52 protein-coding genes and 1 pseudogene (1 of these 53 running past the window's edge) are annotated in these 57,671 nt (G+C 51.9%); 11 read left to right on the top strand and 42 right to left on the bottom strand.

Annotation, left to right across the window (positions count from 1 at the left end; translation table 11 throughout):
• The 7 genes from AC0LWM_RS28540 to AC0LWM_RS28510 all read right to left on the bottom strand — a co-directional run.
• Positions 1-2,641, bottom strand: the beginning of a protein-coding gene (locus AC0LWM_RS28540; RefSeq protein ID WP_474678432.1) for a sugar-binding protein. Its footprint begins 3,566 nt before the window's first position; the window shows 2,641 of its 6,207 coding nt (coding positions 1-2,641); its start codon is at positions 2,639-2,641; the stop codon falls past the left edge of the window.
• Positions 2,642-2,739: 98 nt separating this feature from the next.
• The gene (locus tag AC0LWM_RS28535; RefSeq protein WP_474678431.1) at positions 2,740-3,627 is read right to left on the bottom strand and encodes a carbohydrate ABC transporter permease; all 888 of its coding nucleotides are present in this window, start codon (positions 3,625-3,627) and stop codon (positions 2,740-2,742) included.
• Positions 3,628-3,641: 14 nt separating this feature from the next.
• Positions 3,642-4,499 (bottom strand): ABC transporter permease, encoded by an 858-nt coding sequence (locus AC0LWM_RS28530; RefSeq protein ID WP_474678430.1) that lies wholly within the window; start codon positions 4,497-4,499, stop codon positions 3,642-3,644.
• Positions 4,500-4,607: 108 nt separating this feature from the next.
• Positions 4,608-6,299 carry a type 2 periplasmic-binding domain-containing protein gene (locus tag AC0LWM_RS28525; protein WP_474678429.1) on the bottom strand — a complete coding sequence of 564 codons (1,692 nt, stop codon included), beginning with the start codon at positions 6,297-6,299 and terminating at the stop codon, positions 4,608-4,610.
• Positions 6,300-6,466: 167 nt separating this feature from the next.
• Positions 6,467-8,128: a response regulator gene (locus AC0LWM_RS28520; protein WP_474678428.1), complete on the bottom strand. Its 1,662-nt coding sequence runs from the start codon at positions 8,126-8,128 to the stop codon at positions 6,467-6,469.
• On the bottom strand, positions 8,103-9,887 hold the full coding sequence (locus AC0LWM_RS28515) for a sensor histidine kinase (protein WP_474678427.1): 1,785 nt from the start codon (positions 9,885-9,887) through the stop codon (positions 8,103-8,105). Before AC0LWM_RS28515 ends, AC0LWM_RS28520 begins: the two co-directional genes overlap by 26 nt.
• 83 nt (positions 9,888-9,970) lie before the next feature.
• The gene (locus AC0LWM_RS28510) at positions 9,971-10,594 is read right to left on the bottom strand and encodes a transposase (RefSeq protein WP_474678451.1); all 624 of its coding nucleotides are present in this window, start codon (positions 10,592-10,594) and stop codon (positions 9,971-9,973) included.
• Between the two features lie 61 nt (positions 10,595-10,655).
• On the opposite strand from AC0LWM_RS28510, the gene AC0LWM_RS28505 reads away from it, so the two are divergent.
• From AC0LWM_RS28505 to AC0LWM_RS28495, 3 genes are read left to right on the top strand one after another with little or no spacing between them, the layout of a single operon-like run.
• Positions 10,656-11,000 carry a GNAT family N-acetyltransferase gene (locus AC0LWM_RS28505; RefSeq protein WP_474678426.1) on the top strand — a complete coding sequence of 115 codons (345 nt, stop codon included), beginning with the start codon at positions 10,656-10,658 and terminating at the stop codon, positions 10,998-11,000.
• A gap of 26 nt (positions 11,001-11,026) precedes the next feature.
• Positions 11,027-11,473, top strand: a complete 447-nt coding sequence (locus tag AC0LWM_RS28500) for a GNAT family N-acetyltransferase (RefSeq protein WP_474678450.1) — start codon at positions 11,027-11,029, stop codon at positions 11,471-11,473.
• Between the two features lie 35 nt (positions 11,474-11,508).
• Complete coding sequence (locus AC0LWM_RS28495) at positions 11,509-12,267, top strand: Nif3-like dinuclear metal center hexameric protein (protein ID WP_474678425.1); 759 nt, start codon at positions 11,509-11,511, stop codon at positions 12,265-12,267.
• On the opposite strand, the gene AC0LWM_RS28490 is transcribed toward AC0LWM_RS28495, so the two are convergent.
• The gene (locus AC0LWM_RS28490; RefSeq protein ID WP_474678424.1) at positions 12,262-13,011 is read right to left on the bottom strand and encodes an AraC family transcriptional regulator; all 750 of its coding nucleotides are present in this window, start codon (positions 13,009-13,011) and stop codon (positions 12,262-12,264) included. The genes AC0LWM_RS28495 and AC0LWM_RS28490 overlap by 6 nt on opposite strands.
• Before the next feature lie 228 nt (positions 13,012-13,239).
• On the opposite strand from AC0LWM_RS28490, the gene AC0LWM_RS28485 reads away from it, so the two are divergent.
• Positions 13,240-15,861, top strand: a complete 2,622-nt coding sequence (locus AC0LWM_RS28485; protein ID WP_474678423.1) for a right-handed parallel beta-helix repeat-containing protein — start codon at positions 13,240-13,242, stop codon at positions 15,859-15,861.
• Between the two features lie 416 nt (positions 15,862-16,277).
• Here AC0LWM_RS28485 and AC0LWM_RS28480 read toward each other — a convergent pair whose 3' ends face one another.
• The gene (locus tag AC0LWM_RS28480; RefSeq protein WP_474678422.1) at positions 16,278-17,006 is read right to left on the bottom strand and encodes an NAD-dependent protein deacylase; all 729 of its coding nucleotides are present in this window, start codon (positions 17,004-17,006) and stop codon (positions 16,278-16,280) included.
• A 30-nt stretch (positions 17,007-17,036) separates the two neighbouring features.
• Between AC0LWM_RS28480 and AC0LWM_RS28475 the strand changes: the two genes are divergently transcribed.
• Complete coding sequence (locus AC0LWM_RS28475) at positions 17,037-17,165, top strand: hypothetical protein (protein WP_474678421.1); 129 nt, start codon at positions 17,037-17,039, stop codon at positions 17,163-17,165.
• 516 nt (positions 17,166-17,681) lie between these two features.
• Here the strand turns inward: AC0LWM_RS28475 and AC0LWM_RS28470 are convergent.
• The 5 genes from AC0LWM_RS28470 to AC0LWM_RS28450 all read right to left on the bottom strand — a co-directional run bounded on the left by AC0LWM_RS28470 (position 17,682) and on the right by AC0LWM_RS28450 (position 21,789).
• Entirely contained in the window at positions 17,682-18,146 is a 465-nt protein-coding gene (locus AC0LWM_RS28470) for a 2-thiouracil desulfurase family protein (protein WP_474678420.1), read from the bottom strand.
• 23 nt (positions 18,147-18,169) lie between these two features.
• Positions 18,170-19,246 carry an ABC transporter substrate-binding protein gene (locus AC0LWM_RS28465; protein ID WP_474678419.1) on the bottom strand — a complete coding sequence of 359 codons (1,077 nt, stop codon included), beginning with the start codon at positions 19,244-19,246 and terminating at the stop codon, positions 18,170-18,172.
• 126 nt (positions 19,247-19,372) lie between these two features.
• Complete coding sequence (locus tag AC0LWM_RS28460; protein WP_474678418.1) at positions 19,373-20,221, bottom strand: ABC transporter permease; 849 nt, start codon at positions 20,219-20,221, stop codon at positions 19,373-19,375.
• Positions 20,221-21,018, bottom strand: coding sequence for an ABC transporter permease (locus AC0LWM_RS28455; RefSeq protein ID WP_474678417.1), 798 nt, complete (start codon positions 21,016-21,018; stop codon positions 20,221-20,223). The genes AC0LWM_RS28460 and AC0LWM_RS28455 overlap by 1 nt, the downstream gene beginning before the upstream one ends.
• A 3-nt stretch (positions 21,019-21,021) precedes the next feature.
• Positions 21,022-21,789, bottom strand: a complete 768-nt coding sequence (locus AC0LWM_RS28450; protein WP_474678416.1) for an ABC transporter ATP-binding protein — start codon at positions 21,787-21,789, stop codon at positions 21,022-21,024.
• Between the two features lie 169 nt (positions 21,790-21,958).
• Here AC0LWM_RS28450 and AC0LWM_RS28445 point away from each other — a divergent pair, with 169 nt between their 5' ends.
• Positions 21,959-22,897 (top strand): LysR family transcriptional regulator, encoded by a 939-nt coding sequence (locus tag AC0LWM_RS28445; RefSeq protein WP_474678415.1) that lies wholly within the window; start codon positions 21,959-21,961, stop codon positions 22,895-22,897.
• Between the two features lie 129 nt (positions 22,898-23,026).
• On the opposite strand, the gene AC0LWM_RS28440 is transcribed toward AC0LWM_RS28445, so the two are convergent.
• The 15 genes from AC0LWM_RS28440 to AC0LWM_RS28370 all read right to left on the bottom strand — a co-directional run bounded on the left by AC0LWM_RS28440 (position 23,027) and on the right by AC0LWM_RS28370 (position 42,281).
• On the bottom strand, positions 23,027-23,836 hold the full coding sequence (locus AC0LWM_RS28440; protein WP_474678414.1) for a DUF6597 domain-containing transcriptional factor: 810 nt from the start codon (positions 23,834-23,836) through the stop codon (positions 23,027-23,029).
• 114 nt (positions 23,837-23,950) lie between these two features.
• Complete coding sequence (locus tag AC0LWM_RS28435; RefSeq protein ID WP_474678413.1) at positions 23,951-25,078, bottom strand: winged helix DNA-binding domain-containing protein; 1,128 nt, start codon at positions 25,076-25,078, stop codon at positions 23,951-23,953.
• 152 nt (positions 25,079-25,230) lie between these two features.
• Positions 25,231-26,547: a DUF5050 domain-containing protein gene (locus AC0LWM_RS28430; protein ID WP_474678412.1), complete on the bottom strand. Its 1,317-nt coding sequence runs from the start codon at positions 26,545-26,547 to the stop codon at positions 25,231-25,233.
• A gap of 286 nt (positions 26,548-26,833) precedes the next feature.
• A complete protein-coding gene (locus AC0LWM_RS28425) occupies positions 26,834-27,766 on the bottom strand; it encodes an SPFH domain-containing protein (RefSeq protein WP_474678411.1) in 933 nt (310 codons plus the stop codon).
• A gap of 5 nt (positions 27,767-27,771) precedes the next feature.
• Positions 27,772-28,200, bottom strand: a complete 429-nt coding sequence (locus AC0LWM_RS28420; protein WP_474678410.1) for an NfeD family protein — start codon at positions 28,198-28,200, stop codon at positions 27,772-27,774.
• A gap of 131 nt (positions 28,201-28,331) precedes the next feature.
• Entirely contained in the window at positions 28,332-32,150 is a 3,819-nt protein-coding gene (locus AC0LWM_RS28415) for a copper amine oxidase N-terminal domain-containing protein (RefSeq protein WP_474678409.1), read from the bottom strand.
• Positions 32,151-32,412: 262 nt separating this feature from the next.
• Positions 32,413-33,453: an FUSC family protein gene (locus AC0LWM_RS28410; RefSeq protein WP_474678408.1), complete on the bottom strand. Its 1,041-nt coding sequence runs from the start codon at positions 33,451-33,453 to the stop codon at positions 32,413-32,415.
• Between the two features lie 136 nt (positions 33,454-33,589).
• Positions 33,590-34,336, bottom strand: a complete 747-nt coding sequence (locus AC0LWM_RS28405) for an MBL fold metallo-hydrolase (protein WP_474678407.1) — start codon at positions 34,334-34,336, stop codon at positions 33,590-33,592.
• Between the two features lie 162 nt (positions 34,337-34,498).
• On the bottom strand, positions 34,499-35,623 hold the full coding sequence (locus AC0LWM_RS28400; RefSeq protein ID WP_474678406.1) for a GNAT family N-acetyltransferase: 1,125 nt from the start codon (positions 35,621-35,623) through the stop codon (positions 34,499-34,501).
• 30 nt (positions 35,624-35,653) lie between these two features.
• Positions 35,654-36,733: a ribosome small subunit-dependent GTPase A gene (gene rsgA / locus AC0LWM_RS28395; RefSeq protein ID WP_474678405.1), complete on the bottom strand. Its 1,080-nt coding sequence runs from the start codon at positions 36,731-36,733 to the stop codon at positions 35,654-35,656.
• A 561-nt stretch (positions 36,734-37,294) separates the two neighbouring features.
• The gene (locus tag AC0LWM_RS28390) at positions 37,295-38,905 is read right to left on the bottom strand and encodes a sensor histidine kinase (protein WP_474678404.1); all 1,611 of its coding nucleotides are present in this window, start codon (positions 38,903-38,905) and stop codon (positions 37,295-37,297) included.
• Complete coding sequence (locus AC0LWM_RS28385; RefSeq protein WP_474678403.1) at positions 38,902-39,588, bottom strand: response regulator transcription factor; 687 nt, start codon at positions 39,586-39,588, stop codon at positions 38,902-38,904. The genes AC0LWM_RS28390 and AC0LWM_RS28385 overlap by 4 nt, the downstream gene beginning before the upstream one ends.
• 607 nt (positions 39,589-40,195) lie before the next feature.
• Positions 40,196-40,543, bottom strand: coding sequence for an MmcQ/YjbR family DNA-binding protein (locus tag AC0LWM_RS28380; protein ID WP_474678402.1), 348 nt, complete (start codon positions 40,541-40,543; stop codon positions 40,196-40,198).
• A 43-nt stretch (positions 40,544-40,586) separates the two neighbouring features.
• A complete protein-coding gene (locus AC0LWM_RS28375; protein WP_474678401.1) occupies positions 40,587-41,411 on the bottom strand; it encodes a class I SAM-dependent methyltransferase in 825 nt (274 codons plus the stop codon).
• Between the two features lie 60 nt (positions 41,412-41,471).
• Positions 41,472-42,281: a phospholipase D family nuclease gene (locus AC0LWM_RS28370; RefSeq protein ID WP_474678400.1), complete on the bottom strand. Its 810-nt coding sequence runs from the start codon at positions 42,279-42,281 to the stop codon at positions 41,472-41,474.
• 129 nt (positions 42,282-42,410) lie between these two features.
• Between AC0LWM_RS28370 and AC0LWM_RS28365 the strand changes: the two are divergent.
• Together AC0LWM_RS28365 and AC0LWM_RS28360 are read left to right on the top strand one after the other, a co-directional pair.
• Positions 42,411-42,617, top strand: a pseudogene (locus AC0LWM_RS28365) (DUF898 family protein); the annotation flags it as partial.
• Between the two features lie 105 nt (positions 42,618-42,722).
• A complete protein-coding gene (locus AC0LWM_RS28360; RefSeq protein WP_474678399.1) occupies positions 42,723-43,223 on the top strand; it encodes a stalk domain-containing protein in 501 nt (166 codons plus the stop codon).
• A 314-nt stretch (positions 43,224-43,537) separates the two neighbouring features.
• On the opposite strand, the gene AC0LWM_RS28355 is transcribed toward AC0LWM_RS28360, so the two are convergent.
• Positions 43,538-43,810: a hypothetical protein gene (locus tag AC0LWM_RS28355; RefSeq protein WP_474678398.1), complete on the bottom strand. Its 273-nt coding sequence runs from the start codon at positions 43,808-43,810 to the stop codon at positions 43,538-43,540.
• An 83-nt stretch (positions 43,811-43,893) separates the two neighbouring features.
• Entirely contained in the window at positions 43,894-44,310 is a 417-nt protein-coding gene (locus AC0LWM_RS28350) for a YhjD family protein (RefSeq protein WP_474678397.1), read from the bottom strand.
• A 206-nt stretch (positions 44,311-44,516) separates the two neighbouring features.
• Here AC0LWM_RS28350 and AC0LWM_RS28345 point away from each other — a divergent pair, with 206 nt between their 5' ends.
• A complete protein-coding gene (locus tag AC0LWM_RS28345; RefSeq protein WP_474678396.1) occupies positions 44,517-45,251 on the top strand; it encodes a stalk domain-containing protein in 735 nt (244 codons plus the stop codon).
• Positions 45,214-45,654 (top strand): Arm DNA-binding domain-containing protein, encoded by a 441-nt coding sequence (locus tag AC0LWM_RS28340; protein WP_474678395.1) that lies wholly within the window; start codon positions 45,214-45,216, stop codon positions 45,652-45,654. The genes AC0LWM_RS28345 and AC0LWM_RS28340 overlap by 38 nt, the downstream gene beginning before the upstream one ends.
• 292 nt (positions 45,655-45,946) lie before the next feature.
• Here the strand turns inward: AC0LWM_RS28340 and groL are convergent, their stop codons facing one another.
• The 10 genes from groL to AC0LWM_RS28290 all read right to left on the bottom strand — a co-directional run bounded on the left by groL (position 45,947) and on the right by AC0LWM_RS28290 (position 54,581).
• Entirely contained in the window at positions 45,947-47,581 is a 1,635-nt protein-coding gene (groL, locus tag AC0LWM_RS28335; protein WP_474678394.1) for a chaperonin GroEL, read from the bottom strand.
• Between the two features lie 64 nt (positions 47,582-47,645).
• On the bottom strand, positions 47,646-47,927 hold the full coding sequence (gene groES / locus AC0LWM_RS28330) for a co-chaperone GroES (RefSeq protein WP_474678393.1): 282 nt from the start codon (positions 47,925-47,927) through the stop codon (positions 47,646-47,648).
• A gap of 327 nt (positions 47,928-48,254) precedes the next feature.
• Positions 48,255-48,923, bottom strand: a complete 669-nt coding sequence (locus AC0LWM_RS28325) for a DUF559 domain-containing protein (protein WP_474678392.1) — start codon at positions 48,921-48,923, stop codon at positions 48,255-48,257.
• Positions 48,924-49,489: 566 nt separating this feature from the next.
• A complete protein-coding gene (tatC, locus tag AC0LWM_RS28320; protein WP_474678391.1) occupies positions 49,490-50,254 on the bottom strand; it encodes a twin-arginine translocase subunit TatC in 765 nt (254 codons plus the stop codon).
• A gap of 17 nt (positions 50,255-50,271) precedes the next feature.
• Positions 50,272-50,550: a twin-arginine translocase TatA/TatE family subunit gene (locus tag AC0LWM_RS28315; RefSeq protein WP_474678390.1), complete on the bottom strand. Its 279-nt coding sequence runs from the start codon at positions 50,548-50,550 to the stop codon at positions 50,272-50,274.
• Positions 50,551-50,594: 44 nt separating this feature from the next.
• Complete coding sequence (locus AC0LWM_RS28310) at positions 50,595-51,605, bottom strand: molybdopterin-binding protein (RefSeq protein WP_474678449.1); 1,011 nt, start codon at positions 51,603-51,605, stop codon at positions 50,595-50,597.
• Positions 51,605-52,096: a MogA/MoaB family molybdenum cofactor biosynthesis protein gene (locus AC0LWM_RS28305; protein ID WP_474678389.1), complete on the bottom strand. Its 492-nt coding sequence runs from the start codon at positions 52,094-52,096 to the stop codon at positions 51,605-51,607. Before AC0LWM_RS28305 ends, AC0LWM_RS28310 begins: the two co-directional genes overlap by 1 nt.
• Before the next feature lie 152 nt (positions 52,097-52,248).
• Positions 52,249-52,731 carry a cyclic pyranopterin monophosphate synthase MoaC gene (moaC, locus tag AC0LWM_RS28300; protein WP_474678388.1) on the bottom strand — a complete coding sequence of 161 codons (483 nt, stop codon included), beginning with the start codon at positions 52,729-52,731 and terminating at the stop codon, positions 52,249-52,251.
• A 108-nt stretch (positions 52,732-52,839) separates the two neighbouring features.
• The gene (locus AC0LWM_RS28295; protein ID WP_474678387.1) at positions 52,840-53,469 is read right to left on the bottom strand and encodes a 5-formyltetrahydrofolate cyclo-ligase; all 630 of its coding nucleotides are present in this window, start codon (positions 53,467-53,469) and stop codon (positions 52,840-52,842) included.
• 296 nt (positions 53,470-53,765) lie between these two features.
• Complete coding sequence (locus AC0LWM_RS28290) at positions 53,766-54,581, bottom strand: AAC(3) family N-acetyltransferase (RefSeq protein ID WP_474678386.1); 816 nt, start codon at positions 54,579-54,581, stop codon at positions 53,766-53,768.
• Positions 54,582-54,787: 206 nt separating this feature from the next.
• On the opposite strand from AC0LWM_RS28290, the gene AC0LWM_RS28285 reads away from it, so the two are divergent.
• A complete protein-coding gene (locus tag AC0LWM_RS28285) occupies positions 54,788-56,722 on the top strand; it encodes an ABC transporter ATP-binding protein (protein ID WP_474678385.1) in 1,935 nt (644 codons plus the stop codon).
• Between the two features lie 545 nt (positions 56,723-57,267).
• Here AC0LWM_RS28285 and AC0LWM_RS28280 read toward each other — a convergent pair.
• Positions 57,268-57,579, bottom strand: coding sequence for a hypothetical protein (locus AC0LWM_RS28280; RefSeq protein WP_474678384.1), 312 nt, complete (start codon positions 57,577-57,579; stop codon positions 57,268-57,270).
• Positions 57,580-57,671 lie beyond the last annotated feature (92 nt).

The following is a 57,671-nucleotide window of genomic DNA, read 5'->3' as shown; positions in this document are numbered from 1 at the left end:
AATCGGCGATTTCACTTCTTACCTGCTGCAAGTCTTGCGGACTCTTCGTAAATGCTTTCACATTCGTAAACAAGCGGTCATAATATGGCTGGATTAGTTCCTTGGCGGATACGACTACCCCAAGCTGCTGCGCCGCTTGCTTAATCCGCTCTTCCAATAGCCACAAATATTCATAGTCTTGGTTGCCGTCGCGAATCGCTTGCAGTCTCAATGTCGCAATCGGACTGTTCAAGCCATATTTATAACCAGGGTATAACAGGAACCCGTCTCCATTGGCTCCCGGGAATGCCATCGGATCGTTCCAAATATCGCGTGCAATATATTGAAAGCCGGTCCATTTAGCATACACGTTAACCGACCAATACAGATTCCCCTCAATACCGTATGAACGCTGCATCCAAGGGATGAGCCGCGCACTGATCAAGTCGTCGTCAATATGGTATGTCGGGTATGGATTCGTAGGCGTAACACAGCCGTACCACCACATATTGCCGCCATTCGCTTGAAAATCCTTGACCTGTTGCAAATACTCTTCGCTGTCAAACTCGCGGAACAATGGTGTGAACGTATTCACATCATTTTTTAGATCCGGATGAAGACCAACGGTTACAACATGTCTTAAATTGGGATCAATCGCCTTGATCTGCTGGCTCCGCAGATTTACCAAAGGGTATTTATCTGGCGTCGGTTCATCAATTTCTCCGCCCAGATAGTAATAGGCTTTACCTATCAGACCTTTGTTCTTTAAGCTTTGGACAAGCTTCTCCGCTCTGCTGTCCTCGTTATTTGGTCCTTTATCAAAATCGCCTATCGTGTAAGGAATATTGTATGCCGATACGCGCGGATCATTGACATAAGGCGCCGCCAAATCTGCATAATGCTCATAATCCCACGGGATAGGCAAGTAGGTTGGCGTCACATGATAATTTAATAGAAACTCATAGTAGTTCCGCATGATTTGCCAATATTCCGGAGAGTTCTCCACCAGTCCAGGATAGCCATAACTAAGGTTCCAGTCACCCCATACCGCAAAGGCGGTTTGTGCATGATTTTCCGCCGGAAGCGCAAAATCCCTGACTCTTACCGTAATCGGCACCTGTTCCGTCGTACCGTTAGCCGTGATCGATATCGTTCCCGTATACAGCCCGGCTGGCGTGTTCTCATCTGTTTTGACGGTAAACCAAATCGCCTGATTATTTCCACTTTGCACTTGAATGGATTCATTCAAGGTCATATACGGCGCGTACGGAATTAAGGCATCCGGATACCAGCCCGGCTCATAGGCGCTATTAGACCTGTTGGTGGTTTTGACATAATGCTGCACAAACTTCTCGATCTCGCTTGCCGGAATGGTCGCGCTGCCTGAGGTTAAATCCGAGATTTCGACATTCGTGATGTTTACATATCCGCCCTGAGCTGTGAGCAGCACTTGCCCGCTCTGATATTCGCGCTTTGCCATCTCCAGGTTAACGGCAGTTGAAGCAAGCGGGGCGGCATCCCGTTTCACATTCGAGATGCTCGGAGCCGTCCAGACGCTGTACGTGCCTTCTACTGATTCAGGGGCGCTGCCTACGTTTAATTGCACAAGCGATACATCGTCGAAGTAGATCTTGCCTGTGCCGCCTGTGATGAAAAGGTATGGCATCACCTGTCTTACGCCCGGAACGATTTCGAAGCGGAAAACAAGCTTCTGCCAATCGCCCGTAACGTTATCCAGAGCCATCATTCGTGATGTCATCCAACCATTGTCGCCAATGTAATCCAAATTCACCGAAGGCCGTCCGGGGTTTGTCGGATCATCCGCCTTGACCCAAACGGACAACTCGTACTCTTCCTTGTCGTCAATAGGAATACTTGACCCATAACGCCAATTATAGTTCCAGGTTGCCGTGTCCCCGTTGTTCGGATATTCGAAGAAAATACTGGAACTGCCAGAATGTTTGACGTCACTGCTGACACCAAAATTTGCATTCCCCGTATTCACCCAACCGGTCGGCTTTCCCCCCGCCTGCAGCTCGAATCCCCCGTTATCAAACTTGTTTGCAGATGAAGCTGACAATCGAACAATCGATACATCGTCGAAGTAGATCTTGCCTGTGCCGCCTGTAATGAAAAGGTATGGCACCACTTGTCTTACGCCCGGAACGATTTCGAAGCGAAATATAAGACGCTGCCAATCGCCCGTAACGTTATCCAGAGCCATCATTCGCGATGTCATCCAACCATTGTCGCCAATGTAATCCAAATTCACGGAAGGACGTCCGGGCTTTGTCGGATCATCCGCCTTGACCCAAACGGACAACTCGTACTCTTCCTTGTCATCAATAGGAATATTTGACCCGTAACGCCAATTATAGTTCCAGGTTGCCGTGTCTCCGTTGTTCGGATATTCGAAGAAGATACTGGAACTGCCCGAGTGCTTGACGTCCGTGCTGACGCCGAAATTTGCATTCCCCGTATTCACCCAGCCAACCGGATTGCCTCCCGATAGCAGCTCGAAGCTCCCGTTTTCAAACAAATTTACGGCTGCGGCCTCTGCTTTCTTCGGCGCAACCCCCGCTCCGGCAAATACCGGGACGATCAAGCATAAGATTAGCCACTGGATCGCCCATATTTTGCTCCTGCTTTTCCATGTTGTCATCCTAATTCACGCTCCTCTAATTTTAATTAATTTGAAGGCGCTTTCTTTGGTGCGGATGAAATTCCTCTTTTCTTTCCCCTTGCAGGGAGAGGGATCGGTCATTCCTTTACACTCCCCATTATGATGCCCTTCATGAAGAAACGCTGCAAAAACGGATAAGCAAGCAATATCGGCAGCGCCGCAATAAAGATTTGCGCAGCTCTACCCGTCCGGCTGTTCACGCGGAGAAATTTCTCCGCTTCTTGCGCACTCATTTCTGTCAAATCCTTCGACACGATCGTCGTCTGCAAGTAAGTCTGGAGCGGATAATGCTTCGGCTGATTCATATAGATGAGTCCATCGAACCAGCTATTCCAATGCCAGATTACTGTGAACAGTAGCACTGTCGCCAGTGCAGGCATCGATACCGGCACATAGATGCGCCACAGAATCGTCCAATGATTCGCACCGTCCAGCTTGGCCGACTCCTCCAACTCCTTCGGAAGGTTGCGAAAGAAATTGAGTAGCAGCACCACATTAAACACAATAATCGCCGACGGGATGACAAGCGCCCAGATGGAATCGATCAATCCCGTTGACTTGACGACTACGTATGAAGGAATAAGCCCTCCGCTGAAAATAATCGTAAAGACGAAATACCAGGCATACGCGGTACGGAACCGAAACTGTCTGCTGTCCTTGGACAACGGGTATGCGAGCAACGTCATAAGAATCATGCTGGCTGAAGTGCCGATTGCGGTACGCTGAAGCGTTACCCAGAATGCTTGCAGGAACTCCTTTTTCGCTAGCGCAGCTTCATAGGAAGCCAAGCTGAACTCGACCGGCCACAGCTTGACTGCCCCTGCCGACACTGCCTGGGCCGAGCTTAGCGAAACTGCGAACACATGAATGAGCGGAAACAAACAAGTGAAAGCCAACAACGTCAAGAAGACCATGTTGCCTATCGTAAACAGCCGGTAGCCGATACTTAGTCGATACGACGGCATAACGATCACCTTCTTTAAAAGATTCTGTAATTGGCCAACCGATAAGCCAGATAATACGATATCGAGATCAGTGTGAACGAAATGACGGACTTGAACAAACCAACGGCGGTCGCAACGCCATACTGAAACTGCTGTAGACCGAGACGATACACAAATGTGTCGATAATATCGCCCGATTCATACACTTGCGGGCTATATAGGTTAAAAATTTGTTCAAAGCCGGCATTGAGAATGTTTCCGAGACTTAACACGGCCATCAGTACGATAATTGGCGTCATGCCCGGCAGCGATACATGCCAAATTTGCCGCCAACGTCCTGCGCCGTCTGCTTCTGCCGCTTCATACAAGGTTGGATTGATCCCTGTCAAAGCCGCCAAATATACAATCGTTCCGAACCCAAATTCTTTCCAGATGTCGGACATCACAACCGTAAACTGAAACCAATGATTATCGCCGAGAAAATAAATAGGCTTAAGTCCAAACCAGCCAAGCACCTGATTGAGGATTCCAGATGTCGGGGATAAAATATCGATCAAGATGCCGCTCAAGATGACCCATGATAAAAAATGCGGCAAATAAACAAGCGTCTGGAACGTTCTACGAAAGAAAGCCTGCCGGACTTCATTCAGCAAAATCGCCGCAGTAACAGGCACAATGAGACCTAGCGACATTTTCATCACTGCGATGATTATCGTATTCGCAATGATCCTCGGCGTATCCGGCATCAGCATCACATAGCGGAAATTATCCCACCCCACCCACGGCGAATTAAATATGCCTTTTGCAGGCAAAAACTTCTTGAATGCAATGACGGCACCAGCCATCGGTCCATAGCTGTAGATGAGAACGATGATCAAACTTGGGAGGATCATCAAATGCAGCAGCCGGTTTTGTCTCCACTCTTTGCGTAACAGTCTGCTCCCCTCCTTAAGGAAGGGAAAAGGTTATGAAACATCCCCCTTCTCCCCCCGAATCCATTTTTATTGTTGCGACTTGTACCACTCGTTTACTTCTGCTGTAATTTGATCGCCGCCAAGTTTTTTCCATTCGGCGATGAAATTGTCATATTCGTCCACGGAAGCGCCCATAATAATTTTGGTCATCACTTCATCTTCTTTCGCTTTCAGTACGCTCATTTTATCGCCCATCGTAGCCGTAGGCGCACCATAGAATTCGTTAAAGTGGTACTCGTTTTTCTTGTAGCCGTCGTACATCATCGCAAAGGTGCCGCCTTCTTTTACGATCATATACTGAAGCCAGTTCGGGAAGGTAACCTCGCCTTCCATATACTTCTTGGCTGCTTCGTATCTGGCGATCCGGTCTACATCAACGCCGAGAATCGATGCATCACCAGTTTTAAGCGCTTGCGGGATCAACTCTCCTCCCTTGACAAATGCATCCATCGAATTGACAACAATCGGGTTGATGTCCCAGAAAAACTTTCCGGTATCCTTATGCGCTTTGCTGAATACGAGCACGTTGTTCTCATCGTTCGGATGCAGCGAGTAATCGATCCATTCGTTCAGAAGCTTGACGACGGCTTGCGGATTTTTCGCTTTTTTGTTAATGACATAAAATCTGTCGACCGACGCGCTGGCCGGATTAAGCGCCGGTTGCTCGTCAACGGATGGGATCGGGTATACTTCCCAATCCTGCACCAGCTTGCCGTCTTTCACCGCGCTATCGAAAGCGGCGCTGTACCAGAATGCGCCGTATGTCAATCCGACGCGATTGTTTGCAATCAATTCGAGCTCTTTACTCGTATCTTTAACGCCGAATTCAGGGTCGATCTGCCCCGCCTTGAACATATCCTGCAATTGCTTCAGCGCCGGCTTCATGTTCGGATCAAGACTGCCGTATTGCAAATTGCCGGAGGCGTCTTTCACCCATTGCTGCGGGTACAGGTGATAACCAGCGAAATATCCAGACAGCGACAGCGACTTGGACAAGCTCAAGCCGTACGCCTTACCTTTGCCACCCGTGTCCCGTTTCGCGAACGCTTCCGATATTTTGACCAAATCCGCCATCGTCTTTGGTTCCGGCAAATTCATTTCCTTCAGCCAATCTTTGCGAACCCATACGTAATTCATAGAGTTATACGGGCTATTCGTCACAGGAATCGCCATCAGCTTGCCGTCAAAGGTTGCGGCTTTTAACTGGCGTCCGCCGTCTTTCGTAAACTCGCTTTTCGTGTCCGCCGACGCGTATTTATCCCATAGTTCCGTCAAATCCATAATCATGTCATTGTCGACCAACTGCTTAATATCGTTGATGCCGACTTTGTAGAAATCCGGCAGGTCATCCGAAGCAATCGCGATTTTCAGCTTCGAGTCGTAGTCACTCATCGTATTGACGACCCAATTGTTTTTCAGTTTGATGCCAAGCTTCTGCTCATAATAATCGTAAATCGTATTTTTGTTGATGTCCTCTCCCGGTTCAAAAGCTTGCTGCGCGTCGATGCTGCGGATCGTCGTCAATTCGATCGGCGGGTCGAACTTGCCGAGCGGGTCGATTGCTTCCTGGCTCTGGGATGCGCTTGAAGTTGCGCTGGCGGAAGGCGCAGAAGCTTTCGGAGAATTGGTAGCCTCATTGTTATTGCTGCTACAAGCGGTCACGGTAAGCAGCAATGCGAATAATAGAGCGGCTAGTCCAACTTTAGCATTACGTTTCATAGATACTCCCCCTGGTTGCGTAGTGATTTCCTTGATCGGTTGGAATGGCTGTCGAAGCGCTTTCCCCCTCTGCAACAAGTATATAAACCCGCGCATATCCGCAACTAGATTCACCTGTTGACATCCCGTTACATTCCTTGACTACTTCTTGGCACACGGCAGAGCGGCTACGAATCCCGATATTCCTGCGGAGTCATGCCCATGTTCGCCTTAAAGAAGCGAATAAACGACAAACGCGAGTCATAACCGACCATCGCTGAAATTTCGTAAATTTTATAAGCGGAATGCTTCAGCAGTTCCTTCGCCTTTTCCGTCCGAGCCATATTGATATACTCGGACAAGCCAATCCCTGCCGTTCTTTTGTACAATCTCGACAAGTAGGAGGGATTAAGGTGAACGATGCCTGCAAGTTTGGCCAGCGAAACATCCTCCGCCAAATGACTGTTGATGTACTCGTTAACGCGGTGCACCATGATATGTTCGTCCTCCACAACCGGCTGATCGCGGTTATCGAACAACAGTTCTGCGAGTTTCCGGAAATAGGCGCGAAGCTCCTCCCACGACAGATTCACGTCGACATGCGACAGGCGATCTAGGCCGATCTGCGCGGCCAGTTTTCCGTCGAGCGGATATTGATTGAGATAAGAAAGGAACACGGAAGCAAGCCCGTGGTACACCTCCAGCTTGACGAAGCCGGAACGGTTTTCCTTCGCCGCATGGTCGATAATCTCGTCTAGCAGGCTGTCGAAATCCGCTTTTCCGCCGTTTTCCAGGTAGTGACCGAGCAGACTGATCTTTTTCGTTTTGCGGTTGGCCAGCTTCATCTTGGCGGCTTCAAACGACGAGCGCGGGGCACTGTGCCCACTCTGGCCTTTCAGCCTCACTTCGCTTCCCGTCCCCTGATCTCCCCACATGAGAGACAGCAATGCGTCATAGGCTTCCGGCAGCGATTCCCACCGCACGGCGGCTGGGCTGATCGCGAAAGATACCTCAAGGTCGATCGCCTCTCGACAGTTCGCCTGAATCGAATCCAATTCGCCGTATACCCACTCGAACCAATTTTTCTCGGCTTCGCTTTGCAATACTTCCCCCGTCTTCACGTGAAGATCGGTCGGCTGGAGCAGCCAAGCCACATTCGAGCCATCCACCTCCGCCGCTGCCAGCCTGACCGTCGAGATCAGCTTTTCTGCCGCGATGTTCTGTACCGCATAAAGCATCAGCTTGCGGCCTTCGACCGTTCCTTTGCCTCCCCAGGAATCGATGCGTCCAAGAAGCACATATACCGGCAGCTCCGCCGACAGGCTCATCTCCAATTCGTGAAGCCTGGCTCTAACGGAGGATTCCGACGACGGCGCCCTTCCCTTGAGCAGCTCGTTAACGTACTGCTGCTGCAAGAGCAAGATCGCCTTCCTGCTCTGAAAATTCGCTTCCAGCAGCTTCCGGTCCGTTGCAGCCTGCGCGTCCAGCTCCGCAATCGCTTTATCGATCGATCGCACGATGCCCTCGTCGCTCTCCGTCTTCAGCAAATAATCGAAGCCACCGCCGGAAATCGCATTTTTGACATAATGAAAATCATCGAAGCTGGTCAGGAAAATCACTTTGCATAGCGGCCAGCGGCGCTTGATTTCATGCAACAGTTCCGTCCCTTCCATTCCCGGCATTCGGATGTCGGACAATACGATGTCGATCCTCGTTCGGCTTAGCACTTCAAGCGCCTGATAAGCCGAGAACGCCTGAAACAGTTCTAGCTCGGGCTTCTTCTTGCCGAACATCTTCACAAGCCCTTCCACGATAATGGGCAGATCATCCACGATCAGCATTCGATACATCTGTCTCCGCCTTTCCGCTGCTATCCAATTTCAGCCGAATTTCTACGCATAATCCGCCAAGCTGCGACCTCGTCAGCGATAAGCCGCTGCCGCTGCCGAACATCAGCTCGATTCGTCGATGGACGTTAATGACGCCGGTCGTTTCCTCCATAAAATTACCGCTCTTCGATAGTGCCGCCGCCAGTTCCGCTAATCGGGCATCCGATAACGTTTCACCGTTATCCTCGATCCAGATTGACAAATATTCGTCGGACTCGGAGGTGTGCACCCACAGCTCCCCTTTCAGATCAGGTGACCCAAGAGCATATTTGTAGGCGTTCTCCAATATAGGCTGCACGATCAGGCGGGGCACAAGCAGCTCTCCGTACGTGTCGGCAAGCGGTTCGAACTCGACGTCAATCCAATCTCCGTACAGAATCGATTGCATAGCCACGAACACTTGGGCATGCTTCATTTCTTCCCGAAGCGGAATCCGATCTTCCGCGTTGCGCGTAATAAAGCGGAAATAATCGCCCAAATACAACGTGAACCGATAGGCGCGTTCATTCTCTCCTTCTTGAATCAAGCGGTTCAAACTAAACAGGCAGTTGTACATAAAATGCGGATTTATTTGCGATTGCAGTCGCTTAAGCTCGGAGCGCTGACTGAGAATTTCTTTCTCATACACTTCGCTGATCAGCACTTCCAGCCTCGATACCATGCTGTTGAACCTGCGGTATAAATATTGGAATTCATCGCGCCTCGTGCTGGTTTCGATCGGAAGAAGCTTGCCGTCCTCCACTTTGCGGAAAGCGGCTACGAGCCGGCGCAGCGGATGATGGATGATGCGATAAATGGAAACTGACAGCAGGAAGACGATACACAACGAGAAACCGAGCAACGCCCAGATCCATCGTTCATAGCGGTTCAAGGAGCCGAGTATGTTATTCTCCGGAACGTAAACAAGCAAAATCATGTTCAGAACAGCCGATTTGCGATAGGAGATCAAGTAGGGCGAGCGTTGAATCTTAGTGGAAGTCATGCCAATCGCCGCATCTTTCTTCAATTGTTCCTCCGCAAACGTCCTCATTGTTCGCGCAACATCTCCGTCTCGTTCGTTCGTGATCTCCCAGTTCTCTGCAGCGTTAAGCAAAACGAAATTGCCCTGGTCCGGACTGACGATATTTTTTAAGCTTTCGCGCAGCTTGTCCGCCGACAGCTCGACGACAACGACGAAAACGGGCTTCCTCCCCGATGCGCTCACTGGATACCGCATGCTCATAAACAACCGTTCGCCAATGGCCATCACTCTGCTCGGGTCCACATTATTCGCCAGTTTCTCGTATTCATCAGCGGGAATGTAGGACAAATAATCATTCGAGACGATCGTTCTGTTGCTGAACGGGAGGAACACCTTCGCCTCGGCAATGTACGTACTGGAAGCATTCAGCATTTGCAGCCGCTTCTGCACAGCGAGCACCTGGCTCATGCGTTCGTAATTTGTAGCCGGCTCCTCCGAGATACCAACCTCCATCAGTTCTTTATCGATCACAAACTCAAACATCAGCTGGCTGATGCCTTTAAGCGCATTCTCCAGCGACTGTATATAGAACGCGTCTCTGCTCTGGACGGATTTGGATATTTCCTCATAAATCGTTCGGCTCCCCTGTTGATTCAACAACAGCGTCATCACCGAAAGTGGCAATAAGACAGCCAGCAAAGCTGTAATCAGCTTGGCAGAAATCGTAAATCTCATTCGTTTCAACGATGAGACGTTCATTGCCTGCCCCTCCTTTTCATTTCATTGTATGAAATGCTCCATGGGCATCCAAGTTGCATCTGTTGACATAGCATTACATTTATTTACTTGTTACTCCTTTCAGCGTTTTCAGGTCCATCCCAATAAATGTTATCCTGTTTTTGTTCGTCGCTTTGCTTCTTTTTTCCGCTCATATGCTCTAGCCCCCCACTTCTTCTCTTGGTTTCTTTCCCATTCCTCGTTATAATAATAAATCCGGCCGTAGCTTGGATGCCAAATAACCACAAGCTCCATTCGCTGCTTGCAGCAGGACACTGTATCGGATCGCGCTCATACGTTTCAATCATTCTCTCCCGATATGTCTTTTTCCTTTTTAGCGTTTTTTCAAATACCATCTCGATTTGCTTATGCTCCATATACCGCCATAAATTAATGATCTTCTGCGCATCTTTGTTCTTACTTCTACTGTAAAGACCGTACCGGCCAACCATCCGAAAATTTTTCGGTGGGATATGCTGAATCAAATCATACAGAAATCGATACACTGGTGCTACCACATCCACTCGTTTGCCCGTTTGGTGATCTTCATACCAATAATGTGCTTTGTTGTAGTCGTGGCTCACGATTCGGTACTCCGCGATTGCCGGTCTTGCCAGATATCTTCCGATATACTTCGCTGCTCCCCTGGCGTCTTTCCAAAATCGTTTATTTGAACTTTCACTAGGAATGCACAGACACGATCCTCTACGATGGATTCATAAAGTTTCTATGGCAGGGGGAGAGTTCCATATGATTCACGAACTTGAAAAAGAACATTTTCACAGGTGTGCCAGCCTTGTCATCCAGGACCGGCACGTCGAGGTACAAGCGATCGTATCCGGGGTAAATCCGGGGAGGATCTTCGTGGACGATCCGGCTGCGCCTCGATCCGCGAAGATCTGGCAAGGGAACATGGACGGATTCTCGTTTCTGGGTGACCCGACGAACGATGCTTTCAACCAAGCTGCACCCGAGTTTGTCGAGCAGGCAATCGCTCCTGATGCCCGCAGATTGGGGTTAGGTTGGTTCGAGGGTTATGGACATCATCCCCGGTGGGACGCGACGATCGAAAAGATGTTGCTCACAAAGAGCTGACAAAATGGGTTCAAAACGTATACTTGATGGAAAAAGCACCTATACAAGGACCCGTGCACATGCTAGAATCGCCCTATCATCTTGTAAAAATATCCAGAGAGTTGCTATGTGCTGCCAATGGCTCTAGTGCGGATGAGTTGATAGACACCATCCTGAACTACTGGAGCTCCCTCGATGATTTTTTCCGATACGGCATCGGGTATGTTGTCCAATACGAGCAACAATTCGTAACCTCCTGCTTCTCCGGTTTTGCCGCCGGGAACTTGCACGGAATTTCGATCGAGACGGCTGAAGCGCTTCGAGGCAAGAAGCTGGCCCAAGCTGCGGCCCGTGCTTTTATCAACGACTGCCTGAGCAGCGGCAAGTCACCGTATTGGGACTGCACGGCAACGAACCTCGCCTCCATTCGCGTAGCAAGGAACATCGGACTCACGCTGCATTTTGACTATAACGTATACGGTTTTCGCTTCTAACACGCTCGTAAACGAAATCATAAGGAGATGATCCGATGAACATTGAACAATTTCGCGCATGGTTAAAAGAAAGCTTTGGCTCGCTTCTCGAGGATTTTGCCGAAAACGACGAATACGGCTTCAACCATCCGCTGCCGCACGATTTTACGACGATCGGCTATGCGACGAATTTGACGCCCGAAGTCGTGGCTCAGGCCGCGGACAAAGGCGTTCAGTTGCTGCTCACGCATCATGATGCTTGGGATTTTGTATACGGGATGAAGGAAGCTTGCATGGAGTCGCTTCGCGCTAATGGGGTGACGCATTTTTACGTGCATTTACCGCTCGACTTTGCGGAGTTCGGAACGTGCAACTCGCTGATGAAGGAGCTTGGCGTTTCGGAGATCGTTCAGCAAACAAGGTATGTAGATGGACGCGAAGTGATCGGGATCGGGCAGTTTGATGACGCGATCACATTCGGGGCGCTGACGGAACGGATGAGCGTGGCGCTTGGGGAGCCCGTAAAAGCTTGGAACAACTTCGATCGGCCGATTCGACGGATCGGAATGATCACCGGAGCGGGAAATTCGACGGCTTTGATAAAGCAGGCGATCGAAGCCGATTGCGATGCTTACATCACAGGCGAAAAAACGTTGTATTCGGTTCAATATGCCAAATTCATCGGTATGAATATGATCGTCGGCAGCCATACGTTTACGGAAATTTTCGGTGTGAAGTCGCTTGCCGAGAATCTTCAAGCGCAATTTCCCCAGCTTAAGCTCATTCGGATCGAAGAAGAACATCTCGAATTATGATCGCATATTGATATTACGGAAATGGCCTGGAGGCAAATTCGTATATTGCTTGAACAGCTTCGAGAAATAGTTTGTCTCCATGCCGACTTCCGCGGCAATATCGGACAAGCTCCGGTCGGTCGTCATCAGCAGCCGTTTGGCGCGATCGATCCGGGTTTTGTTCACGTATTGGATGGGCGGCATGTTCAGCATCGATTTGAAAAATTGGATAAAATATTTCGGGCTGTAGCTCGCCACCTTCGCAAGCCGCTCGAGCGACAGGTCCTCCGACAGATGCGCCTCGATGTAGGCTACGATTTCGTTCAGTTTCTCGATCTGCCTCGACGTAGTTAATTGGACGCGTTCCGGCTGCTGCTGCCCGACCATGTACGTGAGCAGCTCCAGCATGGCGGTTTTAACGACGAGCGGATCGGTAAGGTGCCTGCCCTGACTTGCTTCGTACATTTTCCGGAAAAGCTGCCGGACATAAGCTCGGTCTTCGGCTTGCAGTCCGTTCGGCATATCGATCACATGAAACAGGTGCAAATCCCCTACTTTTGCGTTAAAGTGGCACCAATACTTCAGGAACGGATGGTCCTTTGTAGTCGAATACGAATGTACGACCCCAGCCGGCAAAATATACAGCTGCCCCGGCTTCGGATCGTATTCCTGCCCTTTGATTTTGATCCAGCCTTCCCCTTCTTCGATAAAATAAAGACAACTGAACATCGGCGCGACGTTAACGTTCCTCCACAAATGATTCACCCGTGTATACCCCACGGTTATGACCTCGATTTGCAGCTGTTCAAAATACGTCCGAATTCATTGCTCCTGCTGCATGGCTTCCATCCTGCTCACCCCCGTATCCGATCTGAACTTTATCCAGATTTGCCCGTATATTGTCCATTGTTAGGCATCTGCAACCCTTACTATAATTTCGGTATGTCCAGTATAACACTCCGAATCAGGAGCCTGAAAGGAAGGAATGAATGGATGCAATCTGTTGCAGATGATCGGAAGCCGGGATCGGTTGTGTTTTTCGTGTCGCCGCAAGGCAGCGACGGCAACCCGGGCACGGAAAACAAGCCTTTCGCCACGCTGGAGCGGGCTCGCGAAGCGGTACGAGAAGCGAAGTTCGGCGGCACGTCCGGGCAAATTACCGTTTACGTACGGGGAGGAACTTATTATTTGCCGGCCGCTATAACGTTCGGCAGCGAGGATTCCGGCACGGCGGACTCTCCTGTCGTATATGCCGCTTATGCGGATGAGGAGGTCGTCATTAGCGGCGGCACGCGATTGCGGCCGGCATGGGAGCCGTACCGGGACGGCATTCTGAAAGCCTCGGTGCCTGCAGGCACCGAGATCGACCAATTGTTCGTTGACGGCAAACGATACCATATGGCGCGTTATCCGAATGTTGATCCGAACGTACTCATTTACAACGGTTATGCGGCGGATTGCTTCGATCGTGCAAGAGCCTCCCGTTGGGCCGATCCAAGCGGCGGCTTCATTCATGCGATGCACAAGCATATGTGGGGCGGTTATCACTATGTCATCACCGGCAAAGACGACGCAGGTAACATCGCGTATGAAGGCGGCTGGCAAAACAACCGTCAGATGGGAATGCACGAGGAGTGCCGTTTTGTGGAAAATATTTTCGAAGAGCTCGACGCCCCGGGCGAATGGTTTCTCGATCCGAAAGAGAGCCTGCTCTACGTATATCCATACGACAGAACGGAGCTTAGCAAGGCTGTCGTCGAGACGGCGCGATTACGGCATCTCGTCGAATTTATGGGGACGGAAGCAGCGCCCGTGCGGGGCATTACGCTTCAAGGCTTTACGTTCCGCCATGCCCGCAGGACGTTCATGGATACACGCGAGCCGCTGCTGCGCAGCGATTGGACGATTTACCGCGGCGGCGCCGTCCTGTTGGAGGGATGCGAGGACTGTGCGATTGAGGACTGTTATGTCGACCAAGTCGGCGGCAACGCGATTTTTGCGAGCGGATATAACCGGCGCGTCGTTGTCCGAGGCTGCCACATTGCGGACGCGGGCGCGAATGGGGTTGCTTTCGTCGGCCGGTCGTCGGCGGCAAGAAGCCCGCTGTTCGAATATGCGGAGCGGCAGCGACTGGAAGACATCGACCTGACGCCCGGGCCGCAAAGCAACGAATATCCGGCGGATTGCGTTGTCGAGGATTGCCTGATTTACCGCAGCGGCCGATTCGAAAAGCAAACGGCGCCGGTCCAAATCTCGATGGCACAGAGCATCACGGTCCGCCACTGCAGCCTGTACGATGTTCCGCGCGCCGGGATCAACGTGTCGGAAGGTACATGGGGCGGACATCTGATCGAGCATAACGACGTATTCGACACGGTGCTGGAAACCGGTGACCACGGTTCGTTCAACTCGTGGGGACGCGACCGGTATTGGGAGCTGGAGGATGTCGATATGAACGGCTTGAGTCCGTTAACCGCCTCCGAAGGGCGCAGCGAGTTGCCGCTTCTTGACGCCGTTCTGCCGATGATGATCCGGGGCAATCGGTTCCGCTGCGACCACGGCTGGGATATCGATTTGGACGACGGATCAAGCCACTACCACATCTATAATAACCTTTGCCTGAACGGCGGTATCAAGCTGCGCGAAGGATTTTACCGGATATGCGAAAATAACGTCATGGTGAACAACACGTTCCACCCGCATGTGTGGTATGCGGGCAGCCAAGACGTGTTCCGGCATAACATCGTGCTGGAGCCGTATAAGCCGATTCGCGTGCCGCAGCCATGGGGCGAATTGTGCGACGCCAATCTGCTTCATGTGCCTGGCCAAGCGTCGCCCCAACCGGCCGCCGCGCTACAGGAACTGAGCGGGAGCGATGTCCGTTCGCTCGCCGGCGATGCGTTGTTCCTTGATCCTGTGTCCGGCGACTATCGCGTGGCGGAAGGCTCGCCCGCGCTGAGCGTCGGATTCCGCAACTTCGCGATGGACTCGTTCGGCGTGCGGAAGGAATCGCTGCGCCGCATCGCCCGAACGCCGCAACTGCCAAGCACTGCAAGTGCCGGAACTGGCGGACGCGATCGCGCAGTTTACGCATGGCAAGGGCTGCAGGTCAAAAATATCGTTGGCCTCGGCGAAGTGTCGGCTTTCGGACTGCCCGGAGAGACCGGCGTATGGGTCATGTCGATTCCGGCGAATAGCGCGCTAGCCAAGGCCGGATTGCAGGAAGCCGACGTCATTCTGCAATGTGCAGGCAAGCGGATCGAAGAACTCAACGACTTGCTGACGGTGAGTAGGCAAGCTATCGTTGGCGGGATGGAAGCCTGGGGCGAGCTGGAAGCCACGGGCGGGCTGGCGTCCGGGGGCGAGCAAGCGACCGTGGGTGGGCCGGAGGCCTTAAGCGGACTGGCGTCCGTAGGCGGGCCGAAGGCCATCGGCGAACCGGAGGCCACGGGCGAGCAGGCGACCGCGAGTGGGCTGAAGGCCATGGGTGAGCTGGCGGCTGATAACAAACTTTTAGTGGAAGAAACCTGCGCGAATGACGTTACCGTGCGAATCGTCATTTTCCGTCATCAGCGCGAACATGTCATCGAGTTGCCGCTGAGATTGCTGAAGTAACATTTGAAAGCTTTTTTCATATAACTCGTATTTACTGCGGGGCGCCATAGTTGCACTGGGCACACGCTGCGGTTACGGCAGGGCTATGTAACTTGTTTCAAACCACCGCCCGCCACATAGCTCACAGGCCTCCGGCTACTCAAGCAAAGTTGCAAATAATGCAAAATTTGCGCGATTCATAGTCGATTTCAGCCATATTCCTGCATCCCATGCAGCAATTCGGGCCGTCTGTGCCTACTGCCGTCTGAATTGTTGCGCTGCGTACAATAATTCGGCGGAATCGGCAAGTCCCCGAGAAAATTGATGTACGCTCTGCATCAAACAACAGAGCAAACCAACATACAAAAGGAGCGGAATATTGCCTCCCGCTCCTCATTCAACCCCAAAAAGGCTAATCTCGGCACACTCCCGGCCGACTATTCTATCAACGCACTCAACACTTTCGCGATGCTGTCCGAGATCACATAGTCGGCAAACCCGTCCATCGGCGTTGCGCTTTTGTTGATCAGCAGGAACTTGTCGCCGTGGTACAGCCGAACCAAGCCTGCAGCCGGTTGAACGGTGAGCGAGGTACCTGCAACGATCAGCACGTCGGCGTTTTGGATATATTGCGCTGCGCGCTCGAGCAAATCCATGTCCAGATTTTCTTGATATAATACGACATCGGGCTTAATGACGCCGCCGCATTGCGGACATAATGGCACGATTCCCGCCGACTCTACGACCGGGGTCAAATCATAAGAAGCACGACATTTCGTGCAATGGTTCCGGTGAATCGAGCCGTGCAGCTCAAGCACATTTCGGCTTCCTGCCTTTTGGTGCAAGCCGTCGATGTTCTGCGTAACAACCGCCTGGAGCTGGCCCTGTTGTTCCAGCTTAACCAATGCTTCATGCGCCGGATTCGGCATCGCGTCGAGATAGATCATTTTGGATTTGTAAAACGAATAAAAATCTTCCGGCCGCCGCCGAAAAAAATCCCGGCTTAGTATATCTTCAGGCGCGTATTTCATGTTCGTGCCCACGTTAAATAAACCTTCGGCCGATCTGAAATCGGGAATGCCGCTTTCCGTCGAGGTGCCCGCTCCGCCGAAAAATACGATGTTCGGGCTTTCTTGGATGATTCGCTTCAGTTCCTGGATGTCCAACGGGCTCACCTTCTCTAAAGTGTTCTATACATGCTATTGTCGCATGATCCGTTCGCCGTGTCCACGTTGTCGGTTGCGCGGATCAGCCGCCATCTTATGGAAGACCGATACGAAATCATAAGCGGAACTGCCGCCTGCACGATTTCGACAGTGAATTAGCTTCGGCCTATCAAGCGAACTGGCTGCACGATTTCCGACATTGAATTAGCTTCGGCCTATCAAGCGAACTGGCTGCACGATTTCCGACATTGAATTAGCTTCGGCCCATCAAGCGAACAATCTACATTGCATTTTGTACAGTAGAATCGATTTCCGTATTTCAAAAAGTAAGGGACCATTGTATGATGTGCAATCAAACTTCGACTTTTCACTTAAAAATCCGATATTCGCTCAATTGGACTGCACAAAATGCAATAGAATACGGTTTATATCAAATCTCTGCGGTCCGCCGTTGTACAAAGTGCAATGGAGCAGAAATGCGGTCAAAGGAATTAACTAAGCTCCCTTCTCGAAACGTACAGACTCGAATAATGCGCGAAAAAGCCCCTCGATCCGAATGGTACATCATCCGAACGGAGGAGCTTCTTGCGTGTTTTTGTGCTTTTGTGCTTTTGTGCTTTTGTGCTTTTGTGCCTTTCATTACATCCCGGTAAAGCCACTTGCCGCTATCGCAGCTTAGCCGTCGATCAGTGCGAGCTCGCGTTCGATCTCGTCGAGCTGGTCTTCGCCGAATACTTTGAAGCCGTTCTTGCGCAGCAGCTCTGCCGTTGTGCCTTGACCCGGCACCTTCGTATCGGTGAACGTGCCGTCATAGATGAACAAGCTGCCGCAAGACGGGCTGTCCTGCTTCAAAATCGCCAGAGCGACGTCATGCTGCTTCGCCAGTTCCAGCGAAGCCTGCGCGCCCTTCTCGAATTCCGCCGTTACGTCCGCGCCTGCGCCGGTCACGACCCGATCCCCTTGACGTTGTGCGTCCGGGCGCGGGGTGGGGAGTCCCCCAACCACTTCCGGGCAAATGTGAACAAGACGGCCCTCTTCATACCATTTCAGGAAACGCGGGTCGAGGCAAGGAACATCCCCATTGTCATAGCGAACTTTATGACCTAGTAGACAGGCGCTGACTAATATTTTCTTTTTCACCATTATACCCTCCTTCACTTTTATTACTGTGCAGCCAGGTCTAAAATTTCATTGGTGTAAGCCTTCTGCAGATCGACTTTTTTCTTTACTACGCCGAAGTTGAAAGCAATGTCGGCCGTTTGCTGGAACAGCGTAACGTCAATTTGGCCGATCTTCGACTTATGCATGCCTTCCGGCAATACAAGCGCACCGATCGCTTTCATCATGCTGAGCTGATGCTCTCTTGTCGTGCTGCTCTTATCGACGTATTTCATGACGATGTCCGTCGCCGCTTCCGAATTTTCGATCGCTTCCGCCCATCCCTTGAACGATGCGCGAAGGAACTTGGCAGCCGTTTCTTTGTTATTTGCAAGCCATTCGGAGTTGACGAACAAGTTATCTTGCAGCATCGCAACGCCTTCGTCATTCATGTCGATGACATTCATCGAGTTCGGGTCCATGCCTTGCTCAAGCAGCATCGGATATTCGTTGTGCGTCAGCGCCGAAGCGACGTCCAGGCTGCCATCGATGAATTGGTCCATCGTAAAGCCTTGCTTCACGATGCTGACGTCTTCGTTCGCTTTCAACTTGTACTTCTCAAGCAATGCCAAAATTTCGAACTCAAGGCCGGCCATCCAGCTGCCGACTTTTTTGCCTTTTAAGTCAGCGGGACTGTTAATGCCTTTATCCTTCTTGGATACGAGCACCAAGCTGCTTCGCTGCGAAATTTGCGCGATTTCGACCAGCGGGAAGCCTTCTTCCTGGTGGGAAAGCAAGCCCGCTACCCAGGAATTGCCGATTTCGGCCGCGCCATTGGCTACTTGCTGCTCCGGCACGATGTCCGGGCCACCGGAAAGGATTTCGACATCCAGGCCTTCTTCTTTGTAATACCCTTTGTCCAGTGCCACGAAATACCCGCCGAATTGCGTTTGCGGTAACCACTTCAGCTGCAGTCTGACCTTCGTCAGCTTGCCGTCCTCGCCCTTTTTATCTTCCGTCTTCGCATTGGTGCTTCCACCGTCCGTGCCCTTGCTTCCGCAAGCCGTCGCAAGCGCCGCGAACAGCAGCACAACGCTTAATAGCAGTGCGGTCTTGCGGAAAAAGCTTTGTTTCGGGTTCATCAGTTTCGCTCCTTCAAGATGTTTTGGTATGATGTCGAATCGTAGTTGTCTTTGTAGTTAGGCTTGCTTGTATGTTAAGCACGGCGCCGGCCCGGAAACCTGCGCCATCACCGCTACCGCAGTTTGCTAATCCCGGTTGGACGAGTGCCAGCGGACGAACATTTTCTCAACCGCTTCGATCAGCCAATAGAAGAGGACGCCCGCAATGGCGGCGAGCAGAATGCAGGACCAGCCAAGCGACATCTTGGCGACCTTGATCGAGTTCGAGAGCATGTAGCCGAGACCGCCCGAGGAGTAGAAAAACTCGCTCACGATGGCGCCGATCATACTCGCCGTCGCATTGATCTTGAGTGCTGTAAACACGTTCGGCAAGCTGTGGATCAGCCGCAGCCGGCGGAATACTTGCCCTTTGCTCGCGCCGTAAGAATACATCAGGTCCAGCGCCAGCGGATCGACGCTGTTCATGCCTTTGTGTGCGTTAAACGCCATCGCGGCCATCGTCGTAATCGTAACGACCGCCATCCGGGAACCGAGGCCGTCGCCGAACCAGAGGTTCATGATCGGGGCCAGCGCGATAATCGGAACGGCGTTGAGCGCCGCGATCATAATAAGTCCGCCGGAGCCCCAGCGCGGCCAGACGGTGGCGATCAGCGCAAGCGCAAACCCGAGCAAGGACCCGGCGAGCATGCCGAGAACCGCTTCCGTCATCGTATAGCCGGTATATCTCAGCAATACGTCGAAGTTGTCCAAAATCGCTTCGCCGATCTTCGTCGGCAGAGGCAATTGATGAATGCGGATATTGAACAGACTGTGGAACAGCTGCTGCTGCCATAGGAAAATGACAAGAATGCCTGCCGCAATCGGGGCAATCACTTGCTTGACCGCCTTCTTGGCGAAGCTTTGTGCGCCTGACGGACGCTGACGCGGCGCAACGTTATCGCGTGAATGCGATTGGGTACGCTTGATGCTCTCCATTACGGTTTGCCTCCCTTCACGCGAAACGCAGGCTGCCATGGCGTCGTAATCCGCTCAATGAGCATCACAATCACGTAATTGGCGATGCCGAGCAGAGCCGACGCGAATACGGTCGCCCAGAACATATACGCATTCGATGGGCCATAATACAGGTTGCGCAGCATAATGACGCCGATGCCGTGCTGAGCGCCCATGAGTTCGACCAGAATCGCCGCCGTGACCGATAGCGGAGCCGCGATTTTCAAACCGCCGAACAACCCCGGCAGCGCATTCGGAAGCAGCAGCTTCCAGTACACCGTCCATGGCTTGGCGGCGTAGGAATACATAAGCCCGCGCGAGCTGCCGTTCACGCTGCGCAGCCCTTTCAGCATGTTCAAGCTGACCGGGAAAAACGTAATATATGCGGCAATCAGCACGCGAGACCATTCGTCGTCACGCACGATGCCGTAAATAATCGGCGCCAAACCCAGCACCGGGATCATCTGCGAAACGATGACATACGGGAACGAGATTCGTTCGATCCAAGTCGAAATGCTCATCAGGATCGCGAGAATGACGCCGACTGCGGCGCCAAGCAAAAAACCGATGCCCGCATTCGTGAAGGTCGCCCAGCCTTCCGTAACGATCGTAGAGCCGTAGGTAAACATCGTGGCCACGACTTCATGGATGTAGGGCAGCTTCGACTGAGCTAAGGTCACATTGCCGATATCCAGCAGTAGTGAGGCGACTTCCCACAGGATGACCAGGGCAATGCCCCAGACGAGTGCAGGAACATAACGTGCATGGTTCAATCGCATCGTCTACACCCCTTCGAAGCTGTCCCGGATTCGAGCAATCAGCTGGAAAAACTCCGGACTATTGCGCATCGCCTTCGTGCGGGGGCGCGGCAGCGGGATTTCGACAACCGCCGACAATCTGCCCGGATGCGGAGATAAGACGAATACTCTGTCGGACAGAAAAACGGATTCCGAAATGCTATGCGTGACGAAAACGACCGTGCTGTTGATTTGTTTCCAAATGTTCAGCAGCTCCTCGTTGAGCCGCTCACGTGAAAATTCATCGAGCGCAGAAAACGGCTCGTCCATCAGCAAAATTTCCGGCTGCATCGCAAGCGCCCGGGCGATCGACACCCGCTGCTGCATGCCGCCGCTCAGCTGCCACGGATATTTGTCGCCGAATTTCTCCAGCCCAACCAATTCAAGCAGCTCTTCGGCTTTGCGCTTGCGCTCCGCCTTGCCGACCTTCATCAGCTCCAGCGGCAGCGTTACATTGTCTTTCACTTTGCGCCAGTCATAGAGCACCGGGCTTTGGAACACGATGCCGTATTTTTGCGAAAGCCTTGCTTCCCTTGGCGTGCCACCCGCGACCTTGACCGTTCCGCTCGTCGGTTGCAGTAGGTCCGCCATCACGCGCAGCAATGTCGTTTTGCCGCAGCCCGAAGGGCCGAGCAGAGAAACGAACTCTCCTTTCGCTATGCTTAAACTTACGTTCTGAACCGCCAATACGTCGGACGAATCCGCCTGATAACGCATGCTCACATTTTCGATTTCGATTTCCGGGACTCTCATCATGATGCCTCCATTCCGCTCTGCGTTTCCGTTTCTATATCAAAAAATGTCGAAATTAATTGTCAAATTTTCGTATACATACTTGTTATAATAGTGAAACGGTCCGATAAAGTATAATAGAAAAATATAAACGTTCGGTTTAATAATATTAATGAAAGAGGTTCATCAGATGCAGCTGCGCTTAATCAAAACCTTTCAAACGATCGTCCGCACAGGAAGTTTCTACCGCGCGGCCGAAGAGCTTCAATACTCTCAACCTACCGTTACCGTGCAAATCAAAAAGCTGGAGTCGGAACTCGGCGTCCAGCTGTTCGAGCGCGGCAAAACGATTAAATTGACGAAAGCGGGACAGCTCGTATACGAACGCGCCGATTCGCTGCTGAAGGAATATTCGGATTTCAACAGCATGCTGACCGACTATATTCAGGGGGAAACGGGCATCGTGCTGGTAGGCGCCTCCGAGCCTTCCGCCAGCCGCCGGGTTCCTCGAATTCTCGCATCCATCCTTAGCAAAAAACCGAAGCTTCAGATCAAAGTCAGCGTAGGAACGAATCAGGAGCTGATGCAGATGGTGCTGGACGACCGGGTCGACTTTGCCTTATGCCACCAGCCTGAGCCGCACCTGTTCGCCATGTGCAGGCCAACGGAGCTTGGCGCGGAGCTGGAATTCCATCCGCTCTGCTTCGAGCGCTTTGCCTTGCTGCTGCCTGCCGATCATAAACTTGCAAACAAAAAGCAAATTCTATTGAAAGATTTGAAGAACGAGCGACTGCTCATTACGCCGGCATCGTGCCCGTTCCAGCTCAAGCTGAAATCGACCGTCTCGCGCAAAATGGGGTCGCTTTTCGATAACGGCATCGAAGTCGCCAGCATCACCGCGATCAAATATTACGTCCAGGCGGGGCTTGGCATCACGTTTATCCCGGTGGTCGACGCTTACCCGCTCGCGCCGGGGACGGTCGTGAAGTTCGTCGCCGACCTGGAGCTCGGGCCGGAAATCGGCATTCTCGCCAAGCGGGGCGCTTTCGTTCAGGGTACGGTCAACGCGCAAATTTTTGAGCAATTCCAGCAGCTACTACCGGATCTCGACGAATCGCTTCTACTATAATGCGTTTTTTTCAATGTGACAAAAAGCCGATGTTCCGCCCTGCAAATGCAAATGTTACACGCCAAGACAAAAAAAGGCGCTGCTCTGTTTTTAATAAAACAGAAGCATCGCCCCTTGGTTTTATTCCGATCAAATCCCGATTTCTTTCAAATACCCTTTCGGCGGGTAGCCAACGATGGCTTTGAATACTTTGATAAAGTGCGCCTGATCATAATAACCGAGCTCAAGCGACAGCCTTGACCATTCCGGCACGCCGCCTTGTTCGACCAGCTCCGCCGCTTCATGCAGCCTGTAGCGCTGAATGACCCACTTCGGGCTTATTCCGACGTAACGGCTGAACAAGCGCTGCATCGTTCTTTTGTTCATGCCCGCGATCCGTACGATGTCATCGACCTTCATGATCGAACGGTCGTTCATGATCGTATCGACGATTTGGCCTGCCAGCTCAATTTGGTCATCCCGCTCCGCCGTAAATCGTTCACGGAAAAAGTTTTCCGCGATTCGGATCATGGCATCGGCGTTGGATTGCGCAAGGATCTCTTCCTCCAGCGCACGCCCGTCAAAGCCGAACAGCTCTTGAAAGCCGACCGATCGGTCCGTCAGCTCCGAGACGGAAGATTGCCATAACGGATAAAAACCGCCGGGCCTGAATTTGATGCCGAACACTTTCCCTTGATCTTGCAGTCTTTGGGTCGAGGTCGATCTGGAGATGCCGTAAGCGCGGGTCAGGTTGCGCTCGAACACCATATTAACGTTTGGGTGCGAAATCACGGTTTGGTCATAAGGCTCCTGCCCTCTCAAGTCCCATTCCACAATCCAATAGCGTTGAATGAAGAAGGCTAAATCCTCCGCCGGCAAATGGCGCGTCAAATTGAATTTCCGCATGCCCGCATCGGCATTTAAAATGCCCTTGTTGGAAAATCCGAAGTTCGTATTCAACGGAATCCCTCCCTGAAAACCCGTTTCCATTTTTGGTAAGGTTGATCATACCATAATATGAAGCAAAAAGCGAATGTTTGTTCTTAATTGTCCAGATTTCCGCCTTGTTTTGTATCACTTAAAGTCTTCCGAAAAAACAACGTCATACGTATCCGCATCCGCCGCGGCAAAACGCAGCAATCGCTCGCCTTCCTCCATTAGCGCATCGCGATCCGCTTTGGACACCGGCTCGAATAGCTCGATTTCGAGTGTCGCCGATTTTTTCTCCCGCTGGATCTGCCAGATGCCGCAAACGAATCCGTCAACAAGCACCGCCGCACGGATAATGCCATTGACGGTGAACACACGTTTCCGATAAGGCTCCGCCATGATGCGAGAGCGGTCCTCATACGACAGCAGCATATTGTCGAATTCGGACAACAAGCGCGGCGGCACCGGCATGTCGGGTTCCGGCCGCGGAGCATCCGGCAGGTCGAACAGCTCGTTGCCCCGCTCGTCGCGGAACGTGCATAATTGCGGTCGCAGCCGCTCAACTGCTTCGCGCAGCCGAGTTAGACCCGACCACACCTGCATGTCCTTGACCGTGGCGGGCCCGAACGCGGCCAAATAACGCAGCAGCATGTCGTCCGGTGCGGTGTTCGCCGCAAGCGGAGCGCCGAGCCACGCTTCGGCGGTCGTGTGCACGGCCTGGCCGCTCTCGCCCCACAGGCCGCGCGGCGGCACTTGCACAAGCGGCGCATAGGTGCGCACCGCGTTGGCGAGCGCTTGCGGCTCGCGATCGGGCCAGCGCTGCTCGCGCAGCTTCGCGCCGATCTCGCCGAGCGTCAGCGGGGCCGCTTCGACGAGCGCGCGTCCTGCCGCGGCAAGCTCCTCAGGCGCGAGCCCCTCAAGCCGCTTGGCGTAAGCGCCTTGGAGCAAGCGCTCCAGCGCCGGCTGCAGCACCGGGCGCATCGCGAGGCAATCCCGGGCCGTGACGAGGTGGATCGTCGAGCGCATCAGCGCAATGCGCACGACGCGGCGTTCCTGGATGAGCCGCGACAGCTCCTCTTGCTTAAAGTCGGCGAGTCTTGACCATAAGCCGACATAAGGCGGGTTCGGCCATTGGGCTTGCATGCCGGCCAGCCGCTCAATAGCCTCCTCGGCGGTCATCTGTACGCGCCGCGTCAGCATTTGCCGCTCCAGCAATGCACGATTCAAGGCGCGGCGTGTAAGTTCTTGTTGCGGCGCTTTTATTTTGCTCACGGATGATACACCTCCTGTTTACTGTAATGTCACACGAAACTGTATATTTTTAATATAGACCACTTTTGTTGAATTTGAAACAAACGCCGGACAAGATTCGGTTTCCCGAGTCTCATCCGGCGTTCTCCGCACGCTTTATGGTTTTGATGATTTTATAGCTTGTCGATCAGCACGATTTTGTCGACCTTTTCTTCGCTCAGCTTTGTGCTTGTTTTTCCGTCGTCGTTCATTCGGTACAACCGGCCATTGTCGCCGGCATTTACATAGAAAAATCCGTTGACGTCGTCCTGATACATACATAGATCCCACTCGATGCCAACCATCTTTTGCAAAGTTAGGTCGGATTTCAGCATGTAGGCTCCGCTTTCCGCGAACAGCATCGTTGCGCGAACTTTGCCGTCCGTCAGCAGGTTGCGGACATATCCCACGTTGTTGATCGACAATGCTTTTGTGCTTGTCACTTTATTGTTTTGGATCGTGCTGGCATAACCCTTGCCGTTTGCATCAACGAATACCAGCTTGTCCGTTCCGACGTTAGCCAGTTCGTAAATGCCAGTTTTGTGCAGCGGAATTACCGTTCCGTCCGTCTTCAGCAAAGTACCTTTGCCTTTCGTGTAATCGAACTCACCGTCCGAATCAAGGCGGATGTCTTTATTAAACAAATAATAGCCGTTAGCCCACCAACCGGAATGAACGGCGTTCGTGTCGATCGGATTTTTCGGGTTAAGCGCTTTGGCGGCCCCGCCTTTTCTCGGTACGGCATACATGACCATGCAATTGACGGAGTATTGCGTTTCTTCCGGCTTCGTGTTGACGATCAGGTACAGGTTCGTGGCGTCCGTACGCGAATACCACGGGTCAGGCAAAGCGCCTTGCGCGATCCATTGCACTTGGCCGCTGCCGTCCGCCGCTTTGGAAGCGACCCAGGTCGTACGGCCGCTTTTGCGCGCGTTGTAATAAATGCGTCCGTCCTTGACGAAAAATCCGGAAAAATTCACATCCGCCATGTCGGCAACCAGCTTCGCTTCTTTCGAATCTGCCGCATTGGCATCCGCGCGGTAGATAGCGCCTTTGGAGTTCATGTAATACAGGAATCCGTTATCTACCGTATAGTAGACGGCATCGTCGTAAAAGCGCTTCGGCAGATTCGCCGATCCGTCCGCCGGAACGCGCAGCAGCGTCGTGGAGCTCTCATCGTACGAAAAGTACAGGTAGTTTCCGGCAGGCTTCAGCTCGACGCCGCGGAAATTAAAGCTTTTCAGCAAACGCTGCGAATCGGTGCCGTCGCTTTTGACCCGATACAGGTTGCTGTTCGAAACGTAGTATACGTAAGCTTCGCCGGAGGATGCCGCAGCCGTTTTCACCTCGGGTTCTTGGGATTTCGCCGCGGCCGTGCCGATTCCGGTAAAAAGCAGCGAGCAAGTTACTAGCGTTGTTAAAGCTCTTTTTAACATTTTCGAGTTTTTCATGGGTTCACCTTTCTTATCTATGTTGGAACTGATTTAAAACCGAATATTGTGGCAGTGTATTGCCTGACTTATGGAAAATAACGATTTTGACAACCAATATCTCCTTTCATTTGCTAATATGGAAACAACATTATAATCTATCGGGCGATCATTATTTTTTTGTTATACTTCGGGTAAATATGGGAGTATATACCCATGAGAATATACCCAGGATGATGCTTAGAACCTATGGGAAAATCACCTTTCACATGAAAAAGAGCCCCTAATCAGGGACTCCCTCGGCTGCTTAGTCGTATTTCGCTTTGAATAACTCTCCAATCGCGCCTACACTGCCTAACGTCTCGATCGCCCGCGTCGGGATAAAGATTTTGTTCGCCGGGCCTTTGGATATGTCGGAGAGCGTTTCGAGCGAGCGGTATGCAAGCACGTTTTCGTCGAGACCCGCGGCGCGAAGCAGCTCAACACGGATTTTTTCCGCTTCGGCTACCGCCTGAATCGCTTTCGCTTGGCCGATTGCCTCCAGCTCCTGCGCATGGCGCAAGCCTTCCGCCTGTCGGATGCGCGCTTCCTTGTCGCCTTCGGCTTTAAGGATTTTGCTCTGCTTGTCGCCTTCAGCTCGCAAAATCATGTCCTGCTTCGCCGCCTCCGCCTCCAGCACGATCGCGCGCTTGCTGCGCTCCGCCTTCATCTGCTTATCCATCGCTTCTTGGATATCGGACGGCGGCTTGATGTCGATGACTTCGACGCGGTCGATGCGCACGCCCCATTTTTCCGTCGCCTCATCCAGCGCCAGCCGAATTTCCGACGAAATCTTTTCTCGGCCCGACAACGTGTCGTCGAGCTCCATTTTGCCGATAATCTGCCGCATCGTAGCGGTGCTGATGTTGCGCACGCCATAGACGTAGTCCGATATGCCGTACGTCGCCTGCTCAGGGCCAACCACCTGATAAAAAATAATCGTGTCAATCTGTACCTGCACATTGTCCTTGGTGATGACCGATTGCGGCGGTACGTTCGCCTGCTGTACGCGTAAGTCGTGATATGTACGCACGTGGTCGATAATCGGCACCAGAATGTTCATCCCCGGCGTGAGCAACCGATGGAATTTGCCGAGCCGTTCCACGACGCCGACCCGCTGCTGCGGGACGATTTTTAGCGATAACGCGATAAACACGATAACAAGGGCAAGAACAACAATCGTAATGATAATACCTACCATTTGGATCAGCCTCCCGATTTGCGTACTTCAAGCACGGCGTTCCCTCGATGGACTACGACAATATCGTCGTCTTGACGCAATGATTCGTTTGCCGTCGCGCTCCATAAGTCCGTTCCCACCTTGACGATTCCCGGCTTGCCCGGCTCCACGTCCTCGACGACGACACCCGGCTTGCCCACCAGATCATCGATCGCATCCCGGAAGCCTCGCGAGGAACGAAGCCTGCCCACCAGCCTTTTCGTGAGGAAGGTTAACGCCAGTGCCACGACACATCCTACGGCAGCTTGCAGAGGAAAAGACTCCGGCGCCAAATACGCAACGAGCGCCGCGGCCAGCGCGCCTATGCCGATCCATAGCAAGTAAAACGTCAGCGTCAGCATCTCGAGAATGAGTAATAATCCCGCGACGATCAGCCATATCGCCCACAGTTCCACACCATCACCGCCTTTACCGGTACTTACTTAAGTATATGCGGGGGGTGGGTGGTTTTTTCGTTAGTTTCAGGACATAACAAAAATCCTGCATTATTCCTAACGGAATAATGCAGGATTGAACAATAATTTCATTATGTCGTTGACGGAGGTGGAGGTGGAGGCGGAACGTCTGGTTTCAACTCTACCTCAGGAGACGCAGCGGAAAGTGCGTTTAACGCTTTGGTTTTATCTTTCGAAACAGATAATACAAAAATTTTGTACTTCCCGCTCACGATGTCGGCGCCATCAACAGTCTTCAATTTCGAATCCAATATATAAGGAATCGTATTCCCAGGGTTTACGACAGAGAAAAACTGCGTGTTGCTCTCAGCGTTAGCCAAAGAGAAAGTCCCGGCTTGTTCTGATTTTACTACCATGACTTCGTAAAAATTAATATTGCTTTCATTGGACGCTCTAGCGAATGAAACCTGTAAATCAGATCCGTTTCCATTGTTGTCCACATCAGCGGCTGATAGCTGCCCGGCTGCCTGGACTTGAGGCAGTGGCAACGTGACAACAGCAGATGGGGTGGATAGAACAGACACATTACCCGATTTAGCAATCGTCAGCACATATACTACATATGGCTTATTAGGAGCTAGAGCGAATCCTTGCGTATCCGTTGTCGTCAAGGTCATTGGCTGGACAATATCCTGATTTATCGGAGAAACTTTTGTGTACCAATCCTTAGGTACATTAAGGGCATCCCCGAGGCTAATTCCCGATGAAGGAGCGACCAGAATCCGGTACTCTTCTACTGCACTTTCATCAGGAGCTTTTTTGAAGCTCACCGTCAAGTCCCTGCCGTCTCCCAGATTGCTCACTATACTGGCAGTCACAATAGTTGCTCCGTTCACTACGCTGCTCGTAAGCACTTTAGCGACAGAAGGCGTCGAGAGTCCATTTCCAAGCCCTGAACCGCTCTTCGCCACAGAAAGAACAAACACTTGATAGCTTACGCCATTTTTCAATACTGCCCCAGTGTCATCCTTCGTATCTGCTTTAAGGTTTACGGTCAAATTATTCCCAGTAATAGATACTGGCGTATAATTCGATTGATTGTTCGCCGCAGCCAAGTTGAATTGACCTGCATTAGCCGAATTGACAACAAACAGTCGGTAATGATTAATCTGCGACTCATCAGCTGCTTTATTGAATGTAACAGACATGTCTCGGCCATCGCCGTAATCACTTATATCATTGATCACAATATTCGAGGTCGTCGCGACGGTCAAATTACTCGTCAATGTTATCGCATTCGAAGGCAAAGATAATGCGTTACCACCATACTGGCTTCCCGCACTCAAGCTCATGACGAATACTTGATAGCTGACGTCATTCGTAATTGGCAATCCGGTTGTATCGAATACATTCGAAGGCAATGTGAAAGAAATATTGCTTCCCGTCTTGTTCACATTCGTGTAAAAACCGTTGGAATTCGCCGTTGTCAAGTTGAATTGGCTTGCATAAGCCGTTCTGACGACGAATACGCGATAGCCCAAAATGCGAGACTCATCCAAAACCTTGTTAAACGAAACACGCAAATCTTGGCTTGTACGCGTATCGTTTACGTCCGCAACCGTTATGTTGTTAACCGACAAATAACTCGTCAGCATAATCACCGCGGAAGCCGTCGACAACGCATTGTTCTGCGGTTGGCCGCTGTTGCTGACCGCCATGACGAACACTTGGTAGCTTACGTCATTACGGATCAAATCCCCTTGCGTGTCTTTTGCCGTGTTCGGCAAAGTCACGTTCAAGTTAAATCCTGTTCTGCTGACCGACGTATAATATCCCGAATATACATTGTTCGCGGCTGTCAGGTTGAACTGATTTGCAATCGACGATTTTACAACGAATACGCGATATTCGCTGACGCGTGACTCGTCTGCCGACTTGTCGAACGTAACGTTCAGATCGCTGCCGTTGCCGTTATCGCCATTGTCGGACGCCCGAACGTTCGTGACAGGCACAACTGCCGCGCTATTCAGCGTAATCGCCGAAGATGGCGTGGACAATGCGTTGTTATACGTTTGGTTGCTGTTGCCGACCGACATGACGAACACTTGGTAGCTGTAGCCGCTGCGGATCGTCAGCCCATCGGTGTCGCGCGTGTAGCTTTGGAGCATGATGCTCTGATTGCTATTGCTGCTGTTTTTGCTCACGACCGTATAGTTCGAGCTGGAAACCGCATTGGCCTTGTTCAGATCGAACTGGCTTACCGAACCGGTTTTCACGACGAACACACGGTACTCTTTCACCCGGGACTCATCTGCAGCCTTGTCGAACGTAACCAACAGGTCGCGGCCGTCGTTATAATCGTACATATCGTACACACGCACGTTGGTCGCCGCGCCGACGTTGGCGTTTTGCGCCAGCGTAATTTCCGCCGAAGCCGACGATAAGGCGTTATTATTGTTCGCTTGCGCATTACCGACGGCAAGCACGTAAACGCGGTATTTCTCGCCGTTGCGGATGACGTTGCCCTGTACGTCTCTTGCGCCGGAAGGCAGTGTCACCACTCGGTTGCTGCCGTTTTTGGCAACTTCGTAATAATTGCCGTAAGATACTTTATTCGCATCCGCCAGCGTGAAGCTGTTGGCGGATTTCACTACAAAGACTCGATAAAAATTAATCTTCGATTCATCCGACGACTTATTGAAGCTCACTTGCAAATCACGGCCGTCTCCATAATCGCTTACGTCTTCGACCTTCGTGATGGACGGCGCGCCTACGACATTCACGCCCAGCGTGACCGAAGCACCGGAAGAAAGCTTGCTGTCCGCATTCGTATTGCTCACAGAAAGAACGAAGACCGTATACGGCACGCCGTTTTTGATCGTTTCGCCCGACGTATCTCGTGCCGAAGCATTCAGCTTCACCGCAATGTTGCTGCCTGTTTTGTACACGTTAAACGCATTGTCGTTCGCAACGCGGTTCGCCGCCGAGGCGTCGAAGCCGTTCGCATCCTTGGTTTTGACGACCATAATGCGGTACAGCGAAATGTTGCTTTCGTTCTGCGCTTTCGTGAAGCTGATTTCCAAATCGCGACCGTCGCCGTAATCGTTCGTATCCGACGCTTTCACGTTGGTGACCGCTTGAACATTTTGCCCATTTGGAATCGTGATCGTCTGAGCAGGATCGGAAAGCACATTGCCGCTTCCGCTAACAGCCAATACAAAGGCAGTGTAAGACTCTCCCGCACGGATCAAGTCGCCGTCGACATCGCGCGATTGAGCGTTCAAGGTTACGCGCTGATCCTTGCCGTTTTTGTACAACGTCGTATAATTGCCGGAAGTAGCGGACTGCGCCGCATTCAAGTCAAAGCTATATACATTTCTCGTTTTCACAAGCATCACGCGGTAGGAATAAAGCTTCGTTTCGTTCGGCAGCTTGGAGAAGCTGACTTCCACGTCGCGGCCGTCGCCGTTCTGGCCGACGATTCTCGCCGCCACGTTCGAAACCGCCGTTCCCGCGCCGCTGTCCGACCGCTTAACGAACACGCTTTGCGATGCAGCATCCCATACGACCTCTTGACCTAGCGCCGTACTGGCAAACCGGACCGGGACAACCGTTCTGCCGTTGATCGTCATCGCAGGCACATCCAGAATCACCGTTTTGTCATTGATCTTCGCTGTCGTCGAGCCGATCTTGAGCGTTACCGAAGTACCGTCCTTCGTGGCGACAACCGTTTGGGTTTTCGGATTCCAAAATACGCTTGCGTCCAAGGCTTCGAAAATCGCCCGCATCGGGACAAGCACCCGCCCCCCGCGCATGACAGGCGCCTGGTCCACGTACAGCTCCGACCCGTCAATATAAATTTTGATTGGAGCCGCAGCTTGGGCATGGGGTTGAACAAAGCTGACAAACATTAAAGCACATAAAGCTACAATAGAAAATATCCTTTTCACAAATGCCCTCCTCCTACTACTAAAGTTCGATTGTCGTCCCGCTTCAATATTGACGCGGCAGCCCTGCCAAATGTTTCTCGCCCGTTACCCAAAATTGTGAAAATTATTTATCGGAGGAAGAACGATTTGTCCGATTTTCATTTTTATTCGTTACTCATGCCAATATACCTCTTTCACGTGCGAAAGGGTTGCAAAAAAAAACACCCGATACAAAAATCTGTATCGAGTGCGGTTTGTTCAGTAATGATCTTGTCTCTCTAGTTCAGGACGATGTGTGTCTGATCAGACGCAGCCCTCGCTTGCGCAACATCATTGCCGTCACGGATCCGGATTGCTTCTTCTGCAATGCCGTCAGCTCGCGCACGTAATCGGACAGCGCCTCGTACGCCTGATAATACGGGAACAATCGAGCGATTTCATCCGACTCCGGTTTGATCCCTTTCAACATCGGATGCAGCGAGCGCTGCAGCAGCCGAAACGGAACATGCTTCCGCTCCACGACAACCCGTTCCTGGCCGCGAATGACAAGATCGATGGCCCGGGCGAGTCGCTCAGCTTCCGGGTGAGTCAGGTCGGCTTTTTGCAGCGCCTTGGAAATATCCCGAATGCGTTCGACCATCGTCTCGTACGTACGGAACAAATCTCCTTCACCCTTGCTGCCCCGGTTGAGCCATCGATCCTCGCGAATGAGCTGGGATACGCCTTTGCCTTTCTCGATATAACTCCGCACCTCTTCGATCTGCGACCGCATATCGGGCTTGTAGGGCGTAATCTTCCCCAGGCTGACATCGATTCGAATGTAATACAGCAGTGCGCGCAGCATGCCTTCCGACTTGTTCAGAAGCGCTTCTTCGCGCTCGCGGTGCACCGGCTTCCGAATTGCATTAACCGCCGTGCCGACGGTCATACCAATGAGGACGAGCATCAGCTGGTTATACGCGGCGGAACCGCCGGCTAATTCGCTGGAGGTGCCCATCGTATTGATGGCCACAATAACCGCAAGCGTAAGCGATGCCGTATGGCGGAGCTTCACGTGCACAGCCATGACCAGGAAGGAGACGGCGGCAATAACGACAGCCCCGTTACCGAACAAATATACTGCGGCGATTCCGGCAAGCGAGGCCAGCAGCGCACTAGCGATGTGGGAGAGACTGTGGTGCAGCGAGCGGAATACGGAAGGCTGAACGGCCAACATCGAAATAATGCCCGCAAAATGATCCGGTTTCAAATGAAGCAATCGAGCGATGGAAATGCTGATCGCGATTGCAATCATCGTTTTCAGGACACGTAACCCAACGATCATAGCAGCATCCCCAATCATTGTTTTATGTTAGATATAGTAACATAAAACTCAACGATCGGAAACGAATTTTATGAAAAAGATACGAATTAAACGATTTAATGTCATTATAGTTAACATGTATATAATGCAAATAAAGTTACTCTTTTGCCAACTCCGCAATCCTCTGGTTCACATTGTCCGCAAACCAACCCCCATGGTAACAAATCACTTGCTCGATATCGTATTTCGCGAGTTCGCTAATCGAGCGTTTCGCCATGTCATTGTCCCACGACTGTTCCGGCACGGAACCGTGAAGCCGGCCGTTCGCAACAACGAGCGCATCGCCCGCGATCAACGTTTTGCTTCGCTCATGATACAAGCTGATATGGCCCGGCGTATGGCCTGGGGTGCCGATCACGACAATCCCTCCGCAATAGGGCAGTACCTCGCCATGGCTTATCGTCCTGTCCACCTTCGCTTTAGGCGGATGCTCCAGCAACGCTTTCAGCGCTTGTCGCCAAGCGAGTGGCACCTCGGGAGGCATGTTATCGATTCCGGCTAACGCCTCGTCCGTAATCTTGATCAATCTCAGTTCTCCTTGAATATACGGCTGCTCCAGCTCATGGGCCAGCACCTCGATCGGCCGGCCCGCTCCGCACACCAGGTCCGGCAAATTCCCGATATGATCGATGTCCTGGTGGGTCATCAAGATCACGTTAAGCTTCTCGAACGGAGCCCCCGCTTTGTTCACGGCCTCTCGAACTTGCTCCAGTTGACGCGGGAATCCTGTGTCCACGAGCAGCACCGTCTCTTCATCCCATAACAGAGTGGGGTGAACTGTATCGACTTTGCCCAGCACAGGGGCGGAAATGTCAAGCATTGCAATTCCATCGGCGATTAGCATTTGTGCCTCCAGCATCATTATTTTCAGGAAGCTTCCGTAAAAATGTCACAAGGCGGCCGCCATTGCAATACATAGAATAACGAAGAGAGAAGGTGATGTCAAACAAAATATTTTATTATATCATATTAACGTTAATTTGTCAATATAAATTTTCCGGATCATCTACGATACCGACAGTTCACCCTCAATCGCCGCACTATCCTCGCCGTTATACACATACTGGCGGTCGGTCAAAGACTGCAGTCCTCTCCAACCTTTTGCTAAGGCGATGCCGTAATAATGCTTGGCACGTTCAAGCTCGCCCGTCAAATAATACATGCAGGCGGCATTCCAATACACTGCCGGATAGCCGTTCCAATCCCAGCCTTGATCCAATGCTTGCGCATAGCTCCACGCGGACCGGGCGTAATCGGGCTGCACTCCGTATCGTACATCGCCCCGCATATAGTGATTTCCGTTAATGAGAAAGTTGCTTAGCGGGTGAGTCCATCCAAACCGTACCGTATGTTCGTTCATTTTTGAAAAACCGGCCGACAAGGCCGTATGCCACGAGCCCTCGTTGCTGTGCCAGCACTGCCAGCCTACTCTGCGGATTCCGCGCCGCTTGGCAAGGGAGAGCGCGCCGGCTGCCATTTTGCGCCCCCAACCTTGCATGCGGTACGCCGCGTCCGTTTCGATGCCGAACTCGCATACGTCTCCGACGACCCAATCCGATAGGCACCAGCCGATGATCGCTGCACCTTGGTCCGTCTCCATTAACGCCGCTGAGCCAAACCCACGGTGCAGGAAAGCCTCTATTGAAGGCCATCCTTTCAGTATTTCGTGAATGATGCCGTCTACGCCATCCCAATCTTGACGCAGCAAGCTCTCATCTACTATAACTAAGCCGTCCGCGGGTGTTTCCTCCACTCGCTCCAGGTCATGCGTCAACGTCAATCTTCCGCTTTTCATCGAATACAGATCAAGCAGCGCAATCTCGACGCCTTTCTCCCACTCCTCGCGGTTCGGGTAAAAAACGACATAATCCAGCTCTCGCTCCGCATAGAGTCGAGGCAAAATAACATCCCTTAGCTTGGCGTTCATCTCTTGCAGGAACAGGACATTACTGGCGTTACCGCCGAAAAAAATACCCTGCGGACTCGTTAGCATAGCCGTAGTGCCGTCCTCGGAAAGCTCAGCGGTGCCGGGCAATTCGCCGCGAAGCGCACCTTCAACGGATACGTGATGATTCATTTCCCGAAAAATAAATTCGGCTTGCTCCAAATGTTCTTTGCGAATCTTCATCATGCAAATCCCCTCCGCAATAAATGTGCGCCGTTAACGCCTCGAAAATTTTTCCTGCTTCTGCAATAATACTTTTTTCCTCTCCTCGAGCCTTTTAATTTCCTTGGACTGGGCGACATATCGCGAATACCGCTCCCGGGCAAGCGTACCGCTTGCCAGTGCGGCTTGTATGGCGCAGCCCCGCTCGTTTTTGTGCGTGCAGTCGAAAAACTTGCATTGCGCGATCAAGCCGGCGATGTCCCCGTAGACCGAGTCCAGGTCGTCATCCTCCGCCCACAGCTGAAGTTCTTTCATACCTGGCGTATCGATGATCATGCAGCCTGAAGGGTGAAAAAACATTTGCCGATGGGTCGTCGTATGCTTTCCCTTGCCGGAATGCAGGCTTGTTGTTTTCGTCACCTGGACGTCCCGCTCCAGCAGCGCATTCAGCAAAGTCGACTTGCCCACGCCCGAAGAACCGAGAAACACAAGCGTTCTGCCTTCCTGCATATATTCGCCGAAGGCATCCAGTCCGATGCCGTTTGCCGCGCTGATCGGCAGCACCCGGGCGCCGCGGGCGACTTCTTGCGCTTGCTTCAAATACGGCTCTGCATCGCCGCAGACGTCGATTTTGCTGAGCACGATGACGGCTTCCAGCTTGCTCGCCTGAACGAGCGTCAAATACCGTTCCAATCGGGCGACGTTAAAGTTGCCGTCTAACCCGCACAAAATGAATACCGTATCGATGTTGGCCGCGACGACCTGCTCTTCGGTGATGCCGCCATCCAGAACGCCTTTGTGCAATTTACGGCCGCCGGAAATCGGCATTTTGCGCGAGAACCCGTTTTTTCTGGGCACGATTTGATGAATACGCCCATGCTCGGCAAGCTTGATCCGTTCCGCCAGCACAAAATCGCCTACAACCGGGAAGTCTTTCAACGCCTTGGTCCCATAACGGAATTTGCCCGTCACCTTCGCCGCAAACTCCCCTTCCTCCGATACAACCTGATAAACGTCGCCATACTGTGCGATCACCCTGGCAACCAAACGGCCGCCTTGGTCAGGCAGCACGGTTTCTCCACGATTGGTCAAGCCCCAACCAAGCTCATCTAGCGTCTTGTTTCCATCCATCATTCGTTTATTTATCCTCCATATCACCCGATTTTGAGAACAGCAAAAAAACCGCAAGGCTATGCCTGCGGTTTCCAACATCGAGAAGACGGGAGACGTTTGCAAAAAGGCACGGCAAACAGAACCCTCATCCTCGAATATGAGCAGTATGATCCTTATCTACATCAAGGGCAGACATAGGAAACTCCGCCCGTCACTATTCAGTTCGCAATCACCATCATCGTATTGACTTGCTTAGCCCGGCGTTTCATGCCGCTCACTCCCTTCAAAATAACCGTATGCTATCATCATAGTCTTCAGCGTCCGAAAGAACAATTGTGCAGTTCGACTATACGAATTTTTTCCCGGCACAAAAAAGCTGCGCCGCGAAGATCATCTTATTGGATGACTACGCGACGTAGCTTGTAGAATGCGAGCGAAAAAGTGAGGAACGAAGGTAAAGCTGCGGCACTCTTCAGCGCTTGGGCTGACGCAGTCCAAGGCGAATAGCGGTGCAGCCTGATGGTCACCACGTGGTAAAACACCGTTGTTGTTGCCTTGAAGCGCGGGCCCGCTTTTTCCGACTTACTCCGTTCCTGCTTCGTCTACGGGAAGCTTCACCGTAAACACGGAGCCTAGCCCTTTGCGGCTTGCGACTTCAATTGTTCCGCCGTGCGCCTCCACGATTGACTGGGAAATCGCAAGCCCGAGGCCCGAGCCGCCGAACTTGCGGCTGCGCGCACTATCGCTGCGGTAGAAGCGTTCGAATATTTTCGGCAGATGCTCCTCGTCAATTCCCGTGCCATTGTCCTCAACGGACAAAATGACCATCCTTCGGGAATCTACGGCACCTGAGTCGGGAGCGGTACTGCCGAAAGCCGGTAAAGCTGCAACTTTGGCGTTCAGTCTAACGACAATACGCCCTTCTCGAGGATCGGTATGCTGAACGGCGTTATGGAATAAGTTCAAGACGACCTGCTTGATTTTATCGGCATCGCCTACGATCGCAACCGGCTCCTCGGCCTCCATTTGAACGGTACGCTCGGCGGCCAGCATCCGCAGCTGCGGCTCCATCTCATGGAGCATATCTTCCATGTGGATTTCCGTCCGGCGAAGCTCGGGGGTTCGATCGAACTTGGCGAGCAGAAGAAGGTCCTCCACCAGCTTATTCAGCCGCTTGGACTCGCCTTGCATGCTGTTCAAGGCACCGTAAAGCTGCTCTTCATTAGAAGCCGCGCCTCGCAGCAGCACTTGCAAAAAGCCGTGTATCGATGTCAGCGGAGTGCGAAGCTCATGCGAGGCATCGGCAATGAAACGCTGCATTCTCGTCTTCGCCTCCCGTTCCGCTTCGAACGAAACCTCAAGCCGCTCCAGCATGCCGTTGAACGATTGGGACAACCGATCGATCTCCTGCTGACCTTGTTGAACGGGAAATCGTTCACCAAGATTGCCGGCATCGATTTGCTCGGCGACACGGCCGATGCGCGTAAGCGGCGCCAGCGTCCGCTTCAACACCGAAGCGTTTAACGCCAACCCGCCCCCCAAGGCGAGAACGGACAAGGAAATAAACGTAAGCAGCTGCTGCATAAGCTGCCTTTGCAGCGGCTCCGTATTCGCGCCCATTTGGATCAGCCCCTGAGGGTGATCGGGGTGCCCGGCGATACGAACGACAACCCATTGTTCGACGCCGTCACCGTCGGTAACCAGTCTATTCAAACCGAGCGGGTCGGCGGTTTCGATCAGCCTGCTATATTCCTCCGGCGAAAGCCGCGGCGACTTCATTCCGTATTCCGCGGAAACGTCGGTGAACGAACCGTCCGGTCCGATAAACGCGAGTGATCGGTCGGGGATGAACAATAACGGCCGCTCGTTTCGGTTCGTGCCCGGCTGCCGATACCCTTCCTCGAACAACTTCGTTTCAGCGATTTTGGACTGTTTGCCGGCCTCGCGATCGGAGTCGTCGTCGTATCCGCTTTTATCCCCCTTGAAGAATCCCATCTTGGGCAGCGACATCATCTGCGCCTCCATCGCTTTGGTTTGGTTGCGGTACAGGAAGTCCTTCGTCAGCCAATATTGCAGAAAGCCGATCAGGACGAGCAGCGCGGCCAAAACGAACAACGAGCGGGCAAGCAGCTGATACAGCAGCGAGTGCGGTACGAACAAACGCTGCAATCTTCCTTTCACGCCGCCACTCATGGCAAATCTACCCGATATCCGGCCCCGCGCAAAGTTCGGATAAGCTTGTGCTCTTTATCGTTCAGCTTGTCGCGCAAGGAACGGATGTAAACTTCAACGATATTTTCCTCTCCGCCGAAGTTATAGCCCCATACCCGGTCCAAAATCATCGTTTTGCTGAGCACCATGCCATGGTTCATCACCAGAAATTTGAGCAGCTCGTACTCCGTCGGCGACAACGACAGCGACTGCTCGCGGAATGCGAATTCTTTCCTCCGGTCATCGATGCGGAACGGCCCGTACACAACCTCGCCGAGCAGATCGGGGAACTGGTTGCGCAATCGTGCCTGAATGCGGGCCAGCAGCTCGTCGAAGCTGAACGGCTTGACCAAATAATCGTCCGCGCCGAGCGTTAAGCCTCTGACGCGGTCCGTCACTTCATCCTTGGCGGTCAGCATAATGACGGCGATGTTGTCCCCGGTTTGTTTCAGCATCCGGCATGTTTCGAAACCGTCCAACTCCGGCATCATGACGTCGAGAATAACGACATGCGGACGGAAATCCGCCGCAACATCAATTGCCATCGCTCCGTCCTGTGCGGTTTTCACCTCATAGCCTTCATTGATCAAGCCCATCTCCAAAAATTGCAAAATATGCGGTTCGTCGTCAGCCAGCAATATTTTGACCCCTTTAATCGGTTTCATTGCTTCGTACCTCCGCCTGAAATAAATCGTCGTACCCCATTATAAGCCCAAATGCTGAAATTAATCTGAATATACGTAGGCCGGAGAGGCCCCCTCTTCGATTTGAAGAAGCTGATTCTACAATCGGAGCGGGCTGGCTCGTATCGAAGAAACTGCAAAAAGCCGCAGAGGATCTCCTCTTCGGCTTATTAGTTAGGCTTCGATCGTAAGTCCTACCTTGTAGCCTATGTCTATACGCTAGCATCATCACATATCGATCGAGTCGCTCCGGTCTGGTCGTCGAATTTTTATGTTTTAACTGTAAAACTGCATTTAATTTATACGTTTTCTCCTTTTTCTGATTAGATAACTGGATAACTGCAGTTATTTCTCGCCATTTTCCGGATTTACGAGTAAGGTCGAATAAACAGATGCAGTTTTGCAGTTATTTTGTACCACGTCCATGCCCTTCTAATTTTATCTGTACTTTTTCAGTTATTATAAGCCGCGTCCCTGCTTCCTTTAATAAACTGTAAATTTTCCAGTTGCTTGGGGCCTGTTGTCATTCCAGCACGCGGCGCGCTGACCATCAAAGCACAAAAGCCATGCTCGCTCGACGCGAAAGCAATCACTTCTTCGCCGCGGCATCATAGCCGGCGACGAGCCGTTTCGGGGCAACGCTTTTCCACGCCTGAACGATTAGAACATGAAGCTCGGCAAGCGCGATGCGATCCATGCGCACGATCATGTAGTTAAGCGTGGAATAGCTGGCCGGAACGCTGTAAATATCCGGCTCCATCGTGGTATAGGCGAGCCGGTCGTCCTTTGTCGTTTTGACGAGAAGCGATACGCCATCCTCTTGGAGGACAGCGAATATTTTGTCCCGCACGCGGAACGACGGTTTTCCCCAATGTCCGGTTTCCACGGCTTCCGGCATCGATAAAGCGATGCTCCGCACTTCATCCGGCGTAATCATAAAGGCACTCCTCCTTTGGCTTTCACATCCTCTGTTTGCGAGCCTAACCTCGCGGTTTTCGCGCGCTGACGACCATAAAAGACTTATCTTGCCGAAAGCCGGGCGTGTACCCGTCGTCGATTTCGATTTCGCCGAATCCCGCTTTTTCCAGCATCAGCTCAAATTCATTGCGGTAAAACCAGCGGACCTTCATCATGTCCCGATGTTCTTCCTCCAGCTCCCCGTCGCGGAACACCTCGTACTTGTACGTTGTCGTTTTCAGTTGTTCCCAATAATCGATCGACACATGCTCGGTCAGCATGACGTCGGCTCCGTCTTCTCTCGTTTTGAGCGCGATGAAATGCCAATCGTCGGACGGGTTGTCGATATATTTCTTCGGTACGTTCAGCGTGAGCAGCAGTTGCCCGCCCGATTCCAGATGCGCGTAAAACCTGCGAAGCGCCTCCATCGCATCGGCGCGATCCGTCAGCAGAATGAATGTATTGCTCGGGATAAAAATCGTGTTGTACTTCCGCGGCAGGTCCAGTTGCTGCATCGGTTGGCGGTACAACATCGGTTGTACGCCCGCAATTGCCGCTTTCCGCTCGCAAAGCGCCAGCATTTCCGCCGAATAATCCACGCCGTCGACTTCCAGGCCATCCTCCAGGAGCGGGATCAGCAGCCTGCCGGTGCCGCAGCCGATTTCGGCAGCCGGACCGCCGTTTGCGACAATATGCCGCTTGAAAAACGTAAAATCCGTCGCATCCCGACCCGGGCCGTACCATAAATCATAATGGCTCGCGACAAAACCTTGGAAGTGCTCGTATGTATCGCTTTGCGCCGGCTGCTTTTTTCCCGTGCGGGTATCTTTCGTGCGACCCTCACTCAAGTGACTCTCTTCAATGCGACTCTCACCCACGTCAATCTCCCCCGCTTCGCTAAATTCCGGTCATTTACCCGCCGCCTTAAACCCGGCTGCCTTGGCATCGTCCTCCGTGCAGAACATCATTTCGGCTTGCGTCTGCTTATAAGACCGGCCGCCCGGCATATGGTAGATTTTCTCCTGCTTCGCGGTAATATTGCCTTTGATTTGCGGATCGGAGCAGTCTCCGGCCGCCGAAACGTCCGTTTCCTCCATGTCCGCCACGTCCGCTTCGGGCGACTGCTCGCCCTCGTCCTGCGCGATGCGCGGCTTAATCTCCTCGAAGCCTTTCGTATCGTTCCACATCGCCTCGAATTCCGCGCTAAACGCCTTGGCGATGTCCTCGTTCGGCAGCACCATGATGACCTCGTCGTTTGTCGTGCTGGCTGATTTGGAATAATTGAACGAGCCGGTCGTTGCGACTTTTCCATCCGCTATCGTAACTTTCAGGTGCATCAATCCGCTGTGGGTATTAATCTTGATCGGGATGCCGGCGCTGCCTAGAATTTTCAAAGCTTCTTTCTGGGATTTGCCGCCAGACTGGATTTTGTCCGTAATGACGCGAACATCGACGCCGCGCTTCTTTGCCTCCTTGATCGCCGCCACGACATCGGGATGCGTCAAGCTGTAGATGGCGATATCGAGCGTCTGCTTCGCCGACTGAATGACCTCGATCAGCAGCTTTTCCGGATGTTGTTCCGCCTGGGTGAACGCCCAGCGGATTTGCTTTTGCGATTGCTCCGACATTTCCGCGCCGCCGGGTTGGCCTTGCTGCCCGAGACCGCAGCCGCTCAGCAGAAGAAGGAGCGAACATATTGCTAACATTGTTTTTTTCATGGCTGTACCTCACTCATCATCAGAACACCTATTCGATAAATAACGATACTGCATGTTATACGTTTGGGCAACAACAAATTGCGCAACTTCTTCCCAGACTCGACAAAAACATTTATATCGTAAACGCTTCCGTGGAGCTTGACGATGCTTTATCGATGGAAGATCGAGCATACGGTGATCGAAGGTAGAAGGCTGAAATTCAACGGTTCGGCCATCGGATTGTTCGGCAACTGGATCAAGTGGTGGCTGCTGTGCGTGATCACGTTAGGGATTTACGGCTTTTGGCTGTTTACCGCCTTGGAGAAATGGAAGGTCAAACATACGACGTTCGAATAGACCCAAGCTCGAATAACCCCATGCTCCTCGCTCTTTCCGTGTTTTCCATAGAGAGGTAATAGAGTCTGTGCTATACTGGTGTTAAAAAAAGCAAGAGGTCGAATCATGAAGAAAAATACCTATCTGGCGATTGGCATTTTGCTCGGAATCGCTTTGGGCGTTTCTTTCAGCATGCTTGCGGATCTTATGTCAGAGAAAGACAATAAAGTAGACGTAATCATCAATGGCAGCAAGCTTGGCGCGGCGATCGTCGTTGACGGCAAAAGCTTCGTGCCGGTAAGGGAAATCGCCGAGGCCGCAGGCTATAGCATCAATTTGCAGGACGAGAAGATCGTGCTGACCAAGAAGCCGTCCGTGCAGATGTATATGGAAGGCATCCACCTAGCCGAAAAACGGCTAAGAGAGCTGGAAAAATCCCAGGAAGCGGTCAGGAAAGCATTGGAGGATATAAGCAGGGGAAGTTCGAAATATACCGCCGAAGAAATCAAACGTTTCCAATCGAGGCTCGAAACGTTGCAATACGATCAGGCTCGGTTGGAACAATATAAGATCGTGGCCCAGCAAAAATTGCGGGAATTGACCGATAAAGCAGGACACCAAGAATAACGGGTAAGCACCGTCCTAAGTAGCGCAACGTTAACCAAGAAATCTAACCAAGTATAGAGTAAAAAAAGGCATCTCGAAGTTCAAAGAACTCGCGAGATGCCTTTTTTGTATTACATCATGCCGCCCATACACTTGCATTTCTTAGCAAGTTTCCCACGAAAACTCCCATTTTCCCGCAAGCCTTTATATTCTAAGGCTCGCGGGCTTTTTCTTTTTACGTTCTTTCCATATTATTAGTGTGTTTCCCATGAAGAAATGTTGTTCCTAAGGGACAAACGAGGGACATTGCCTTTTAGCATCCATGCCACAGAACCTCATGTTCCTGTACTCAAATTCCCGACTAATCCATGCTTTTTCCTTTCCTCTAATACAGAACTAACCGAATCGTATATATCGTCCATTTCCTCGGGTGTATGCTCGGTTTTACAACAATAGCAGATGCGTATCGACCCACGATTTATATCAATACCTAATAAACGTTCCACGTTAACCTCAAAGAAATCAGCGATCAATTTAAGATGCTCATCAGATGGTGTTACATTGCCATCCTCATACAGATCGTTCGATTCCGGTTCCGTCTGTGACATGTTGAACAGTTTTCCTATGATTTGTTCTTATCTTGCTAATTCTATATCCGATTAAATTGTCCATGTCCTCACCTGTCTTCTGATTAAAAAACCGCCGAAAAATATCTGCCCAGGCGCACACTCATTTCTGCTTTGATCGTATCGCGCGTTATCCCTAAACGTCCCTCGTAACCATGATAAACATAACGGTACCACATCGTCCCGTCGATCTGCTCATCCTCCCAGTATTTGAGGTTGTTCGACCGGAGCGCTTTTCGTGCTTGTGCCAAATCAGAGTTAACCAGATCAATTAGAACATCAGTCGCCAGAACAAATAATTCCTGCATAGGATGGTCTGCTTTGGTTATGTTATTTCGGCCATTAGAAACAATGGTGAGTATCGCCTGCAGCAGAATGGATTCATGGATTAGCTGTAGCTCTTCCTTACCTGGCGCTAGGCGTACTTCTGTCTTTGGCCGCATCTGATCAATCAGAACTTCCCTGTGCTCCGGCAGCATCATCCTGCTGGACTCCCAGCGCCCGTTGTCAGCAAGCTTCTTGCTTATTTTGTCCGCCTTCAAAATAGGAACATTTATTCGCATTATATACGATCAATATGAAATAATGCGAGATGGAGATAACCCGACTTTCATAAAATTTTCTTTGCTGCCCTGTATAATTCTGTAATATAATGTCGTTATATCAAATTAGAAAGCGAGGTTTTGAGATGAAAAAGAAATTTGCAATCATTACTGCAGCAGTATTAAGCGGAGCAATGCTGTTCAGCGCTGGAGTTTTCGCGGCGCGGAATTATACGGTGAAAGTAAACGATAAGATAGTCAACGTCGATGTAAAAGAGATTAATGGATCTACATACGTACCTCTGCGAGCAGTAAGCCAGATGTTAGGGGCGAAAGTCGACTTCGACCCAGCTACATCGACGATCAAGATCAACATGCCTACGTCGACAACAACACAACCAACGACGCCGGCGTCATCTGATTCAGTGAACCGGAAAAACCCTGCAGCTCTCGGAACGGAATTATCCTTTACTGTTAAGAATACACTAGACTCATACAAGGGAAAAATATCCATTGAAGAAGTGATTCGTGGCGAGGAAGCATGGAGGCAAGTACAAGATGCAAACATGTTTAACGACGCACCAGATGAAGGCTTTGAATATATGCTCGCAAAAATCAATATCGCAATTACAGATAATGATAACGATGACAAAGTGGCTGACATCTCGCAAGCTGATTTCACCCTTGTGTCCTCGTCAGGGAAAGACTATAACCGCAAAAGTGTTGTAGCACCAGAGCCGAGTATAGACGCATCACTTTATAAGGGCGCGTCTAATACTGGATGGGCTGTCTTCCAGGTTAAAAAGGACGACGCTAACCCGGTGATTACTTTCGGCAGAAAGTATGACGGCACTGGCGGCGTTTGGTTTAAAACAAAATAATGTAGCCGAAAGAGCAGCGAAGCATTATGCCTCCTGCTCTTTTTTATGTTCCAGTATATCCCCTATCCCAACTTCCAGAAAAACGCAAAGCCGGTCCAGCGTCTCCAAATCAACACGCTTAAGGGAATACCAAAAGTTGGCTACTTTCCGACAAAAACATTGTAAATGCGATGAAGGGAAACGTTGTACATGTGGAGCGTCATGGAGTTTTCGGGCCTATACTGAAATTGACCCGCAAACAGGCCGACGCAAGCAAGTAGAGAAAGGCGGATTTAAAACCAAGAAAGAGGCTGAACTGGCAGCAGCTCAGCTGGAGCTGGATGTACACCATGGAACTTTTGTGGAAGAGAAAGATTTCGCACAAGAATGGTATACCCTATACATGGGTACTGGGCACCGGTAGGGTACGGCAACACGAGTTAAGCAGATTACGCCCATTTTTCGGCAAGATATCAATTAAAGACATAACCAGGGGAAGCAGAAGTAATCACTTGAAGCAATTATGGAGCGTCTCGGCCACCAAGACGATGAAACAACTCGAAACATATATCTACACGTTACCAAGCAAAAAAAGAAAGAGGCCGCTCATAAGTTCACAGCACTCATGAGAGACCTCGATCTTCCAAGGGACGAATAAGGGACACACCCCTCATCAAAACCCCAATCTCTTACTACACAAGGGATTTAACCCCGTATTACATCATGCCGCCCATTCCGCCCATGCCGCCCATGTCAGGCATGCCGGCGCCGGCTTTTTTCTCTTCCGGTTTGTCGGCGATAACCGCTTCGGTCGTCAGGAACATTGCCGCAACGGAAGCCGCGTGCTGCAGTGCGGAACGCGTAACTTTCGCAGGGTCAACGATTCCCGCTTCGAACATGTTTACCCACTCGTCGGTAGCGGCGTTGTAGCCGATGCCTACGGATTCTTTTTTCAGGCGCTCAACAATAACGGAACCTTCTTGGCCCGCGTTGCTAGCGATAATGCGAACAGGCTCTTCCAGAGCGCGAAGTACGATGTTCACGCCGGTTTGCTCGTCGCCGGAAGCTTGAACTGCTGCTACTGCGCCGTAGACGTTCACAAGCGCCGTGCCGCCGCCGGATACGATACCTTCTTCAACTGCTGCGCGAGTCGCGTTCAATGCGTCTTCGATGCGCAGTTTGCGCTCTTTCAGCTCGGTTTCCGTCGCTGCGCCAACTTTGATAACCGCTACGCCGCCAGCGAGCTTCGCAAGACGCTCTTGCAGTTTCTCGCGGTCGAAGTCGGAAGTTGTTTCTTCCAGCTGTGCTTTGATTTGCGTTACGCGTGCGCCGATGTCTTTTTTGTCGCCAGCGCCGTCAACGATGATCGTGTTTTCTTTCGTAATGCGAACTTGACGAGCGCTACCCAGTTGATCCGGACGCGTCGACTTCAGTTCAAGGCCGAGTTCTTCCGTAATCACTTGTCCGCCTGTTAATGCCGCGATGTCGCCCAGCATTGCTTTACGACGGTCGCCAAAGCCAGGAGCTTTAACCGCTACGCAAGTGAACGTGCCGCGCAGTCTGTTGACGAGCAGCGTCGCAAGAGCTTCGCCTTCTACGTCTTCAGCGATGATCAGCAGTTGTTTGCCGGATTGAACGACTTTTTCAAGAACAGGAAGAATTTCTTGGATGTTGCCGATCTTCTTGTCCGTGATCAGGATGTACGGATTTTCAAGAATCGCTTCCATTTTGTCCGTATCCGTGATCATGTATGGGGAGATGTAGCCGCGGTCGAATTGCATACCTTCTACGACTTCCAGCTCCGTAGCGAAACCTTTGGATTCTTCAACGGTGATAACGCCGTCTTTTCCCACTTTTTCCATCGCTTCCGCGATCAGTTGGCCCACTTCGTCGTCAGCTGCGGAAATAGCCGCAACTTGCGCGATCGATTGCTTGCCTTCGATTGGTTTAGCGATGCTTTGCAGCTCTTCAACAGCCGCTCTAACCGCTTTGTCGATGCCCTTGCGGACAACCATAGGGTTGGCGCCTGCCGTTACGTTTTTCAAACCTTCGCGAATCATCGCTTGAGCAAGAACGGTAGCGGTCGTCGTTCCGTCGCCGGCTACGTCGTTCGTTTTGGTCGCTACTTCTTTAACAAGTTGCGCGCCCATATTTTCAAAAGCGTCTTCCAGCTCGATTTCTTTCGCAATCGTCACGCCGTCGTTCGTGATCAGCGGGCTGCCGAATTTTTTCTCCAGAACGACATTGCGTCCTTTTGGTCCAAGCGTTACTTTCACTGCGTTTGCAAGCGCGTCAACGCCACGAAGCATTGCACGGCGAGCGTCTTCGCTAAAACGAATATCTTTTGCCATGGGTAAAGTACCTCCCTAGAATTGTTGAATTTTATTGTGTAAGTATATGAGGAGCTTCGCTCGATTACGCAAGAATTGCGTGAATGTCGCTTTCCTTCATGATGAGATATTCTTTGCCTTCGTATTTCACTTCGGTTCCCGCATATTTGGAGAACAATACGAGATCGCCTTCTTTGACTTCAAGCGGAGTGCGCACGCCGTCTTTCAAGGTTCCGCTGCCTACAGCGATGACTTTGCCTTCTTGCGGCTTTTCCTTCGCCGTGTCCGGCAGCAGGATACCGCTAGCTGTTTTCTCCTCTTTTGCAAGAGGTTCGATAAGTACGCGTTCGCCTAAAGGTTTGATCATGAGAAAATCCTCCTTTGAAAAATATGTTTGAGTGTGAATATATGTTGGTTGGCGTTGTTAGCACTCGACATGCGTTAGTGCTAATAACCAATACTTATGATACTCATTTTGCCATCACTTTTCAAGTGGGTCGGCCGCAATTTCATCATTTTTTTAAATGAGCAACGCGATCGAAGCCCTTCAACGTTAAAATATACCCTCACCATTGTATCCAAATAGTGGAGTTGTATGCAGTTGGCTGGCTGCACGCTGACGGGATGGTAGGCGTGGTTGCGCTGCTTTTTGCCATTGCAGACGTGTTCGTGGTCGACACTGTTGGCGGCTGACTCAATTATCATAATTGCTCAGACGGTAGCCCGTCACTTTTGCCTTAGCTTGAATCGGAAGCAGCAATCCTTCTTGAACGAATCGGACAAGCCAGTTGTGGGCAGTTCTTTGAGTCACCCCAAAATCCCTAATAATATCCGATGTTCGGATGATGCCGTCGTTCCGCAGGGCAATACCTGCAAACAGCTTCCGGCGGGCCGTCCAAACGTCGTGGTCTTCCGTCGTGATCCCGTTATGGACAATCGTCCACCAGTGTCCGATCGATTGCAGAATTTGCCGCTGGCAGACCGTAGCCCGTCGTTCCACCTGATTGGCGGAAAATCGAAGCACGCGCCAGCCCGCAAGGATCAGATCGTTTTGCCGCATCAGATGATCGTCAAAATCGCCCGGCGAAATATCTCTTGCATGTGTCGTAAAACCATCGATCTCCATCACTAGCCGAATCCCGTTCCTTACGTACACAAAGTCCATGAAACGCTCTCCGCCCTTAAAATCCTTGAACGGATACTCCGCATGCAAACCATCAAAGCGGTATTGAAATGCCGGCCCCCACACCTCCTGCAAAAATAATCTTTCGTATTTTCCGATTGATTTGCGGTAATGCCCGTTCTGCCTGGAAGCTTGCTCGAATCGTTCGATATACTCTGCTACAGCTGGGTGCAATTGCATGTTCATCGTCCTCCTTTATTTGTACAAGCGTGAATATAAAGCAAAAAGCACACGTCACCTATGTAACATAGGCGAGTGTGCTTCACTTCGCGTAAATGGTTATTGTTGAGGCTAGTTTAACCTTAAAAATGGGATGATGCAAGAAGCCGTGTCGTAGGCGAGAGCTTCTTAAGAGCTTGGTTTTCGACGCTACTCTAGAGCTTCGGAGCATTTGAGCCTTCATAGTGCTTCTTTTGGAGCTTTTGGAGCCTCGTTGCAGCTTCACAAAGAGATTGGGTTGAAATCCAAATCAGCTCTTCCCTTTGAGGATCATTGCTTTAAAAAATTCATTCAGAAAAAATATTCTGAATTTCAGAAACGAATTTCTGAATTTTATGGGATTCTATTGCGATTCACGAACATTCAGAAATTATTTTCTTATTTTAGCCAAAATTTTCTGAATTTCAGCCAAAAGTTTCTGAATACCACAATTTTAGTCGATTAGATCCGCCAACAAAGAAAAAACATTCTGAAATTCAGCCAAAAATTTCTGACTTACAGTTCTGCGGAATTAGTTTCTGAACAGCTCAAATCCTGCCTGTGTCAAACGCTTCTTCCCACGCCTTGTCCGCCGCGAGCTGCTTCCGGTAAACCAGCTTGGACATCAGCACGCTGAACTCATACAGCAGCAGCAGCGGCACCGCTACGAGAAAATCGGAGACGAAGTCCGGCGGCGTCACGATCGTCCCTACCGCAATCAGCACGAAATACGAGAGTTTGCGCATTTTCTGCAGCCTCTTCGGGTTAAGAATGCGCAGCCTCGTCAAGAACATGATCACGATCGGAAGCTCGAATAGGAGCGACATCGGAATGAGAATGTTGAACATAAACGAAAAATATTGCGCCATCCCGTACGTCTCCGTCAGCTCCATATGCTTCGCGACATTCGTCGTAAAGTACACGGCCATCGGGAAAACGACAAAATAGGCAAACGCCAGCCCAAGCAAAAACAACAGCAGCGCGCCCGGAATATAACGCAGCGTCGCACTCTGTTCTTCCTTGCGCAATCCCGGCTTTACGAACGCCCACAGCTGATAAAAAGCAAACGGGAGCGCGACGATCAAGCCGATAATAAAGGCAAATTTCATATAAATGCTGATTCCGTCCCACAGCGAAAAAGCGTGCATCGAGATTCCTTTAGCCGGCTCCACGGATCTCAAATAATTGTAGATCGGGTCCGCGCCAAAAAAACCGCCGATCATCGCCAGCACGAGCACGATCAGCACGTAGATGATCCGCTTGCGCAGCTCGCCGAGGTGGTCGAACAGCGTCATGTCTTGTTTTTTGGGCATCGCTTTCACCTTTTCGGTCAGTCGGGCAATCTGCGGTTATCGTTGTTGTCGCGGCGGGCTTCAGCCTGCGGCTCAATCACCTGCGTCCGTGCCGTTTCGGATGGGCCAACCTCTTTGCGGGCATGCTTCTGTCCGTCGTTATCGTCGTCGGACATAATGTCCTTGGCCCCGTTCTTAAACTCGCGAAGCGTGCGTCCGAATGCGCGGCCGAGCTCTGGCAGCTTGTTCGGCCCGAACAGCAGCAGCGCCACGATCACTAATAAAATGACGCCGGTTACGCCAATTCCGTTAAACATTTTCGTTTCCTCCTCATACTTAATCTCATAAAATATACGATCTATTAACAACCGTACATGCCGCCGTACCCTAACTCCACGATATCGCGCCGCTCAATCGTTTCGCCGGCCAATATTCGGGGCAGCAGCACATCAAACGAAGTGTATGGATCGTGCATAACGCATCCCGGCAAGCCGAGGATCGGTGTATTGCCGATATAGGCCATCATGAGCATCGACCCCGGCAACATCGGCGTTCCGTAGCTGACCACGCGGGCTCCCGCCCGGCGTATCGCGCCCGGCGTCCGATCATCGGGATCTACCGACATGCCGCCAGTGATTAATATCATATCATACTGCCGCCGGGTAAAATAAGAAATTTCCCTGACAATTGTTTCACTATCATCCGGCGCAAAACGCTGTTCCACGACCTCGGAGCCAAATCCCGCGATTTTCTCCTTCACGACAGGCCCGAACTTATCTTGTATCCGCCCGGAGTAGACTTCGCCGCCCGTCGTCAGCAGCCCAACCTTAAACGGCAAAAAAGGCTTCACCGTCACCGCGCCGCCTTCCATGCGCCCATCCGCAGCTAGCCTTTCCACATCGGCAATTTTCGCAGCCGGAACGATCAGCGGAATGACCCGCGTGCCGACAAGAGCCTGTCCCGGCATCACAACCGTATTCGTCCGCACCGTGGCAAGGGCGATCTCGCCCAGCTCATTAACGGCATCGACGAGCGACCGGTCGATTTTGGCCAGCCCGTGAATGGCCGATTTTAATGCGACTTTGCCTTCGTGAGACTCGGACAACGTCACGTTTTCCCCTGCAATCGCATGCGCCATACGCAGCGCGGCATCGTCTTCGTGCAGGAAGCCTTCCTGCAGATCGAGTATATAGATATGCTCCTTGCCGATGTTAAGCAGGTTCGGAATATCTTCTTCCCTAATGATATGGCCTTTTTTGAAAAGCCGGCCTTTGAACTTACCCGGAATAATCTGCGTCAAATCGTGGGCAAGTACCATGCCGATCGCATCCTCCACCCGCACCTCGCGAAGCATCGAATCAATGTTGCTCATCATTCATGCTCGCTTTCCCGGCCGGACAAAATGCTCAGCGCATGCGGCAGTTGATCCATAATGGCCGATAAATTTTCCGCGACGCCTTTCGGACTTCCCGGCAAATTAACGATCAACGTGCGGCCGCGAATGCCGCAGACGCCGCGGGAGAGCATCGCCCTGCGCGTTTTGGCCATCGACACTTGACGCATCGCCTCGGCCATGCCCGGAACGACGCGGTCGATCACCTTCAGCGTCGCCTCCGGCGTCACATCGCGCATCGCAAGTCCCGTACCGCCCGTCGTCAAAATCAAATTCGCTTTGTAGTAGTCCGTCATTTCGATAAGAGCGGCCATAATTTCGTCCATCTCGTCGGGTACGATCCGGTAGTCGACGATTTCGCCCTCGATCTCCTCTTCCACAAGCTCGCGAATCACCTGCGCGCTCGTATCTTCGCGTTCGCCGCGTGAGCCTTTATCGCTTGCAGTCAGCACAGCCACTCTCCAGCGCATAGCATCAACCTCCCGTGAAATCGCTTTGATCTATAAAGGTCAAGGATAAACGGCTTGCTCCTTCCTGATCGGCGCATTCGTTATCCGATGAAACATATGATCGTGATGATGAACTTACAATGCGTATCGTGCATGAATTACGCAGCTTGCCGCTACGCTTTCTCGTAATTGCCGCTTTTGCCGCCGGTTTTGGAGAGCAGCATCGTGGGGCCGATGACCATGTCTTTTTGCGCCGCCTTGCACATGTCATATACCGTCAGAGCCGCAGCCGATACGGCCGTAAGAGCTTCCATTTCGACACCCGTTTTCCCGGTCGTCTTCACCGTCGCTTCTATATATAAAGCATCTTCCCCGTTGTTCGTGAATTGGATATCGACGCCGGTAAGCGACAGCGGATGGCACATCGGAATCCAGTCCGACGTTTTCTTCGCCGCCATAATCGCCGCAACCTGCGCGACGGCCAGCACGTCGCCTTTGCTCATTTTCCCCTGCAGGATCAATTCGAGCGTCGAACGGCTCATCGTCACGGTCGTATGCGCGCGCGCAATCCGCTCCGTGTCCGACTTGGTTGAAATATCAACCATCCGGGCTCGTCCCTGCTCGTTAAAATGCGTCAAGCTCGATATATCGCTCATTCCCCCGATTCCCCTTTCGACCTCTAAACGCCGAATCAGAACGTTTGTTTCGCAAATTCCAAATCTATTTCATATCATGATGATCATAAATCATATCTTCATTGTACTTCAATGTGAAGATGGGCGTCGCCCGTCAAAAGATGAATTTTCCGTGATTACCGCATCAAGACGAAAATCATGCTCTTCCATCGGAACCGCATCGAACAACTGAACCTCAAATGCCGGTGCCAGCGTTAGCGGCTTCTCCACAGCTACCGTTTCCAGCTTCTCGAAAAAACGGTCGTAATAACCGCCCCCATACCCTAATCGGCCGCCTAACCGATCGAATGCAAGCCCTGGGACGAGGATGATGTCGATACAAGATAAATCGCCGACAACCGGCGTACCTTCTTTCGGTTCAAGTATCCCCCATGCACCTGCCTCCAGGTCGTCCAAACTTTCGATACGGTGCAGCTCGAATTGCTGCGTCGAAGGATCGACCTTGGGCACGATCGTTTGGATGCCATGCTGCCGGCCCCATTCTACGAGAGGCAGCGTATCCGTTTCGGTACGGAACGGGATGTACGTGAACAGCGTTACGCTCGAATGTGCCGCCAGGAGCGGGCGAAAATACCTTTCGATGATGTGCTCGCAGATAAGCCTAGATTTGGCGGCACGCTCCGCTTCGGTTAACGATGCGCGGCGCTCCTGGGCTTCCCGGCGCATCCGGTGTTTTATTTCTATGAAGGAAAGATTCATGTGAGGGATGATCCTTTGGGTTACATTTGCTCTAGTTTACCATGCTTGTTCAGGCTTTGCCACAAATCGTCATCCGAATGATCGGAAATGAGCGAATCAAGGATCAGGGAGGGAAAATTGTCGCGATGGTTCAAGAAATGCACGAAGGTGAAATTTAAGATGAGACGGTTCGGTTGCCGTCGTTATTGGAACATGTGAACTCAAGCGCAAAATGCAAGCCGGTTCGGAAGACAGGTTCGTCTCTTATCGTTAAAAATCCGACATCGCAGCTCGTTCGCCGTCGATGCCGGATTGCATTATCGGCGATGCCGCGTCATCCAGCCAGCCGCAAAATCGACAAGCTCCGCCTGCGGCAAGAGCAACGCATCGGCTTCGGCGACTTTCCCGGCCCGCACTTGTCCTCCGCCCGACGCGAACGCCTCCCCTATCGCTTCAAAATCATCCGTATCGGTGTCGATATCCTGATACTCTACCCAAGCGCGCCTCCCGTCGACCATCATCGGGGCTCCGTTCGTGACGACCTGTTTGCCGGCATAATTCGCCCGGTATTCCGCCAAATGGAGCGACGTATTGTTGCCATGCCCAACCCCAAGCAGCAGCACCGAACCGCCCAGTTCATAAATACGTGCCAGCGGAGATCTTTCTCCCAAGCCGTAATCCAACGATTGACCGGCGATGATAAATTCCGCATGCCTGCCCCTCGCGGCAAAAGAAAGCTGCGGATGCGCGCTGCGCAGCGCGCCGTGCTGCTTGCGAAACGTTTCCGGTATAAGCCCCATGCTTGGGCAAGGCGACAAATCCGGCTCATAAGGCGGCATCGTCTGCCGGATCGTTTCCCACCATGCCTCAGGCACAGGCGGATTTCGCCAGCCTGCCGGGTCGGACATTTCGCCGCATTGCGTCGGCATCACAAGCGTACCCGATTCGTCCAATATCCGCTCTAGAGCATGAATAACCGCAACGGGGCCGCCAACAACCCAGCTCCCCAGCGATTTAAGCGAAGAGTGCAGCAGCACCGTCATGCCCGGCTCCACGCCCAGTTTTTGAAAATCCTCGATTAATGTTTCCACCGTAATTAGCCGCTTATACTCCAACTTATTCAGCTTGCTCATCTAAAACGCCTCCGTTCGAACCTTTACGTCCATTATGGCGTCAGACGCGCGCCGCCATCCAGTGAAAAAATGTGTAAAACGAAAGGTTGCGTCGCACTTTGCTTCAATATCATGTAAACTAGAATTGCAGATATCGCCATGAGCCTTCATTACTATTTTCGCATCGTGTCGATTTGCAGTAACGATCTATTGAAAGGTTGTCGAGTATGCTTCTGCAAGCTAACGGAATCAGTAAAAATTACGGGGTCAAATCCGTATTGACCAATATATCGCTTCAAGTACTGGAACGCGAGCGGATCGGGCTCGTCGGCGTCAACGGCGCAGGCAAATCGACCCTCCTCCAAATTTTCGCCGGCGAAATGTCGATGGACGGCGGGCAAATTTTTAAAGCGAAAGAAACCCGCATCGGCTATCTTGCGCAAAACAGCGGCCTGCAATCCCACCGTTCGATTCGCGAGGAGATGCTCGCCGTTTTTGCCGATTTAATCGACCTGGAGCATGAATTGCGGGCGCTGGAGGCCGACATGGCCGATCCTGTAATCCAGCAGGACACAAAGCGTTACGAGGATACGCTAAACCGGTACGCCGCCAGGTCGGAAACGTTCCGCGAACGCGGCGGTTACGAGATGGAAGCGAGAATCCGCGGCGTCTTGCACGGAATGGGCTTCGGCAGCTTCGATCCAGCGACGCCGATCCATACGTTAAGCGGCGGGCAGAAGACGCGCCTGGCACTCGCCAAAATATTGCTCGAAGCACCCGATATTCTCATGCTGGACGAGCCGACCAACCACCTGGATATCGCGACCCTAACGTGGCTCGAAGATTACTTGCGCGGGTATCCCGGCGCTATTCTTGTCGTATCGCACGACCGGTATTTTCTCGACGCGCTCGTCGACACGATATACGAAATCGAGCGCACGTCGTCCAAGCGCTATACCGGCAACTATAGCCGTTACATGGAGCTAAAAACAGCGGAATACGAGATTCAGCTGAAGCATTACGAGAAACAACAGGAAGAAATATCCAAGTTTGAAGATTTCATCCAGAAAAATATCGTTCGGGCATCAACGACAAAACGCGCGCAAAGCCGCCGCAAAGCGCTCGATCGGATGGATCGTCTCGACAAGCCGCTCGGCGATTTGAAAAAAGCGCATTTTTCGTTCGAAGTCGAGCAAACGACCGGCAAGGAGGTGCTGGCCGTCCAGCAGCTGTCCGTTTCGTTCGACGGCGAAAATCCGCTGTTCCGAAACGCGTCGTTTGATCTTTGGCGCGGCGAAACCGTTGCGCTGATCGGTCCGAACGGGATCGGCAAATCGACGCTGCTCAAAGCGCTGACCGGCGATCTGCAGCCGGACGGCGGCACGATCAAATGGGGCGCCAACGTGCGCATCGGCTATTATGATCAGGAGCAGACGGGCTTAAACTCGAGCAATACGGTGCTCGAGGAAGTATGGAGCGCATACTCCCACTTGGAGGAAGCCCGAATTCGCACGGTGCTCGGCAATTTCCTGTTCAGCGGCGAAGACGTGCTGAAGAAGATCGGCAGCCTAAGCGGCGGCGAAAAAGCCCGCGTTGCATTAGCCAAGCTGATGCTGCTCAAAGCGAACGTGCTGATCTTGGACGAACCGACGAACCATCTCGATTTGTTCAGCAAAGAGGTGCTGGAATCGGCGCTGATCGATTACGAAGGAACGCTGTTATTCATATCTCACGACCGTTATTTCCTGAACAAAATGGCGGAGCGCATCGTAGAACTATCGTCCTCCGGCACAAATCATTTCCTGGGAAATTATGACGAATATTTGGAAAAGAAAAATGAGATTGCCGAATTGGCCGCCGAACGACAGCAATCCCTTGCGACAGACAAAATCGGCAAATCCGCGGCCGCCGTCGAAAAAACGACCGACTTCGAAGCCGGCAAACAAGCGAAACGCGACGAACGGGCTAAGCAGCGGAAGCTGGAGCAATTGGAACGGGATATTGCCCGGCTGGAGGAAGAAATCGCCGCCGTCGAGGAAGAACTGGCTCAGCCGGAAGTCTACAACAACTATGTCATCGTGCAGGAGAAACAAGCAATGCTCGAGGAGAAGAAGTCAACGCTTCAACAAGCTTACGAAGAATGGGAAACGGTCGCGGAGTAAAGTGGGATGCCAGGCAGGATGATGCCTCCGTCGGGCTCGGCATTTAGAACGGGGTGCACGGCATAGTTGTTGAGCTTGGCGGATGGAACCGATGCAACTTGTTGCGGCTGAGCTGGGCATTTAGAATGGGATGCACGGCATAGCTGTTGAGCTCGGTGGATGGAACGGGATGCAACTTGTTGCGGCTGAGCTCGACATTTAGAACGGGGTACACGGCATAGCAGTTGAGCTCGGCGGATGGAACGGGATGCAACTTGTTGCGGCTGAGCTCGGTGAATAGAGCGTGATGGCACCGGCTTTTCGTACAGAGCGCTACTACCTCACCGAGCTTGACCGGCGTGAATAGTGCAGACAGTACCCCGCAGCTTAAAGCTTGCCGGATGAGCGATAAATAAGTTACATGTAACAACAAAAAACGCCGTCTTGGCACGATCCTGTGCACAAGACGGCGTTTTTTGGCATTAAAGCGATGCCGGGTCCTCTTACCGCGTATGCCCCCGGCGCACTGTGTGGCGTCGCATGACGGTGTCAATCCATACCGACGGCTAGTCTTCGCGCTCGCCTCTGGAGGGCGCCGGTTCCATCCCGGCACCCTCTTCCGGCGTCAGCCGAAGCAGCAGCATCGGCACGGCGATGTACACAATCGCCGTGGCGGCGGCCACAACGCCGGAGTCGTTGATCAGCAGCGCGGCGACCGCGCCGACGGCACTTGCGGCGAACCCGTGCATCAAATATGGGTGCCGCTCCTGCCACCGGCGGAACATGCCGCGCTGGAGCCATACCGTCACCGCCATCACGAACAAGGCGGTGACCAGCAGCTTGCTCCAGGAGGAGACGCCGATCAATCGCCAGTTCATCCGCAGCTTGCGGATGACCATATCGGCGATGGCGTCATAGCGTCCCTCCTGGAGCAGCCGCATCGCGCGGCCGATGTGGCTCTCCTGCGCGG

It is taken from the genome of Paenibacillus sp. sgz302148 (assembly GCF_056120465.1).
Note: the sequence above shows the minus strand (reverse complement) of the source record. Positions and strands in the feature narration are given on the sequence as shown.

Excerpts from the sequence above, each read along its gene's own strand:
- AC0LWM_RS28425 (WP_474678411.1), bottom strand. The coding sequence starts at position 27,766 with ATGGTAGGTATTATCATTACGATTGTTGTTCTTGCCCTTGTTATCGTG.
- AC0LWM_RS28280 (WP_474678384.1), bottom strand. The coding sequence starts at position 57,579 with ATGAACTGGCGATTGATCGGCGTCTCCTCCTGGAGCAAGCTGCTGGTC.
- AC0LWM_RS28360 (WP_474678399.1), top strand. The coding sequence starts at position 42,723 with ATGAAGAAAAATACCTATCTGGCGATTGGCATTTTGCTCGGAATCGCT.
- moaC (WP_474678388.1), bottom strand. The coding sequence starts at position 52,731 with ATGAGCGATATATCGAGCTTGACGCATTTTAACGAGCAGGGACGAGCC.
- AC0LWM_RS28405 (WP_474678407.1), bottom strand. The coding sequence starts at position 34,336 with ATGCTAATCGCCGATGGAATTGCAATGCTTGACATTTCCGCCCCTGTG.
- tatC (WP_474678391.1), bottom strand. The coding sequence starts at position 50,254 with ATGCCCAAAAAACAAGACATGACGCTGTTCGACCACCTCGGCGAGCTG.
- groES (WP_474678393.1), bottom strand. The coding sequence starts at position 47,927 with ATGATCAAACCTTTAGGCGAACGCGTACTTATCGAACCTCTTGCAAAA.
- AC0LWM_RS28495 (WP_474678425.1), top strand. The coding sequence starts at position 11,509 with ATGAACATTGAACAATTTCGCGCATGGTTAAAAGAAAGCTTTGGCTCG.
- AC0LWM_RS28500 (WP_474678450.1), top strand. The coding sequence starts at position 11,027 with ATGGAAAAAGCACCTATACAAGGACCCGTGCACATGCTAGAATCGCCC.
- AC0LWM_RS28390 (WP_474678404.1), bottom strand. The coding sequence starts at position 38,905 with ATGAGTGGCGGCGTGAAAGGAAGATTGCAGCGTTTGTTCGTACCGCAC.
- AC0LWM_RS28525 (WP_474678429.1), bottom strand. The coding sequence starts at position 6,299 with ATGAAACGTAATGCTAAAGTTGGACTAGCCGCTCTATTATTCGCATTG.
- AC0LWM_RS28450 (WP_474678416.1), bottom strand. The coding sequence starts at position 21,789 with ATGAGAGTCCCGGAAATCGAAATCGAAAATGTGAGCATGCGTTATCAG.
- AC0LWM_RS28285 (WP_474678385.1), top strand. The coding sequence starts at position 54,788 with ATGCTTCTGCAAGCTAACGGAATCAGTAAAAATTACGGGGTCAAATCC.
- AC0LWM_RS28400 (WP_474678406.1), bottom strand. The coding sequence starts at position 35,623 with ATGATGAAGATTCGCAAAGAACATTTGGAGCAAGCCGAATTTATTTTT.
- AC0LWM_RS28305 (WP_474678389.1), bottom strand. The coding sequence starts at position 52,096 with ATGCGCTGGAGAGTGGCTGTGCTGACTGCAAGCGATAAAGGCTCACGC.
- AC0LWM_RS28310 (WP_474678449.1), bottom strand. The coding sequence starts at position 51,605 with ATGAGCAACATTGATTCGATGCTTCGCGAGGTGCGGGTGGAGGATGCG.
- AC0LWM_RS28385 (WP_474678403.1), bottom strand. The coding sequence starts at position 39,588 with ATGAAACCGATTAAAGGGGTCAAAATATTGCTGGCTGACGACGAACCG.
- AC0LWM_RS28520 (WP_474678428.1), bottom strand. The coding sequence starts at position 8,128 with ATGTATCGAATGCTGATCGTGGATGATCTGCCCATTATCGTGGAAGGG.
- AC0LWM_RS28345 (WP_474678396.1), top strand. The coding sequence starts at position 44,517 with ATGAAAAAGAAATTTGCAATCATTACTGCAGCAGTATTAAGCGGAGCA.
- AC0LWM_RS28295 (WP_474678387.1), bottom strand. The coding sequence starts at position 53,469 with ATGAATCTTTCCTTCATAGAAATAAAACACCGGATGCGCCGGGAAGCC.
- AC0LWM_RS28410 (WP_474678408.1), bottom strand. The coding sequence starts at position 33,453 with ATGATCGTTGGGTTACGTGTCCTGAAAACGATGATTGCAATCGCGATC.
- groL (WP_474678394.1), bottom strand. The coding sequence starts at position 47,581 with ATGGCAAAAGATATTCGTTTTAGCGAAGACGCTCGCCGTGCAATGCTT.
- AC0LWM_RS28315 (WP_474678390.1), bottom strand. The coding sequence starts at position 50,550 with ATGTTTAACGGAATTGGCGTAACCGGCGTCATTTTATTAGTGATCGTG.
- AC0LWM_RS28290 (WP_474678386.1), bottom strand. The coding sequence starts at position 54,581 with ATGAGCAAGCTGAATAAGTTGGAGTATAAGCGGCTAATTACGGTGGAA.
- AC0LWM_RS28380 (WP_474678402.1), bottom strand. The coding sequence starts at position 40,543 with ATGATTACGCCGGATGAAGTGCGGAGCATCGCTTTATCGATGCCGGAA.
- AC0LWM_RS28350 (WP_474678397.1), bottom strand. The coding sequence starts at position 44,310 with ATGATGCTGCCGGAGCACAGGGAAGTTCTGATTGATCAGATGCGGCCA.
- AC0LWM_RS28430 (WP_474678412.1), bottom strand. The coding sequence starts at position 26,547 with ATGAAAAACTCGAAAATGTTAAAAAGAGCTTTAACAACGCTAGTAACT.
- AC0LWM_RS28515 (WP_474678427.1), bottom strand. The coding sequence starts at position 9,887 with ATGAACGTCTCATCGTTGAAACGAATGAGATTTACGATTTCTGCCAAG.
- AC0LWM_RS28535 (WP_474678431.1), bottom strand. The coding sequence starts at position 3,627 with ATGCCGTCGTATCGACTAAGTATCGGCTACCGGCTGTTTACGATAGGC.
- AC0LWM_RS28370 (WP_474678400.1), bottom strand. The coding sequence starts at position 42,281 with ATGAAAAAAACAATGTTAGCAATATGTTCGCTCCTTCTTCTGCTGAGC.
- AC0LWM_RS28455 (WP_474678417.1), bottom strand. The coding sequence starts at position 21,018 with ATGCGATTGAACCATGCACGTTATGTTCCTGCACTCGTCTGGGGCATT.
- AC0LWM_RS28355 (WP_474678398.1), bottom strand. The coding sequence starts at position 43,810 with ATGTCACAGACGGAACCGGAATCGAACGATCTGTATGAGGATGGCAAT.
- AC0LWM_RS28475 (WP_474678421.1), top strand. The coding sequence starts at position 17,037 with ATGCTATTGTCGCATGATCCGTTCGCCGTGTCCACGTTGTCGGTTGCG.
- AC0LWM_RS28445 (WP_474678415.1), top strand. The coding sequence starts at position 21,959 with ATGCAGCTGCGCTTAATCAAAACCTTTCAAACGATCGTCCGCACAGGA.
- AC0LWM_RS28465 (WP_474678419.1), bottom strand. The coding sequence starts at position 19,246 with ATGAACCCGAAACAAAGCTTTTTCCGCAAGACCGCACTGCTATTAAGC.
- AC0LWM_RS28340 (WP_474678395.1), top strand. The coding sequence starts at position 45,214 with ATGACGGCACTGGCGGCGTTTGGTTTAAAACAAAATAATGTAGCCGAA.
- AC0LWM_RS28530 (WP_474678430.1), bottom strand. The coding sequence starts at position 4,499 with ATGATCCTCCCAAGTTTGATCATCGTTCTCATCTACAGCTATGGACCG.
- AC0LWM_RS28505 (WP_474678426.1), top strand. The coding sequence starts at position 10,656 with ATGATTCACGAACTTGAAAAAGAACATTTTCACAGGTGTGCCAGCCTT.
- AC0LWM_RS28485 (WP_474678423.1), top strand. The coding sequence starts at position 13,240 with ATGCAATCTGTTGCAGATGATCGGAAGCCGGGATCGGTTGTGTTTTTC.
- AC0LWM_RS28460 (WP_474678418.1), bottom strand. The coding sequence starts at position 20,221 with ATGGAGAGCATCAAGCGTACCCAATCGCATTCACGCGATAACGTTGCG.
- rsgA (WP_474678405.1), bottom strand. The coding sequence starts at position 36,733 with ATGATGGATGGAAACAAGACGCTAGATGAGCTTGGTTGGGGCTTGACC.
- AC0LWM_RS28325 (WP_474678392.1), bottom strand. The coding sequence starts at position 48,923 with ATGCAATTGCACCCAGCTGTAGCAGAGTATATCGAACGATTCGAGCAA.